Genomic DNA, 57671 nt, shown 5'->3' on the forward strand with positions numbered 1-57671 from the left:
GTTTCATTTGGCGAAGAAGTGAAATTTATTTTAAAGAGCATCTATCCAATTGTGTTACTGTTTGGATATATCATCGCCTTTGAAGAGTTAAAAAATAATGAACACGCGTTTCATAAAATCATTACATATTTCTTATATGCAACTTTAATTTTAAGTATCACACTGATTGTTGCAATGCAAACTGGTACAGATTTCCCAAGCTATCCTCACTCAAAGATCGGTTCAAGAGGATGGTTCTTTGCTGGAAATGATTTAAGTGCTATTTTTGCAATTATGTTCCCAATCGTTGTCTTATATTCGATTCACAAAACAACTTCTTTCTCGAAAGTCTATTACTGGATTCCAACAATACTTGCGATGTATGCAAGTATTATGGTCGGAACGAAAGTAGGATACGGTGCAATTGTTCTTACACTTGGTATTGCACTTTTATTCTCATTCATTGAATATATGATTCATCGCAAAAAAGAAGGAAAAGGATTCACATATCTTGTAAACACAGTTGTTGCTGCTATTGTACTAGGAGGCTTAATTGCACTTACACCGCATACTCCTATCGCAAAAAATATGGGCATCCATTTACAAATGTATGAATACAAAAAATCAGTTCAAGAAGAAAAAGAAGGAAAAGTAATTAAAGAAGATCCAGACGAAGCAAAAAAACATGCACAAGGTGAGCTAACAGACTCTGAAGTGAAAAGTTTAATTTACAGTGATCGCGATAAGTTTTTAGAAGTATACAAACAATACTATAAAGACGCACCACTATCACAAAAATTATTCGGAATGGGCTACGCTGGTAACTATACGGATAAAATTAAATTAATCGAAATGGACTTCCATGATCTATTCTTTGCATTCGGAATCATCGGTTCTCTTATTTACTTCCTACCATTCCTTTACTTCGGTATTAAATTGTTACTGCGCATCATCGCAAACTTTAAGAAAATATTGACTGTGAAATATATGCTATCAGCTAGCACCATTATACTATCACTTGGAATCGGCTTTATGTCCGGGCACGTATTAACCGCGCCATCCGTTAGTATTTTCTTCGTTGTTATACTCGCTTACGTAATCGTTGATTTAAAGGCGGAATAACTGAATAAAAAAACGCTTAGAGAAATAATTCTCTAAGCGTTTTTTTGTCCTACCATTCCCTTACCGCCTCTAGTATTCAAAGTACTAATTCTTTCTATTGAAAAGATGCATGAATCTGCTCTAACACCTCATCTATATTATCCTTCGTAATCACAATACCGAAGTCTTTCGGGGCATTGCTATCCTCTTCATTCACAACTTTATGCGCGATCATCTGCCCGACTTCCGGTCTGAAATGATGCCCATCCATATAATTGTCTAAATTCTTTGTAACGGAATTGAGATACATGAAATGATGAACTTCTCCAAATGCATCCACAGCGTCATGAAGCCATCTTTTATAATCTTCCCATCGCCCTGACTGAATCATCGTACGGAACAGAGGCTCTGAAACAGGCGTTGTAAAAATATAAAACTTCGTATTCGGATTATGAGCCTTTACTGTTCCTAATATTTCTTTCATATTTTGATACTCATAATTCCCGCCGTAAATCTCTCTACTAAACTTATCTACTTGCGCTGCTATTTGTGCATCGCGTTCTTCTTTCGTATAATCACGCATTGACTTTACATTCTCTCGATTGTACCAGTCAATAGCCGTATTATGATGGATAGAGTTTTCGATTGTATTCTTTGAATAGGTAATCCCGTCCATACTCACATACGATTTAATCGGGTACAATAAACTTTGCGCCTGATTAATATACACTTCTGGTTTATCAAAGCCGATTTCTCTATTTTTGTTCGTTCCAAGAAAATCTAAACCGAGTACAATTGACGATAATTCACTGCCTTTTTGTTTTTTCGCGTATTCAATATACGCATCATATTCACGCGGGTCTGTACTACTCACCGCATAATTAAATGCGTTTAACCCGGTGAAGTCATTCTCGTTAATAAAAGTCGTTCTACTACTTCCAAGTATAACTCCATCATATGTAAACGGACGGTATGTTATATAATTCGTTTTCTGCTGTCTCTCGTTAAACCCAAACTGAACATCATTCCACTTATTTTTATGCGGGAATAACCAAAGTGAATCTATATAGCTATTAAATATCCCAACACCTACAAGAGGAACAAAAACACATACAAAGACGAAAATAAGCCACTGTTTGTTTTTCATATTCTCCACCTAGAAATTAAAGTATAAAAACTCACTAATACTCGTTAAATGTAACACGCTATATACGAGCAATATTGCAGTAAATAAAGCGGTCCATACATTCGGACGGAATGAATCTTTTAACTGAATCGAATTTTTCAAGAAGAAACTAATACATAACGCCCCAAAAATGTACGCTACCATTTTCGGATCTAATAAAGATACATGGTACCCTTCTGTAAATGAAACACCGTACTCTTTTAAAAATTGCAACTTCTCTATTATAAATGCTGGGAATACGCTATTTGCTAATTCGAATCCATTTAATCCAAACATTCCTTTTAACACTTTCACCGCATCATGCATAGATGTTGCCCTAAAGAATACCCACGTTATATTAATAAAGAAAAACGTAACGAGCCAACCAGCAAAGGCTGGCATGCGCCCTCCCGCTTTACTCCATAAGCGATGAATAACAGAAGCCGCGCCGTGCAGGAAGCCCCAAAAAATAAATGTCCAACCAGCTCCATGCCAAAGTCCACTTATTAAAAATACAATCATAATATTCACGTATGTACGTGTAATCCCTTTTCGATTTCCTCCTAGAGAAATATATACATACTTCGTTAAAAACTGGCTAAGCGTCATATGCCAACGATGCCAAAAATCTTGTATATTCACTGCTTTATATGGTGAATTAAAGTTTTGAGGTAATTTAATATTGAACATTAAGGCGATTCCAATTGCCATATCACTATATCCACTAAAATCAAAATATAATTGGAACGTAAACGCTAACGACGAAAGCCACGCTTCGACGAATGTTAATGATTGCTGCACATCAAACCCTTCACGTACAAGGGGTGATAATACATCTGCAATACCTACTTTTTTGAAAATACCAATTGCAAATACGAAAATCCCAAGAACGATATACTTCGATTGCCAACGCTTTTTACTATCATCAGCAAACTGCGGCATAATTTGCGCATGATGTACAATCGGTCCTGCAATAAGCTGCGGGAAAAACGTTACAAACAATGCGTAATCAAGAAAATGACATGCCTTCGTTTCCCCGCGATACGTGTCTACTAAAAATGCTATCTTTTGAAACGTATAGAAACTAATCGCAAGCGGTAACGTTAATGATAATAATGTAAAATGAGTTCCAATTAATGCATTAACATTTTGTAAGAAGAAATCATAATACTTGAAATAACTAAGCATCCCAATATTAAATATTAACCCTACTATTAAAAGAAATTTACTCTTACGCTTCACGAGCCTCATTCCGATAAAGTAGTTCACAATGAGCGACACTAACATAAGCGGTAAATATTTCACATTCCAATAACTATAGAAAAATAAAGAGGCCGCAACGAGCCAAGCTTTCGCTAATGTAGCATGTCCAAATTTATTTAATAGAAAATATAAAAGAAATGCTATCGGTAAAAATAAAAAAATAAACTCAAACGAGTTAAATAACACACCATCTCTTCCCTTCTAAACAAATCACACCTTATTCATCTTATCTTATCCAAATAATGAGTGTCAAAAGGATTCCGTCCCTCTTTTCTTCTATTATATATAGTAATCATTTTAATCGAATTATTAATATGCCAAAATAATAAAGGCGCTTTTATATAAAAAAATATATAATAGGAATGTCGGTTTTTTGCACGAAATGTATTTTTGAAAAAAGTGAGGAGAGTCCTTTGGTATTTAGTAGTTCTATTTTCTTATTTATCTTTTTACCCCTCGTATTATTTTTCTATTTTATAGTGCGTGCCGAGCTACGTAATTTCGTATTACTTGCATTTAGTTTAATTTTCTATGCATGGGGAGAACCACGATTCGTCCTCTTAATGCTCTTTTCTATTTTATTAAACTACTGCTTCGGCCTACTCGTGCATCATTATGATAAACGAAAAAATATGAAAGTCACATTTTTAATTATGGCTGTGGTCGGAAATATTTTATTACTTTCTTATTTTAAATATATTTCCTTTTTCACAGACATTTTGAATCAAACTTTGCATTTATCTATTCATGTGGAACCTATTCCACTACCGATTGGAATTTCTTTCTATACGTTCCAAGCGATGTCCTATGTTATTGACATATACCGTAAAGATGGAGATGTTCAAAAAAATCCACTTAACTTAGCGTTATATATATCAATTTTCCCGCAGCTCATTGCCGGACCAATCGTTCGTTACAATATCGTTGCTGAACAAATTAAAACGCGCATCCATTCTTTTGAACGATTTACAGAAGGTATCCAAATTTTCGTTTTAGGATTAGCGAAAAAAATATTAATTGCCAACCAAGTTGGATTTGTCGCAGATAAAATCTTCGCCTTACCACCGTCTGAAATAAGCGTTGGAACGGCTTGGATTGGTATTATCACCTATACTCTTCAAATCTATTTCGATTTCTCAGGGTACTCTGATATGGCAATTGGACTTGGAAAAATGTTCGGATTTGATTTCCCGAAAAACTTCAATTATCCGTACATCTCGAAATCCATTTCAGAATTTTGGAGAAGATGGCACATTACACTAGGTTCTTGGTTCCGCGACTATATATACATTCCGCTCGGCGGAAACCGTGTTTCAAAACTAGCAAATTACCGTAACCTCTTCATCGTATGGGGATTAACCGGTTTATGGCACGGAGCAAGCTGGACATTTATCGCCTGGGGCTTATATTACGGCTTTATTATCTCGATTGAAAAAGCTGGATTTGAGAAAATATTAAATAAGCTATGGAAACCGCTGCAACACGCATATGTACTAATCATCGTTATGATTGGTTGGGTCTTCTTCCGAGCTGATAATTTCGCTTACTCGTTCCAATATTTAAAAGCGATGTTTGGCATGCAGCGACAATCTTTCATTGATGACAACACAATGCTATATATACATGAATACATTATCGTATTTATCATTGCCTTTATCGCAGCGACACCAATTTTGAAACGTGTTAAAAACATATTAGAACTTGCGCCCAAAACGTATATGTTCACGATGCAAGTTGTACGTCCTATATTATTACTCACATTATTTATGATTTCGATTATGTATTTAATTAATTCGACGTATAATCCATTTATTTACTTCAGGTTTTAACTTATGTAGGAAGGAAAAGTTATTATGAAAAAATTGGGGAACATCGTCCTATTTATCGGTTTTCTCACCATTATCTTTTCATTTGGCATATTATCGCTTCTCAAAACTGACCGAGCAATTTCGCCCGTTGAAAATCGTCCGCTCGCTCAAAAACCAACTCTTACAAAAGAAGCCCTCGCAAAAGGCAGCTTCTTTAAAGACTTTGAGACATATACAAACGATCAATTAATCGGAAGAGATGATTTCATTAAAAACTATACACTTACCCAAATTAAAATGGGCAAGTCTCTCATTAACGATATTATTCTAACTGATGATAAATGGCTTCTAAAAAACCCAGCTTGGACTACAAAATATAATGAGATTGACCAAGCTATGCCAGCTGTAAAAGACTTATCTCAGTTTTTAAAAGAACAAAATATTGAGTTTTACTTTGCTTTACCACCGTCCAAAACGAATGCATTATCATTTAAATTGCCTTCTTATATTCACACATATGCACAGGAAAATTTAAATTATTTTCTAAATAAACTTCCAGCGGACGTAAAGCCAATTAAACTTATGGATTATTTTAAGCACAACTATACAAATGAAGAAATACAAAGTATGTACTTCAAAACAGACCATCACTGGAATATGGATGGTGCCTTCTTAGGCTATCAATATATAATGAACACAATCGGGCAACAATCTTCTATATATAAAGGAAAAGAAATAAAAAAAGAAGATTACACTCGTACGTGCGCTCCAAATAAACATCTAGTCGGAAGCTTTAACAACCAGCTATACCAACTGATCGATGCGACTGGTGAAAAACTATGCTACTACACACCGAAAGGCGGTTTCAACTTCACAAGCGTAACCGCAAAAGATGTAAACGGCACTGTATATCACACATTGGATGAACTATATGGCGTAGAAAAACAAAATGATACAACATCATACGCAGGTTACTACACAAACGACTATCCAGAAATCGTCATCGAAAATAACAATGCGCCAAATGATGTACGAGCTTTAGTCCTAAAAGATTCATTCGCAAACGCAATCGTGCCTCACTTAGCACAAAGCTTTAAACACACATCCATCCTCGACCTCCGTCACTATCACGAAAAGGATGTATATCAATACATTAAAGACAACAATATTAATATGGTGTTGTTTGTGTATAGTGATTCGAATTTGAGTGGTGAAATGTTTAAGTTTAAGAACTAAAAGAAGCCTCTTGTAACCAATTTACAAGAGGCTTCTTCTTTATTTATTCCGCTATTTGTGGGAAATAATAAATTAAACTATTATGGGTTTCGACATTGTTATTATTTCACTTGTACCTTCAACTACAAAAAGGAGAAAGAGCTAGGAAATGTCCCTCTACCTCTCTAAAACTAAGATTACATCCCTCTTTTTATAGACTCTTTTGCATGTAAGTCATTAATAATATGTTTGGATGCTCTTGAAATTTGTTCTCTTAATTCCTCTACCCTTTGTCCTAAAGTTTCTTGTATATATTCTTTTTGTTCTATTTGGTTGATTGCCATGCTATATAGTGTCTCTGGCGTCCAGCCTCCATCTACACTCCCAATACTCGGTTGGTTTACTTGTTGTACAAATGAATCGATCTTTGGATCATATGAAATGCCAATCATCGGAGTATTAGCAACTGCCGCTAATATAAGAGCATGGAGTCTCATTCCGATTAGCAAGGAGCATTCTGATAAAATAGAGATTTTTTCATGAATATCCATTTTATAAGGGAGCATGTGTGCTTCTTCTCCCATCAAATTAATGATTTCCCTTGATGCATTTTGATCAAATGGACCATGCATCGGTACAAATAAAATATGATATCCCTCTTGCTTAAGTCTTTTTAGCGTGTCTGCTAACTTCTTCATATAATTTTCTTTTGCATCCCAGTACCGTACACTAACCGCAACAACTTTCCCTTGTAAAGAATGTTTTTGCAGCCAATTGGTCTTCTTTTTTTCTGGCATACAAGCTAATACTGGATCTGGAACAAGTTCGATGTCTTTCTTAATACCAATTTCTTTTAAGTACAAAAAAGAGTCTTCATCACGCACTGATATATATTCAGCCTTTGATATATGCCATTTCACCAATAAACGATTTCGCTTCTTCGTAATAGGCCCGATTCCTTGGGCATAAATATAATACGGCTTTTTCAACAAAAGAGCCAACCGCATAATACCTGTATAATATAGAATACTTCTTATACTCGTCTTATCTTGCAAGAGGCTACCGCCTCCACTAATTAAACCATTACTTTTCTTTATTTCTCGGTAAATCGCTCCTATATCCCAACGATTTACCGCCTCTACACCGTACATTTCCCTTGTATAGTCGGGGTCATTAGAAAGTACAACAAGCTCAAGAGTAGGATCCTCTTCATGCAGCGCTTTAATAATTGATTGTAAAATTGCTTCGTCCCCAACATTATAAAAACCATAATATCCTGATAAAACTAACCGCACTCTTAGCCTCCTCCAACGTTTCACAATCAGCTCTTTTGTAATTAAACAAATTGCTATTAATTCCTTACCGAGAAAGGTTTGATAACTTCAAATTGAATTCTTTTAAAAACATATAACAAACCATACTTATTTATAATGCTGTTCATTTTCTATAATAATCGAATTTATTTACGTAAAAACGGAATTTGTTCTTTCGATATCCAGTTTAATTTCAACGCACATACGCCATATAACAAGGAAGCTATTCCTAGCGCTACAGCACTATATATCATTGCAAAAAGTCTAGAATCTGTCACATTGATAAGTGTAGACACAAAGTATAATGCTACCCCTAAAATACTAGATACTACAATCACCGCTATAAATTTCCCTATATGTATTGGATAGGAAAGGTCTTTTCTAATATAAATGTAATTCGCGATACAAATCAGTATATATATGATTAGAGTACTATACGCTGCTCCATTTATACCAACTTGTTTTACTAGCGTTATATTTAAAATAATTTTTACGAAACTCGCACCAATGATAATCCATGCCGCTTGCATTGAACGCTTAATCCCTTGCAAAATTCCTATTGATAATACCGTAAGTGATGTGAAATACGAACTACCAATTAAAATGGCTAGCATGCCACTTCCTTTTGTGTCTGTAAATAATCCAACATTAAGCGGTACTGCGAGCGCCATAAGCCATATCGTTAGCGGCATTGTTAAAACATGCGCAAACTCATTTGTGCGCTTTACTGTCAGTTTAGCTAAAGCTATATCTTTTTTTGTTAAAGCAGCTGTTAATAATGGAATTAATGGAAATACCATTGCGCTTGCAAGTACAACAATTAATTGCGTAAATGCAAAACCACGGCTATATATACCGAATTGCTCTTGAATAGTTGCCGAAGATTCATGTAGTACATGTGGAATTGTTACGGAATCAACTAAATTTAAAACCGGCATAGATAACGCTCCAATGGCAATGGGAATTGAAACACGGAGTATTTTTTTCGCGTTTTTCTTAAAGTCTTGTAACGAATACGTTTTACTCTTATAACGATACGTGCTTCTCACATATTTTACTCGTAAATATATAAGTGACGTAATAACGCCAAAGCAAGAGCCAATCATTGCTCCACCTGTTATGATATCACTACTTTTATTCAAATATACAAATACATAAGCAATCGTTAGCATAAAGAACACGCGAATCAACTGCTCAATTACTTGTGATACGCCCGTAGGTATCATATCTCCAAATCCTTGGAAATATCCACGATACACTGCCATGTATGGTGCGATTAACAAGGCAAATGAAGTAACAATTAATGGTAGCCTCGTCTCTTGTCCACCAAGCATATTTGCAATACTACTCGATCCAATGATAATAATTAAAAATCCGAATATCCCACATATAACACCGATAATAGATGCGGACGTAAACAATTTAGCAATTCCGTCCCGATCATTTTTTTCATGAAGTTCAGCAATTAGCTGGGATATTGCTAGCGGAACCCCCGCTACTGATAAAGTTAAGGCTATCATATATACAGGAAAAACGAGGCGAAAAATCCCAAGTACTTCATCTCCCGCTATATTTTGCAATGGAATTTGAAAAAAACTCCCCACCACTTTCGATAGGAACGTTGTAATGGTTAAAATTGCAGCGCCTTTTACAAACTTTTTATTCATCTTCTATCTCTTTTCTTTCAAATATGATTTAAATAAATATCAAGTCAGTATTCTTGCTTAATCTAGAGAAACTTCACTCTATTTCATTTAGTTATCATACCAAATTTCTTATATATTGAATACTCTCGTTCCAAATATAATATGTACAAAACAAGATTATTTCCATCCTATTTTCCCTTAAATTTACTACTTTTACTTATTCAAGATAAACCTGTAATATACTGTAGCTCTTGTCAGTAAGAGGATTGTTTGCAACACGCTAAATTAAGTAAAATAATTCTTAAAATTCCCTTTTCAAGAGGAAGTTGAGAAATCTGAAAAAACAGACGCAATGTGACTTATTCAATCATCTTAAGTTTATAATTTCGTTAACCGTACACAATTAATTTGTGAAGGTAGCCATTTCTCAAATCCTAAATATAATTAGAAGTTAGATGATCTAATTGATGCTCAACAGATTTATAAAATCCAGACATAAGGATTCTCCACATAAGCAACACATATATAAATAATAAGAACCCCCACACTCTACAACGCAACTCGTGTGAAGGTTCTTATTATTATACTGCCTTAACTTCTAAAAACTGTAGTTTCTCTTTTTGCTCATCATTCGCCATCATAACTATCGTCTTTTCAACATGTGGATGCACATTTTCAAGCGTCACACTCGCTCCTACTTTATCTGACTGCTCAACAAAGTTTAATAACGCCATAGCTCCTGATACATCCATATAACGTACATCTTTCATACGTAAAACAACCGGTGACTTCACATCTTGTAAAGAAGTAAAAATACGATCTACTGATAGGAAAGAAAGTGATCCCTGAATCGTGTACGTCGCTTCTTTTTCTTTTATAATAGAAGCTTTCCGTTCTTTACATCTCACCATATATATAATGAAAGAAAGAATAATACCAAACGCAACAGCAACCATTAAATCAAATTTCACTGTCACAAACATCGTCACGAACATAACAATAACATCACCCTTTGGGGCTACGTGCACTTTCCTCATACTTTCCCAATCAAACATCCCTATACCAGTTAAAATTAAAATACCTGATAATACAGCAAGTGGGATATATTGTACCACCGAACCGAGTCCCATAATGAAAATAAATAATATGACACTATGCATACAAGCTGAAAGTGCCGTTTTCCCGCCACTTCTTATATTTACAATAGACCTAACAGTCGCCCCTGCTCCTGCTAATCCTCCGAACAAACCGCTCGCAATATTACCAATACCTTGTCCGATTAGCTCTTTATTACTTTTATGCCGTGTCCCTGTCACATTATCCATTACGACAGACGTTAATAATGAGTCAATGGATCCTAGTAAAGCAATACTTAGAGCTGGTAATACAAGTTCCAACATTCCCGATCCGCTTAAAGCCGGTACGTGAAGAGCTGGCATCGCCTCCGGAATTGTACCTATCTTTTCAATTACCTTATTTAAAGAAATAGTTCCTACAACCGGTAAGTGTACTGTAAGTCCTTGTAGCATAGATGAAAATAACGGCAACGCTACTGTAACACCTACTAATGCCACTAAACTTGATGGAATCGCCTTAATCCATTTTCCAGAAACAATCATTACAATAATCGTTAATAACACAAGTAGAAAACTATTTTGTACGTGCTTCATTTCACCTAAAATAATGATAAGTGCAATCCCATTCATAAACCCTGAAACTACAGAGTACGGAATATAGCGAACGTAAGAGCCAAGCTTACATACACCAAATAAAATTTGAAATACCCCTGCCATCATAAATGCAATAAAACTTGCTTCTAATCCGTAAGTTGCAATAACGCCTGTTGCAATAACTGTAATCGGCCCAGTTGGTCCAGTTACTTGCCCTGGTGTGCCGCCAAATAACGCCGCAAACAAACCTGCAAAAATCGCACCATACAATCCAACTAGTGCCCCTTCAGACGTTCCCGTCGCGGCAATACCAAATGCAATTGCTAGCGGCAAAGCAACAATCGCAACAGTAAACCCTGCTAAACATTCCTTTGCTATTTTTTGAATCATAAAAAAACCACCTTCATATAAAGTCCACGTTCCATTGTACACCCAAAAAGATTCATTCGTTAGCGTATTTATAAGAAACTCTTTACAGTCTCGTGAAGTAAACGTATTCAATGAAAAGTTTCTCCCTTACCTTTGGAAACAATTACAACTATGCTATAATGAACAAATTAAATCTTTTACTATACACTTGGAGGCACTATGCTAACTTTTGAAGAAAAATTATCGATTATTGAATCTTTCCCAGAATTAGAAAGAAAGAACGTATCATTAAAACGCGTAAACTTTCACTTTGAAGAAAGTCGTTTAGATAAAAAGAACGTTGTATATCATTTACATCCAAACGGAAACGGATTTGTATACGCAAGCGGTATTAAAGGCTACAAAACGGACGACAAAGGTATGATTAACATCCGTGAATTTTCAGCAGAGGAATTACGTTCAGTAATTGAGCAATCCATTGAACTACTATCACAAGAAGAAATAGTAGTTCCTGCAGAACCTGCGAAAGAAGAAGAATGGCATAACGAAGATGGTCATATTCTTACTCTTATATCTGAGGATGACATGTGGAACGTTTACGCTGGTGTAAACTTAGACGGTACATTCAACTCTTATCCAGAAGCTGCGGAATACCTTGACGAAGAAGGTTTTTCACGTAAATAATAAGCTCTCCACCATGTATGATACCCCCGTAAATTACGGGGTATCATACATCAAATTATGAAATCAAAACTTCTTATTCTCACTATCCCCTATAAAACTTTGAAGTTGACAACTATAAGACTCCGTATTAAAAACATCATTAACTAACTCCACTTCAATAAAACTTTCCACTTCTATATTGTTTTCTTTTACATATTTAATCATGGTATTTCTACGTTCCTCTTCATTCTCTTTACTATACGCTAATGTTAAATATTTCCCGCCCGGTAATATTTTTATATTTTGCTCCTCTTCCATATGTACATTATCTTGCACCTTATTAAAAACATACTTTGGTTCTACATCCCACTTTTCATTTACATTGTATAGAATCCCCATTTCCATTGACATTTTCCCTTCATAATTTTGAATGATTTTCTCTAAATCGGAATAATAAAGTAACTCTTGTAAACTCCCCACTTCTTTACAAGGGGCTACAATTACATAACGCTGTTCAAAGAACTGAATAGATATTTCATCATTCTTTAATATATCCTGTGAACTCCCTACTTTCGCATTTAAACAATCAATCGTTTCGATTACTTCTTTCATTTTCTTTATATTTTCTTCCGCTTCTTCTCTCTTTAATTGTAAAAATTGCAGCAATTTATCCGTATTACATTCCTTAAAAATCTCTTGAAGTTCTACTATACTGGTGTTTAACTCTCTACAGCTTTTTATAATATCAATGTGAATAAATTGATCTATAGAATAATATCTATATCCAGTTGATTCATCAATATGTTTTGGAATAAGAATCCCCATTTTATGATAGTACCTTAATGCTTTTATCGTTATATCCTTTATTTTTGCAACTTCTCCAATAGAAAAGAATTTTTTCACTTTAATCTCTTCCTTTATATTTTTTCCCTCACTACCATTGACTCTCCCCTTAGAGGAGACTTTACTATTTATATAATAAGTTATTTACATTGATAAAGGGAGTATACAATTATGAACACAGTAAAATATAGAAGTCTTGTTAAGGAAGACTATGAGCCTATAAAACATTTAATTGGCGAGGCATTTGGATTTAATCAATTCATTACAGATAAAAAATTTTTAAATTCATTACTAAACTTCTATCTACAAAGTTGTATTTTAGGAAGTTCCTTTAGCAAGGTAGCTGAAAAAGATAATAAAATTATTGGTGTCATTTTAGGCGATTCCGAAAAGGATAAAAACCGTTTAAAGAAATTTCATAATACTTTTAGCTTTGCCTATAACACGCTTAAACTATTCATGACTAATAAAGAGAATAGAGAATTTTTAAAAGCATTTATAAAAGTTCAAAAAACATATAAAGAACTAATTAAAGGAAAAGAAGATCATTTTCAAGGCTGTATACAATTATTCATCGTATCCGAAGAATCTAGAGGTCTTGGAGTTGGGAAAACTTTAATGAATGAATTGTTCCAATATATGACAAAAGAAGATGTGACATCCTTATATTTATATACAGATAATGCATGCAACTATGGATTTTATGACAAGCAAAACTTCAAACGTGTACAAGAAAAAGCCATTCATTTTGGACCAAAGGAAGATCAATTTAATATATTTTTATATCGCTATGATTTTCTCTAATAGCAACATTTACGATTCGATGCTCTTTACTAATTAGTAAAGAGCTATATTAAGTATGATCGATCCTATCGAGAAATATGAAGAGAATGTGGTTATCAAAAAACAATGCCAGCACAAGTTCTCCAGCCAAACTCTTTCACTGCTATCATACAAATTGCGGGTGAACCGATTGGTGTGGGTTAATAACCAGTAGGTGATGCTCTACTAATTAAAGTTTCAATTTACTACAGTGAAATTTAGAGTTTGAACTGTTCAACTTGGAAAGAGGAAGATATTTAACAACATCAGTGTAAATTGGGTATTGTACATGAGTAATACCGTAAAAAAGGGGAGCACAACATGGAATGGATTTATGAATTATTTCAGCAATATGGGTATTATGTAGTACTTATTGGGTTGCTGTTAGAATATATCGCTCTTCCGTTTCCAGGAGAGCCAACATTAGCCTATGCAGGATTTTTATCGCATCAAGGTGATTTGAGTTTACCAATTTTAATTATTTTATCCTTTATTGGGACAAGTGTAGGTATGACATTCCAATACTTTTTAGGAAATAAACTTGGCATGCCTTTCATTCAGAAATACGGGAAATATGTATTTTTAACACAACGAAAAATTGATTTAACGAAAATGTGGTTTGATAAATACGGATATTTTCTAATCTTTATCGCTTTTTTCATTCCAGGTGTCCGCCACTTTACAGGGTACTTTGCAGGAATTATCAACTTACCGTTTCGCCGTTTTGCAATTACAATTTATTCAGGCGCCCTATTTTGGGTATCTTTCTTCTTAATTTGTGGTTACTGGTTAGGCGAAAACTTACAAGATATATTCACAGTACTTGGACAGCACATTGGGAAAATTATTTTTGGTATGATTGCCATTATGCTAATCACCCGATTCCGCAAAAAATTAAAGCTTGTGTTTGTAAAAAACTAAAGCACGTATTTGTAAAAAAACATAGTAGAGTAGAAAACTGAAACAGATTAAATTTTCTTTAGAGATGGCTCTGCCATCTCTTTTCCGTTTCAGCTTCCCCTCATCAAACCGTACGTGAGGTTTTCCCTCATATGGCTTTCCGATGTTTTTCCTTCTTTTGTTTTCAGTTTGTTCTAGCTTCCGACCTTCACGAGTATGTATGTTGTTTTGTTTGACTGACATACGATGACAAAGTCATCGGCATATCGAATAAGTTCTGTAAAAAGACAATAAAGTTATTTAATTTTAAAACCTAAAACAAGCATAACCCCGTTCTAAATTTAGGATGGGGTTAAAATATAGTTGTTTAATTTTCGATATAAGATACTTCACTGTACTCAAAAATATAACAATAAAGTCGTTTGAAAATCTAGGGTTTATTGAACAATAGCGCCCTTTAATTGAATAAGGATTTTTTGTTTATTTGTATATTGCTAGGAAATTATCATTTCATTTGTGAATAAGACTACGTACTGATTTATGCTAAAAAACAGAATTCGATCCTATAACGACAGTGGCGTCTAGTTCCTCGTCTCTAGCCACTTTCGTGGTAAGCCCAGCACCAACAAAGATTTCAAAGGTCTGAGTTGCCTGCATTTCGCTCGTCTCTATTAAAAGATGTCCTCCCGGTGCTAGCCAGAGAATTGCTTCTTTTGCTACTCTTCGCTGAATGTCAAGTCCATCCTCTCCTCCGTCAAGCGCCCCCTTCGGTTCATGTAGGCGAGCCTCTTGTGGGAGCAGCTTTATTGCCTTGGTAGGAACATAAGGTACGTTCGCAACTAGGGTGTTCACATGGCCTTTAATTGAGTGAGGCAGAGCTATATACAAGTCACCTTCAAAAACATGGCCACCGAAATCTGTTACGTTGCGGCTTGCACATCGTACTGCGACAGGGTCAATGTCAGCAGAGTACAATTCAACTTGTCCTAAAGCTGCTGCCAGTGCTACACCCACAGCACCTGACCCGCAACATAGATCAACGACGATATCACCAAAACATGACAGAGCTTCTGCCTGGTGAACAAGAAACTCGGTACGTTGACGAGGCACGAAAACGCCTTGATCCACTTCTATCCGCAACCCACAGAATTCTGCGTATCCAACAACATATTCAAGTGGTAAACCATCGGCTCGCATTTCTACCATTTTCTTGAGGTCCTCTGGAGTTCGTGCCTCTGAAATAAGTAACCGGGTCTCATCTTCTGCGAAAACACAACCCGCGCTCTGAAGCCTGTTAATTATACATTTTTCCGTTTTATTGTCCAAAAAGAAATTAAATTTTTTTCCTATTTATCTCACCACTTTTGCTTATTTATAACCCTGTATTCGTTAAAAATTGGAGATATCCTTTTTCAACAAAATGGTCCAATTCAAAAAAATACGACTTTATTCAATTAAATGGCCTTGTAGGAAGGAATTATAAATAGAAGGTACATACTATTTTTTTGATCACTCTATTTATCATATCTAATAATTCCCAAAAAATAAGGCTACCTTTCCTTATTAAGAAAGGTAGCCTTATCTGTATAAACGACTGTTCTGCTCCCTATTTATTCGATCCTTGTAACGACTCTCTCAGCACAAACTTTTGCAGTTTTCCGCTCGCATTACGCGGAAGTTCATCTACAAATAAGTAATGACGTGGACGTTTATAATCTGCTAATTCATCACTTTCTTTACAATACGTTTCTAAATCAGCCTCTGTAATATTTTCATCTTTCTTTACAACGACCGCAACAACACGTTCTCCCCATAGTTCATCTGGCTCACCAAGTACTGCAACATCTAATACACCAGGGTGGCTATGAAGGAAATCTTCAATTTCACGAGGGTAAATATTTACACCACCGCTAATTACCATATCATCAACGCGGTCTGCAACGAATAAATAGCCGTCTTTATCGAAGTAGCCTAAATCACCAGAATGATACCATCCTTTATACATTGATTTTGCATTTGCTTCTTCTCGATTATGATAGCCAGCCATCATAGTTGGACCACGCAAAATAATTTCCCCTACTTCATAAGGAGGCAACATATCATCTGGCTCTGCCGGTGCATCTTCGTTCGGTTTGACAATTCGAATTTCATGGCTAAAGCATGGTGTTCCTGCTGAACCAGCTTTCGTAATCTGATCCTCTTCTACGAGAAACGCAACAACTGGTCCCATTTCTGTCATTCCGTAAATTTGAACAAGATCAATATAAAGACGTTCTTTACATTCCTTCACTAACGCTGGAGCCATTGCAGCCCCGCCATATACGCCAATCTTCATCGAAGTTAAATCATACTCGGCTAGATTTTTTTGCAGTAACATATTCCACATCGTCGGTGCTGCAAAAAACGTCGTAACCTTCTCTTCTTGAATCGTATGTAATACTGTTTTCGTATCAAAGTGATGCAAAATAACATTCTTGCCACCAACTTGAATGCGCGGTATTATTCCAGCGTTTAACTCGCCGCAATGATATAAAGGCGCTACTACAAGCCCAACACTATCCCTGTTATATTTTATGAAATACGTACAAATCATACTATGCTCAGCCATATCACGATGACGATGTAGTACGCCTTTCGGACGACCAGTCGTACCGCTCGTATAAAGCATAGAACAAAAATCCATTTCATCAACTACAATATCTACTTTTTCAGCTGATGCTTTATTTACTTTTTCATGGTAGGAACTAGCATAGGAAGGTGTATCGTCTTCTACATACCAAAAAGACGTATTTGGAAAATCTCGTTCAATCATAGCAACAGTTGATTCGACTTCTTTTTCAAAGACAACTACTTTCGAGGCTGCATCTTGGAGGATATACGATAATTCTTTTGCTTTTAGGCGGAAATTAATTGGGTTAAATATCGCGCCAATTTTCGCACAAGCTAAGTAAACGTTTACAAATTCACGACAGTTATATAAGTAAACAGATACACAATCTCCCTTTCTTACTCCTTCTTTCAATAGAGCTTGCGCTGTTTTATTTATTTGCTCATCCCACTGTTTATATGTCCAGCGAATATTTTTTTCTGGTTCTACTAACGCCTCTTTATTCGGATACTTGCCCACTGCTAAATCAAAAATTCTCCCTATCGTCATGTACATGCCAACAATTTCCCCCTTTTCTCTTTCATAAATCTATCATTTCGTCTATAAGTAGACATTGTCCTCTAATAATTTGACTAATTTTTCTGATTATTATCGACATAGTTTTACAAATGCAATTAGTTTTTAATCCACATCTCAGTAAATGCAATTATATCGGCGGTTTTTCAAATATATCGATTTATCGACAAAAGCTGATAACAACATCCCCCTATATTAAAAAGAAGCTATCCCAAAATTGGGACAGCCTTCTTCTCCTTACGCGAATAGCTCTTCTAAAATTTTCAGTTTATCTTCTGTATATTTCACAAAGCCATCGTTATATGATTTTGGATCTTTCGGATTCGCAAAGTGTGTAATTGCTCCTGTTTGTGGGTGAACAAATTTACTTGATGCCCCGCAACCAAGTCCGATAATAGATTGCACTTCTTCCATAATAACAATATTGTAGATACTTTCTTGCGATGGTATTGCATAACCAACGTTTTCTAAGTTACCTAAAATATTCTTTTGACGATATAAATAGTATGGCACGTAATTGTGGTTCTTCGTCCACTCTTCTGCCTCATGCATCATCGCAGTAATTTCTTCACGACCTGCTACTTTATATTTACGTTTGTTTTGTGTCATTTCAGAAGCACGTTTAAATGATAACGTATGAACTGTTAACGATTCTGGCATTAACTTTTCTGTTTCATCTAACGTGTGCTTAAAGATTTCTAATCCTTCACCAGGAAGACCAATAATTAAGTCCATATTAATATTGTTCATTCCCATTTCACGTGCTAAATGATATTTCTCAATTGTTTCTTCTACAGTATGATGACGTCCAATTGCTTTCAATGTTTCTTGATGGTATGACTGCGGATTAATACTAATACGGTCAATATTCCATTTATTTAACACTTCTAGCTTTTCTGGTGTAATCGTATCTGGGCGACCTGCCTCAACTGTTACTTCACGCACATCTTTCACATCTGGGAACGCTTCGTACATTTCTTCATACAGCATATCCATCTCTTCTGCTGTAATACTTGTCGGTGTACCACCGCCGTAATAAATCGTCGTAACTTTAACACCTTTTTCTTTTAAAAACTTACCAATTTCACGAACTTCATAGTGTAAGCCACCTAAGAATGAATCAACAGATCCTTGGCGTCCGTTAATTGCATAAGCCGGGAACGTACAGTACGCACATTTTGTAGGACAAAACGGAATACCAATGTAAATACTTACTTCTTCTTTCAAACGGTATAAATCCGGAACGACCGCTAATTGGCAATCTACGATACGTTGCAGAAGCTCAATTTTCTCTTCATGAATTAAATAACTTTCACGAAGTTCTTTATGCGCTTCTTCTTTTGACATACCATTTTGAAGCATTTTGTGAAGAAGTTTCGTTGGGCGTACCCCAGTTAAAATTCCCCAACTCTGTTCAAGTCCAGTTAGCTGTTGAAGCACAGAAAGATATACGTAAGAAACAACATGTTTCACTTGCTTCATACGTTCTTTTTCTTCTGTGAAAGCAGATAAATCTTTCGAGAATGTTTCTTCATACACATTTCCGGTTGCAACATCCGTTAAACGAGCCGATGCTGTCACATTACCTTCTATCTGTATATCAACGATCAGATTTGCTTCTTCTTGCTCAAACCCTATCGTGCTTTCTTCAAAAAATAAACCGCCAATATTTTGTAGCGGACGTAAAAAACGATCATCTTGTAACGTTTTAATTGAAATTAACAACATTATCACCTTTTCATTTGCAAACTCTCTTTAGTTTACTTGAAGGGCGTTTGCAGGTCAATACAGAAGCTTTTACCTTATTTTTTCTATATAAAAGCAAAAGGCATAAGAGAAAACATTTTCTCTTATGCCTTTTATAAATCCTATTAACTATTTTTAATCATAAATCTTAAACGTAGCCCTAATAGTACAAGAATTACCCCTATAAACGGAAGATAATTCGTATTATGCCCTGTAGCTGGAAGCTCTTGATCATTAGAGCCGCCTTGTTCTTTCTCTGGTAAGTTAGGCTTTCCTACTTCTTCACCTGGTTTTCCTGTTCCTTCACCTGGCTTTTCTGTTCCTTCACCTGGCTTTTCTGTTCCTTCACCTGGCTTTTCTGTTCCTTCACCTGGCTTTTCTGTTCCTTCACCTGGCTTTTCTGTTCCTTCACCTGTATCTTTTTCATTTATAATTTGAAGTTTTACAACTTCGATTTTTTGATTAGAAATCGTGAACTTGATTTCTTTATCGGATAAATTGTATCCTTCTGGTGCTTGAATTTCTTTTAAAATATAATCTCCTGGCTCCAGTTTTTTCGAAGTCGCTTTACCATTTTTATTTGTTGTTAATGTGTCTATTTTTGTTCCATCTTTCCAAATTTCAAACACTGCGCCCGCTAATGTTTTATCTGTATTATTAGCGTCTACCTTTGTAATTTCTAGTTGACCTGTTATTTTTTCTTTTACTTTTTCATTCATCACTTCTTGTTTTGCTACTTCATTCGCTACAACGTTTACTTCCACTGTTACTTCTACCGCTTTGTAGCCTTCTGGTGCTTTCGTTTCTTCTAGCGTGTATTTTCCTGGCACTACGTTTTCGAATGTTACTACACCATCTTTATTTGTTGTTTTTGCTTCTCCAACTACTTGACCGGCTTCGTTTTTCAGTATAAATTCTGCGCCTGCTAGAACTTTTCCACTCTCTGCATCCTTTTTAATTACTTGTAAGCTTCCTAGTTCTTTTGCATTTTCTACTTGTACTTGTACTACTTTATTTGCTTCCACAATGAATTCAATTTCTTCTTTTAATAATGTATATCCTTGTGGCGCTTTCGTTTCTTTTAATGTGTATTTTCCTGGTTCTAATTTTTTAGAGGTTACTTTACCTGTTTTATCTGTTCGTAACGTATCTATTTTCTTACCATCTTTATACACTTCAAACTCTGCGTCCGGTAGTACCTTCGTTTTATCGTTTGCATCTACTTTTACGATTTCAAATTGACCAAGGCTCTTACTATTCGTTACTTTTACATCAACAACTTTTTCACCATCAACTGTTACTTGAATTACTTGTTTTGTTAACTCATAACCTTCTGGCGCTTTTGTTTCTTCTAACGTATACTCACCCGGCACTAGTCCGTCTACTTTAACAGTTCCAGACTCATCTGTTGTAATTCCTTCTTTTACAACATTTCCTTTAGCATCTTTCAATGTAAATTCTGCACCTGCTAAACGTTTTTCTTGATCTTTATCATCCATTTTAATAATTTGTAGAGAACCTAAGATTTTTTCGTTTTCTGCCTCTACTTTTACTACTTCTTTCTCGTTTTGAATTGTTACTTTCCATTCTTTATTAGAAAGTTTATAACCCGCTGGTGCTTTCGTCTCTTTCACTGTGTATTCACCTAATGGTAATTTCGGTGACATCACTTTTCCACTCTCATCTGTTTTCAGTTCCGCTACCTTTTTACCATCTTTATATACTGTGAATTCTGCACCTGATAATACTTTCGTTTTATCATTCGCATCTACTTTTACAATTTCAAATTGACCTGTTACTTTTTCGTTCGTAACTTCTTGTTTTACTACTTCATTCGCTACAACGTTTACTTCTACTGTTACTTCTACTGCTTTATAACCTTCTGGTGCTTTCGTTTCTTCTAACGTGTACTTACCTGGCACTACGTTTTCGAATGTAACAACGCCATCTTTGTTTGTTGTTTTTGCTTCTCCAACTATTTGACCAGATTCGTTTTTCAGTCTAAATTCTGCGCCTGCTAGAACTTTTCCACTCTCCGCATCCTTTTTGATTACTTGTAAGCTTCCTAGTTCTTTGGCATTTTCAATCGGTACTTGTACTACTTTGTCTGCTTCCACAATGACTTCAATTTCTTCTTTTAATAATGTATATCCTTGTGGTGCTTTCGTTTCTTTTAATGTATATTTTCCTGGTTCTAATTTCTGAGAGATCACTTTACCTGTTTTATCTGTTCGTAATGTATCTATTTTTTTACCATCTTTATACACTTCGAATTCTGCGTCTGATAGTAGCTTCGTTTTATCATTTGCATCTACTTTTACAATTTCAAATTGACCTGTTATTTTTTCGTTCGTAACTTCTTGTTTTACTACTTCATTCGCTACAACGTTTACTTCCACTGTTACTTCTACTGCTTTATAACCTTCTGGTGCTCTCGTTTCTTCTAGCGTGTACTTACCTGGCACTACGTTTTCGAATGTAACAATGCCATCTTTATTAGTTGTTTTCGCTTCTCCAACTACTTGACCGCTTTCGTTTTTCAGTCTAAATTCCGCGCCTTCTAGAACTTTTCCGCTCTCTGCATCCTTTTTGATTACTTGTAAGCTTCCTAATTCTTTCGCATTTTCTACTTGTACTTCTACTACTTTGTCTGCTTCCACAACGACTTCAATTTCTTCTTTTAGCAACTTATATCCTTGTGGTGCTTTCGTTTCTTTTAATGTATATTTTCCTGGTTCTAATTTCTGAGAGATTACTTTACCTGTTTTATCTGTTCGTAACGTATCTATTTTTTTACCATCTTTATACACTTCGAATTCTGCGCCTGATAGTAGCTTCGTTTTATCGTTTGCATCTACTTTTACGATTTCAAATTGACCTGTTACTTTTTCATCGATTTTTTTATTTAATGCTTCTACCGTAACAACCTCATTAGATACTACATCAACACGAACTGAGCTAGATGATAGTTCATAACCTTTTGGCGCTTCAACTTCTTTTAATGTATATGTTCCAACTGGAAGTTGTTTTGATAAAGCTTCACCTTTATCGTCTGTAATAATTGTTTCCACAACATTCCCATCTTTATCTATAACATCAAATTTTGCACCTGGTAGCAGTTGACCAGATTCACTATCCTTCTTCAATAATTTAAATTGGCCATTTTCTACTTTTTTCGTATTCTTCATAACAAGTTCAATTACGTTTGTCTTATCAATTGTTACTTTTACCGGTTTATCAACTTTTATATATCCTTCTGGTGCACTTATTTCTTTTACAAAATAGTCACCAAGTGGTAAGTCTTTAACTTCCGCAATACCCTTATCGTTTGTTGTAACAGTAGCCACAACAGTATTATCTTTATCTATAACATCAAATTTCGCATCTTTTAAAACAATATTTTCATCGTTTTCATCAACTTTTTTAATTTGTAAATTTCCTTTTTCAACTGATGGCTTTTTCCATTTCGGCCAGTTAAATTTGAAATTATGGACCTCAAATCCATCTCTTTGGTGTAATCCACCAACATAGGCTTGTCCGTTAATAGAACCACCTTTTGTTTCCACAACTGCGTTAGGCGCAAACACGCTTCCTACTACACCATAACCTTTAGTGGATATTTTAGTAGCATTTGGAAACACCCAAATTACTTTATTAGCTAACTCAGTAAAAGATGAATTAGGATCATATGCTTGAGATGTATTAATTAAGTCTGTTGCCATCCCAGTATTTCTTGTATCATACAAAATTGCACCACTACCAAAATTCACTTCTTCCGCATCTGAATAAATAACAATAAAGTCTTTGTTATCTATGTTCGGAAGATAAACATCTCTTACATCAAATGTTTTCTTTCCTGTTAAGCCTGAAGAAACATAAATATTAGGATTCTTTACATCTTCTCCGATACCAAAGCTCATATTAGGTTTTGGTGTATCTGTATGTAGTTGGCTCGCATCCCCAATTACACCCTCAACGTCTTTTCTAAACTCTTTAAATTTGGCATCAATCTCTGCTTGCTCTCTATAAGAGATACGATCATACGATGATTTCATTGCACCTTCAGGGTCACCATCTTTTGTCATCGCCACTGTTCCATCTTGGATAATTACCTGTCCTGTTCCCGCTTTCGTAAATTGACCACCTAGTAATAATGATGGATTTCCTTCATCTACCCATGTTGCTCCAGCTAAGTTACTCGCTCCAGTTGCAGCCGCTACGACTGTATAACTTGATGCGTTCATATTCTTTTGAACAGCCATCGCACCCTCAATATCCGCACTTGTTGCACTATGATCTCCAAAAATGATTGCGTTGTAATAAGATACATCACCTAAACCTTTTAATTCTGTTGTAGCTGCCTCTGCTTTGTTTGGTAAATGGATTAAAAAATTCATACATACTAATAATACGACCATAAAACTACTACTTATTTTTTTTACCTTTTGACTAAATGATTTCTTCAAGAAATTCATTCCCCCTTTTCAAATTTCAAAAACTTATAAAAAGAAGTACATTTCATATGTACTTAAAACCTATTCATACTAATTTACAAATAATCCATTTAAATAAAACAAAGAAGCTCTACAACTAATTGGTGAAACTACTACAATTCATTTTTGAGATAATACGTGAACTAAACTAACATGCGAAAGTGCTTTTACTTATGGGAGCTCAATGAAATTAATCTGAAGAATATTTCATGTGGTGTAACTGTTTTGGCAACATCATCCACTCTACAACAGTTTCCTAAAGTATTCAAGTGAATTGTCTGGATTTCAGACACAATTCACCACCTAAAACGCTTTCATTTTTCATTTGAATATGAATTTAAATTTTTCAAATAAGGTCGACAAAAAAACGTAGCCAAAAAGCTACGTTTTTCTTTCATCGTTTCGGTGTATGTTTATGATTCTTTAAAAATGGAAGCGGGAATTGTTTACGGAAATGCTCTTTAATCATATACTCTACGCCGTTCTCAGTATTAGAGCGTGTAATCCAGTCCGCCGCTTGCTTTAATTCTACAGGAGCATTCCCCATCGCTACCCCGAGCCCAACATTTTCAATCACATCTAAATCTTCTAAACTATCCCCTATCGCAACCATTTCATTTAGCGGTATGTTTAAATGTTCACCAAGCAATTGTAACCCACGTAGCTTCGATACATTCTCTGGAAGAATTTCTATTCGTTTCGCATCACAATCGACATATGATATATCTTTAAACGCTTTTTTTAGCGTGTTAAGCCCTCTTTCTTGTTCACCCTTACTATGAAAGACAACGTCAATTTTCGGCGCAGCTACTGGATGATCACGCAGTGCATCTCCTAAAGAATCTACAAATTGAACCGGATAAAATAACGGGTCTGCACTTGATAATACAGTACGCGCAATTAAGTTTGGTGTATTTCTCTCACGATTCCCAATTGAAAATCGTTCATGCGAAATGCGAATATTACAATCAAAATGCTCTAATACTTGCACAATATTAAAGGTTTTCTCTTCAGATAACCTCCTTTGAGCGAACGGCTTATCTAACGATGCTGAAACGAAAGCACCACTATGTGTAACTAATATAGAATCTAATTTTAACGCCTTCGCTATTTTATGAGCGGATTGAAAATTACGACTCGTAAACAATGTAACGTATACATCTTTTCTTTTCACAAAGTCAATTGTTTCCCGTAACCCTTTTGCGATTTTTCCGTTGTTGTATAGTAGCGTCCCATCTATATTAAGAGCTAGTAAGCGATAAATCATGTCGCACTCCCCCTCTTCGCTGTTGTACTCTATCCATAATTTATGAAATAAATGTAGTAAATAGAACGAGTTAGAATTACTACTGAAAATTTGGTTTACTATATACATATACAACTGGCAAAGGAGATAGTACTATGCAAGCACCACCTTCTTTTTATGAAGGCGATACGTTAGAAGTCGCCCAAAAGTTACTCGGACATAAACTTGTGCATATTGTAGATGGCATAAAGCGGAGCGGAATTATTGTAGAAGTAGAAGCGTATAAAGGTCCAGATGATAAGGCCGCACATAGTTACGGAGGAAGACGGACAGATCGAACGGAAGTCATGTTCGGCGCACCAGGACATGCTTACGTATATCTTATTTACGGTATGTATCATTGTTTTAACGTTATTACAGCACCAGTCGGCACCCCGCAAGGAGTTCTCATTCGCGCTCTTGAGCCTGTAGACGGAATCGAAGAAATGAAACTAGTGCGCTACAACAAAACCGACATTACGAAAGCACAATACAAAAACTTAACAAATGGCCCCGGAAAACTATGCCGCGCACTCGGAATCACTTTAGAAGAACGCGGGGTATCACTCCAAAGTAATACGTTACATATTGAACTCGTTCCAGAGGAAGAACATTTATCATCCACATATAACATAATAGCCGGCCCTCGCATTAATATTGATTATGCAGAAGAAGCTGTTCATTATCCGTGGCGATTTTATTATGAGAAGCATCCATTTGTTTCAAAGTAAAAAGTATATACAAAGGGAGAGACTATGAGAGGCAAACCTGAACTAAAAATAGAATCAGAAAAAGTATATAAAACTAAGAAAAACCCTAATGGAATGTTTGTAGCGAAAATACTGCAAGTTCCGAAAACAGAGGATAAATTAGACTTTGTTCTTATTTTGCAAAACAGAAAAACGAAAAAAGCTATTTATAAAAAATTTTTAGTAACAACAAATAACGACTATTATTCTTTCCGACTCGCTCGCGGGAATATTGAATGGTTGTCCTTATACACTGTCGCAGTATGGGATTCGTCTGGACATCAATTGGTGGAAGTATCAGCCGTAACAGGTAAAGAAAATTATTTCATTTCTGATGAACATTGTTCAGCTTATCGGGAGTGATACAAAAAAATAAAAGAGAAGCCAAATTGGCTTCTCTTTTCACTCCGCACCTTCCGCAGTTGCAATATCATTCTCTAAATTCTCTCTTGATAATTCTGCCGTCATAAAATCGGCTGTTTCCGGAAGTGCTAAATGCATATGAGCTTTTTGACAAATTTGGATCGTACAGTTTTCTACAACATAGTCGAAAACATGTCCGCCCCCGCTTCTTTTATCATCAATATAATGCAAGTGGAACCCCGCTACACCGATGCCTTGCGCGTAATCTGGCGTCCAAAATCCAGCCATTGTTCCTTCTGTATTTTCAAACGAAAAGATTGGTTGTGATTTCGTCACCTCAACAAGCGGCGTATACGGTTTTTCTTGTCTTGGAACTGTTCTCGTTCTTACTTCACGGAAAGTCCCATCCATTCGAATCGCATAAAATAAATTTTTACTTGGCATTAATTCATGCAATAATGCTTCTACTTCTTCGCGATTCATCGGATGCTCTACCCGATAACTCATTTCTTTTTCAAAAAACGTTACAGTCGCAAACGGTGTTGTTTCTTCTGGTTCTACTTTTTCTGCCGAACCGTCTGAGCGTAAATGGTAAAAATCATTATCAAATGCAATCATTTCACCATCTAATTGATCAAATGTACCGATGCCGAAATCCCCGCGCTCTTTTAATTCTTCAAAGTTAATAACGCCATCGTATATACCATCTAATAACGCAAGCATTGTAGATGTTTGATATACTTCATTGTTCGTTTTCGTTCTTTTTGCATCAATGTCAATTACTTGTGCAACACTCATCTCACTCATGCCCCTCGTTAATTTAATTGGTTTGGTAATAATTTTTCGCTTAATTTAATGTTGTCACGGTAATCGATTGGAATATCAATAATGACAGGGCCCTCTGCTTCTAATGCCGTTTTTAATACATCTTCTAATTCGTCTGGTGTATTGACACGAAGACCCATTGCACCGAAACTTTCCGCATATTTCACAAGATCAACATCGCCAAACTCTGTAGCTGATGTTCTGCCGTATTTCATCATTTGTTGGAACGCCACCATATCATATGTACCGTCTCTCCAAACGAGATGTACAACCGGCGCATTTAAACGGACAGCTGTTTCTAACTCCATCGAAGAGAATAAGAAACCACCATCACCTGACACGGAAACTACTTTTTTACCTGGTTCTACTAACGTTGCAGCGATTGCCCAAGGTAGCGCAACACCTAACGTTTGCATACCGTTACTAAATAATAGTCTACGTGGTTCATAAGAACGGAAACATCTCGCCATCCAAATAGAATGTGAACCGATGTCACACGTAACAGTTGTATCGTCACTAATTAAAGAACGCAATGTACGAATGACTTGCAATGGATGAGTAATACCTTCTGAAGCACGATTTGGAACTTCCGCTTGTTCTGATAATTTCGCACGCAATCGTTCTAAAATTGCTTCTGATTCCGTCTTTAATACAAGCTTCGGTAATTTCTCTGCAATACTATTTACAGTTAAAGCGATATCACCAATTAATTCACGCTCTGGTTGATAATCATGGTCGATATCTGCTTGGTGATCGTCAAGATGAATAATTGTTCTGTCTCCAAGCTTATTCCAGAACTTTGGATCATACTCAATTGGATCATAACCGATAGATACAACAAGATCGGCTTCTTCTAGTAAAATATCACCTGGTTGATTGCGGAATAATCCAACGCGGCCGAAGAAATGATCTTCTAACTCACGTGAAATCGCACCCGCTGCTTGATACGTTTCTACAACAGGAAGTTCTGTACCAGCAATTAATTCACGAACCGCTTTCGTTACTTCATTTGTGCTCGCTCTCATACCAAGTAAAATAACTGGTAATTTCGCTGATTTTATTTTTTCTACTACATATGTAATATCTTGTGTGGGAGCGATTCCAAGCTGCGGCTTAGAAAGCGCACCGATAGACTCTACAGTCGTTTCCGCAGTCATAACATCTTGCGGAAGACTTACTAGAGTTGCTCCTGGATTTGTGGAAGTAGCACTTCGAAATGCATTGCTCAGAGCTTCTGGCACATTATCAGGATGCTCTACTTCTACGCTATATTTTGTGATTGGTTCGAATAGTGCAGCATTATCCATAGATTGGTGCGTACGTTTTAATCGATCAGTACGCGGAACTGCACCAGCTAAAGCAACAACGGGATCACTCTCCGCATTCGCAGTAACAAGACCTGTCGCTAAATTCGATGTTCCTGGTCCTGAAGTTACAAGACATACACCCGGTTTCCCTGTTAATCTACCAACAGCCGCTGCCATAAATGCTGCGTTTTGCTCGTGACGACAAACAATTAACTCTGGTCCTCTTTCTTGCAGTACATCAAATACAGAGTCAATCTTTGCTCCTGGAATACCGAAAACATGTGTAACACCTTGTTTAATTAAACAATCAACAACAAGATCTGCTCCTCTTGTTTTTGTTTTCACGTCGTTTGCTTTTACACCTGTACTCAAACTAATCATCCCTTTATTTCATAATGTGTGTAATAAAGATTTTAATTTCACCTAGTTAATTAATGTGGTGAAGTATTGTTTATCATTATATTACAAATACATTATTTTTCCAATGATATGAATTTGATAGTATTTTGACAACCATTAAGGAATGCGCTTACAATTATTTATTTATCTTAAAATACCATTCTGATATTGTCACTTTACCCATAAATTTGCCGGGAATTTTACAAAATAATAAATAAAAACGCTTATCAGTGTAGGATATTCGAAATGATTAGCTTATTCATTAGAATCTTTGTGATTTAAACCATAACTTTGCCACTTGAGCAATGTTATGGTTCCTTTTAAAATTGTCTTGCGGGATCTGAGTCAAAAATCAAATTTATTCTTCACTCACCAAGCTTTCCCACTCACTTAAATACATAACATCTTGTTTTACTTTTTTCTTTTCAGGAAGTAAACACAGAAATTCTAAAGAATTGCCGTCAGGATCATAAAAATAAAGATTTGCAGTAGGTGTCCAGGTATGAACCATAGGATCGGAAGGTTCAAGACCAAAAGCGGCCCTTGGGTTTATTCCTTTATTAAGAAGCCATTCTCTTGCATGGATGATTTCTTCATAGTTAACCTTGAATGCAAAGTGACTTGTATGGAATGCTTCTTCTGATACCTCCCAAACACCAAGCATTTGTTCCTTCTTATTTTCTTTATCAAACCAAAAGAATGCTACACGGCGTTCTTCAATAGTGCGAGCATGAAATAATCCAAGTTTAGTATAAAACTCTTTTGCTACTTCTAAATTTTTTGTTTTAACATGTGTTTCATATAAAGTACCTGGAAACAAAGCATATCCCTCCTTTATATTTTTAGAAATTCTTACTATAAAGCCTATTTTAATAAATTAGAAATAGAAGTGCCCTCGTATTTTATTTATATGTTTTGTTCAATTTTGTAGCCCTAATGCTGAACAAAAAAGTTCACTTCATCATCCGCGCTGAGTTCAATAAAAGTAGTTACACAAACGGACATTTATGGAGAATTTATAAGTCGATTAATTCCTTATTGGAAAAAACAATATTTCCAATTGTGGCGAACTTATGGGTTAATAAAAGATTCTCGGCCATATTATGCTTCTTGTTATAGATATCCCCCTCTAGGAATATATAACAATACTTTCATCTATTTATAGTATTAACAATATTACAGTACCTTGCAAAGAACACTAGTAAATGGTATATTTGTAAATAATTGAATAACCATTAATTGGAATTCTTATATCTCCATTTCAAAAGTTGTAGAAAGGTTGTGCTGTTTATAAAAAAATAGATAAGATTCTCAGATGTGATTAATCATTTTATAAAGGAAAGTGATTGTAATGAACAAAAGTGAATTTTTAAAACAACTTAATTCTTCTCTAAGGAATCTGCCTAATTCAGAAAGACAAGATATTATCTCGGAGTACGAAACTCATTTTATCAGTGGTAAACAGGATGGGAAGTCTGAAGAAGAAATTTCTAAAAAGCTAGGAAACCCTAAAACTATCGCTAAAGAACTTAATGTTACATATGCTATAAGCAACGCCGATCATAAACGCAGCCTCAAAAATATTATAACAGCAATATTTTCTGTTATGAGCTTAAGTTTTTTGAACTTTATATTTGTCATTATCGCCTTTTTCTTGTTACTCTTTCTATTACCGATTCTTCTAGCACTTATAATTGCCACTCCATTATTAATCATTTCACCTATCTTATTACTAGGATTAGGATTTTTTAAAGGGTTTCATCAAATCAGTTATTCAGATGTATATAGTGTGTTCATAGCTTTTTGCATCGGCTTACTAATCTCTGTAATATCTTACCAAATGATAAAACATGTATACTCACTTTTAGTAAAGTATTTAAAATGGAATTTAGCCGTTTTACAAAGATACTAATGAATGAAAAAGGAGATTAAAATGAAGAAATATACTTATCTACTCATGCTGCTTACTCTTTTATTTATATCAGCTTGTTCACACAATGCACAATCTAATGAAGCAAACGATGCACAAGATGATAAATTAGACGATGTACAATCTATTAAAGATGTTACTATTAAAATTCCAGAAAATATATTCAATTCCTCAAAAAAGAATGAAAATATTAATGAAGATGAAATGAAAAAAAGTATTAAAAATTATTTAGATTATAGTGGGGAGTTATTTGAAAACATCGTTCCACTTTCTTCAACAATTACTGATGAGAATGTCACTGAATCCGATCGAGAAAAATTACAAAAACTAATAGATTTAGCGAAGCAAAATGATGCGAATTTCCATGATTTTATTAGTAATAATACTATACCTGATGATTATAAACAGCCTTCGAAGAAAATCTATGAATTTATTTCATCGTCTACGGCACTTTCAGTAGAACTAGACCAGGAAATAGACAAACTCGCACAAGATGGTAACTTGTTCAAGACAGATTTTTCTTTCACAAAGCGCTTTGAGAAAGTTAATGGTAGAAAGCAAAAAGAGATTGAAAAGTTTTTGAAGGAAAAGAATATAGAAACTGAGTATTTCAACAAATGATGAAATATTCAAAAATTGTAGAATCTATCATAATCCCATTCAAAATGGTCACTAAAAAAGGCTGTTTTGGATGGGATTTTTTGTGGAAGGACTATCAAAATGCAATTCATCCATTTCCTAAACAAAAAAGACGCTCCCATATTAGGAGCGTCTTCTATCATTACGCTTGTTGCGCGCTATATAATTCTTCAAGTGGCTTCATGATGATTTTGTTAACGTCAGTGATAACGATGTTTAAACGTTGCTCAGTTTCCATTAACTTTGTGATTTTTGCATCTTGTTGAATGCGAGTTACAACTTCTTGTGCTTTTTGGTTATCTTCTTCAGTGATTTCTTGACCTTGCATCATTTTTTGTTGTAAACCAAGTTGCATTGTACGGAACTCTTCAAATAAGTTCTTTGAAGCTGCATCTCCTTGTACTGCTGCGTAGCTTGCTTTTAATGTTTGGAAATCTTCGTTTTCAGCGATTGCTTTTTGTAATTCATATGCAACATCATGAATGTTTTTTGTCATTTTATTTTTCCTCCTTTAGAAGGCTAGCGCTTTTCGTACGCACTGCCTTTTAAGTGCTTTTTATCCGCACCTCTTCTTACCATATCAAACTATGCAAGAGATGTGAAGAAATTTCACTTTTATTTCTATGTACCCACCTTTATTACTTAAGGAATAAGAGCAACAAGCCTTGAATAAATCCAATCGTTCCTCCTAATAACGCCCCTAAATATGTAATCATTTTTAACTCATTTTTTGTAATGGATAATACGAGATCTTCTAGTCTCTCTGTTGAAAATGTAGATACTTCTTGCTGGACGATTTCCGCAAGGTGTAGATTTTTCAATATATCTCCGACGTTTTCTGTCCCCCACTTCAAGCCTTTCTGCATCAGGCTAGGGACCACTTTTTCAACGATCGTTTCTCGAACCGGCTCACATACTTCCTGAACAGACTGATTTAAAAATCTACTCACTGTTTCCTCTACTTTAACTGCTGACAATATGGAGCTCACAATCATTTCTTTCTCTACAAATGTTTCTAATTCTTTTACGTCTCTTCCTTTTAACTTTTCCCACTCTTTTTGCAGTACATCAGTTAAAAGTTGTCCTGTTCCATCTTGTCCTAAAAACTTAATAACTTCCGGCTGCACACGATCCACTAAACTTACATTCCCTAAAAACATACCAACTAAGTTAAGCAACGTTCCTCGAGAAGCAAAAAAGTCATCAATCATTTTTGAAAGACGTGCCTTTCCTTCTTCACTTTCAAAAAAGCTAATCCCTCTATTCAAAATAAAAGACGCTACATTTGGAATCGCATTCTCTACTTTTTCATGAACAGACTGAGGTAATGCTTGTTCCCATGTATATGTATAGTACTCTGCTAAAAATGCATGAGTTTTTTCTGTAATAACATGTTCGATTTTTTGAGTCGCCTCTTCTTCTACATGTGCAACATTCCAATTTTCTAACATATCTCGTAACGACTGTTCACTCGTAATTACTTTATCCACTTCCACTTGTGCCCAGCGGATTAAACTTTTTTGAAACTCTTCATTTGTTAGTTTCTTTCCGATTCCTTCTGGTGTTAACAAGTGATCTACAACCATTTTCCCTAATTGAACAGCAAGCTCATCACGGCGCTTCGGAATTAACCCCGGCGTAAATGGAACTTGAAACTTCCCAATATAAATAGGACGATGAGGACGAAATAACATTTTTATCGCTAAATGATTCGTGTATCCTCCAATAATTGCCCCGAGCCCTGTCGTTGTTAACATATTCAACCATATATTCATTATAATCAACCTTTCACTTCTCTAAAACGATAGCATATCGTCATACGGACAAAAGTATAATGGTATAAAAACGTATTTGCAATATATAGCTTCGCCTATTATGCAAACATCTTGTTAATAAAGGAGTGATTTCGTTGGTTCTTGGTCTTTTAACTTCTCAATCTCATCATGAGCAAACGTATTACACCGAAATCGCTAAGCGAGCTCGACTTTATCATAACGTCGTTGCCCAATTCACACCGTTTAGCATTGATTCAAAGACAGATCTTGTTTCCGGTCTTATTTACGATACAGATACAGGAAATTGGATAGATCAAACCTTTCCCATTCCTTCATATATATATGATCGTTGTCATTTCAAAGAGGATGAGGAATTCCAACAAGCAAAACCGATTATTCATTCATTACACAAACGTTCTTCCACTACTTTTTTAAATAACACGCTTATTAATCCAAGCGATTTACACAATCTTTTTCTTGCTAATAAACGTCTTTCCCCTTACATACCAAAAATAAAAAAAGGAACAGTACAAGGAATTTTCAAATTACTACTAGAAACAAGAGATATTATTATAAGACCACTGAATATACATTCCAATGAAGATGTATATCGAGCCACTTACAAAAATAAAACATTTCATATCGATACAATAAATGAACAGCATCATACTTCTACTCAATTTAAACGGACCGATGAATTTATATCATGGTGCAAATTTAACATACAATTATCCCGTTATATGATTCACCCAATGCTACAACCTCCAAATCAACTATCATATCCAATCCATATTCGAACCATTATACAAAAAAATAAAGAGCAGAATTGGGAAGTGCTCGGTCAATTTATACAAAAAGGTTCATTCCCTGCACAATTTTTACTTTCAGCAACAGAACGTTCTATGTTACATCCATTTTCTAAAATTAAATATTTACTTTCTTCAACTGGCGTTCAATTATTGAAAGATGCTTTACATGACGTTGTAACTGAAGTTTTTCAAACACTTGATCAGTCATATTCTTCATTATTCGAACTAGAACTTTCTACCATTATGGATCAGAAAGGGGCCATTTGGCTTATGTACGTCAATACGATGCCGTCATACGAAATTTACACCAAATATAACGATCAGTTAGCTGAGCAAATTTTTCATGGTCCATTAAAGTTTAGCCGTTTCACACCATAATGAAAGGAGGAGAAACTCTGTTGAAAGAGCACGTATATACATTAAACATTTCAGATGAGTATCCAAATAGTATTACTTTACCTTACGTTTTTTCTATTACACCACCGATTACATCCCTTTCCTTTGGTATACGTTATATCGCATGTGAAGATATTAAAATTCATTATTCATTCACTCGCGAAATCACTATTGGAAAACACATTGCAGACAAACTTTTACTACCGGATTCAACGACAATCCATGCACTCACACAAAATCAAACAATCATTTTTGGTCCATTAATCGGGATTTTCACAACTGGTTTTAACGATGAATCCAATACTCCTTTAGGAAATCGTTCAACTTCTCTCGGTGAGTTACTAACACTACCATTCACATTGCGACCATTTGTATTTGTCTTTGGCGTTCAACATATAAATTGGGAAGAAGAAACAATTGAAGGGTACTTCTATCAAGAAGAAAGATGGGTAAAAAGCAAAGTCCCTTTACCGAATGTCATTTACGACCGATTACCAAATCGCCAATCAGAAACTTACAAACCAATCGTGAGAGCAAAGAAACGATTAGAAAGCGATTATGCAATCCCATGGTTTAATCCAGGGTTTTTCAACAAATGGGAAGTTCATCAACTCCTAATGAAAGAAAATTCGATTAAACCATTCTTGCCAAAAACAGAAGCTTTTCAACATTTTGAACAAGTAGAACGACTTCTTGGTACGTATAAGTATATTTATATGAAACCGATACATGGTAGCTTCGGGAGAAATATTCATCAAATACTCTATTCTCAAGCAGAGAATCGCTACTATTGTCGTTATCGTGAAAATGACCAAAACAAACTAAGAAAGTATCAATCATTAGAAGCACTTCTTAACCATGTGTTAAAAGGACATGATTTAAAAAATTTTATCGTACAGCAAGGCATCTCATTGCTCCGCTTCGAAGGGCAACCCGTCGATTTTCGCATCCATACAAATAAAAACCATTTTGGCAATTGGATAGTTAGTGCAATTGTCGCCAAAATCGCTGGCAAAGGTAGCTTAACAACTCATGTAAATAGCGGTGGTGATACAAAATTACTTCAGGAACTTTTTCCTGATTCAACAAAGCAAGTTCAAATTGAAAATACATTAAAACAAACAGCCTTACAAATAAGTTATGCACTCGATAAACAAGTAACCGGGAACATTGGCGAAATCGGTTTTGATATCGGTTTAGACACGATGGAAAAACCATGGCTATTTGAAGCAAATTCTAAACCTGGGCGAACTGTATTCCAAGATGAAAAGTTAAAAGAACAAAGTGAACTTACACGCCAATTATTTTATGAATATGCCATCTATTTAACTGAACATTCTTTGCGCGACACGAAAGAAAAAATGTCTCAAATAAAATCAGAGCCCTCGTCAAACACCGAAAATATCCCTTCCCCTATGATTAACTCACAAATACAAAAACTTCCACCTCACTCATAAGGTGGAAGTTTTCTATTTATCCCGCTATTTGCGGGCAGTAAGACTCCCACCTCAAAATTCGGAGAATGCGAGGAAGTTAGGTGGGAGTCGGGCTGCCCGTAAACGCCCGATTGGTGAGGGCTGATAATCAGTGGGGGATGAACAAAACCCCACTGATTAAAGTTTCACTTTATATGAGCTTCACTACAACTTCCGTTTCCACATTACATACTCCGCAATAAAACACATGATTGCAATACTCTTGTGAATTATTATTTGTTAAACCGTCTACCGCACTTAATAATTCCTGATCCATATATGCACTGTAATTATCTAAGTAATCTACAGTTTTCCCATAATCTTGGAGTACACCTTGGCAATTTTGACAAGAATATGTTTGTGATTCTAGTGCGTTGCAAAGCGGGCAAATTCCCATCGCTATTCCTCCATACGTTATCGTTTAAAAACCTGTAAAAAGCCTCTTTTTTTAGATTGAAGAGAGCATCTAGCCATGCATAGGATCGGTCAGTTCCTTTTTCTGCCCCCTCCTGGGTTAAAACAGAAATACGAAGTTGATACCTTTTTAGTTTTTATATTACTAAGCTGTAATTTATCTCACTTTAACAAATCATAAGTTAAGTAAGCCAAGCTGGTTATACAAAGAAAAAACACTCATATGATATTGCTCTTAGTTTAGCCTTCTTTCTTAAAAATACAACGATTACTCTTATTTCATAATTTACAAAATAGCGAAGATTTTTTACAAAATTTACAAATTATTATTTTGTATATCTTTCTAGGTAACATCCATACTATGAGTACAAACTTAATTACCGATGGATTAGCGCCAAACGGGGCGGCAATCTGGTTCAACTCCAGCTAGTCCAACCAAAAAAACTTTTACACTCTAAGGAGGATATATTCCTATGGCAAACCAAAGTTCTTACAATCAATTAGTAGTACCAGGAGCAACAGCTGCAATCGATCAAATGAAGTACGAAATCGCTCAAGAATTTGGTGTACAATTAGGAGCAGATTCTACGGCTCGCGCTAACGGTTCTGTTGGTGGAGAAATTACAAAACGTTTAGTTGCAATGGCTGAACAAAGCCTTGGCGGATTCCAAAAATAAATATATATGGCAAAAAGGTCTCAGGGCATATGCCCTGAGACCTTTCTTATTTACTGCAACATTTGTAAAAACTTCTTCGTTCGTTCTTCTTTTGGATTTGTAAATACATCTTCTGGTGTACCTTGTTCGACAACGACACCGCCATCCATGAAAATAACACGGTTCGCAATTTGATGAGCAAAGCGCATTTCATGCGTTACAATGACCATCGTCATTCCTTCTTTAGCAAGTTCTTTCATTACCTTTAAAACTTCTTGAACTAGTTCCGGATCAAGCGCTGACGTTGGCTCATCAAATAGTAAAACTTCCGGCTCCATCGCAAGTGCACGAGCGATTCCGACGCGCTGTTGTTGTCCGCCTGATAATTGGAACGGATATAAATCTACTTTATCCGCAAGACCAACTTTTTCGAGGAAGTAGTTTGCTTTTTTCTTCGCTTCTTCTTTCCCCATCTTTTTCACTGTAACGAGCCCTTCCATTACATTTTGAAGTGCTGTTAAATGCGGGAATAGATTATGGTGCTGGAATACCATACCTGTTTGCGTACGAAGATTTACAATATCTTTCTTCGATACTTTTTTAGAGAAATCGAGCTCTTTATTACCGATGCGAATGCTACCAGCGTTCGGTGTTTCTAACACATTGAGGCAACGTAGAAATGTCGTTTTACCAGATCCAGATGGCCCGATAATAACAACAACTTCGCCCTTCTCAACTGATAAATCTATATGTTTTAGTACGGTATTATCTCCGAAACTTTTTTGTAAACGTTGAATTGAAATCATAAAAACAAAAACTCCTTTTATGAAAGGATTATTTTAGAGTGTAACGTTCAGAACGTTTTTCTAATATTTGTTGCACAATAGATAATAGGAAGCAAATTACCCAATAAATAAGACCTGCTTCGAAATAAACGATTAAAAACTCATAGTTCATTGCCGCAATTTCCTGCGCTTTTCGGAACATTTCTGTTACTAAAATTAACGATGCTAATGAAGTATCCTTCACTAAACTAATAAATGTATTCGAAAGCGGCGGAATGGATACACGCGTTGCTTGTGGTAAAATAACACGTTTTAATGCTTGCGGGTATGTCATCCCAATTGTGTAAGCTGCTTCCCACTGCCCTTTCGGGATTGAAAGGATAGAAGCACGAATAATTTCAGATGCATATGCACCGACATTTAATGAAAATCCAACAACTGCTGCTGTATATGGCTCAACCTCAATATTAAGAGTTGGAAGACCATAGAAAATAATAAATAACTGTACAAGAAGTGGCGTTCCGCGAATGATAGATACATAGATACGAGCAATCCATTGTAAAATACGACTACCTGAAATACGCGCGAGCGCTGTTAACGTCGCAAGTATAATACCGATAATAAACGTAACAAGCGTTAATGGAATTGTCGTAAACACAGCTTCCTTCAGCATAGGCATGAAGGAAGACTGCATAATATCTACCCATGTAGACAATCGATCTGAGACCAATGCACTACTTAGATACATTTTCACCGAACCATTTTTTCGCTATTTTGTCGTACGTACCATCTTTTTTCATATCTTCTAACGCTTTATTTACTTCTTGTACAAGCTTGTCGCTACCTTTGCGGAATAGGAAACCACTTTGTGATGCTTCTTTTTCTGTATCTACAATTTTAATTTTTGCATCTTTCTTCGTTTCTAAGTAGTTTAATACTGATAACTTATCATTAATTGTGAAATCAACACGGCCAGTGTTTAATAATTCTGCCGCTTGGCTAAAGCCTTCTACATTAGTGATTTCCGCACCATTTTTCTTAGCAATATCTGCATAGTTACTTGTTAAAGATTGTGCTGCTTTTAATCCTTTTACATCAGTAAATGTAGCAGGTTTATCTTTATCCTTCGCAATAACTAATACCGCTGAAGATGAAACGTATGGTTCAGAGAAGTCATATTTCTTTTGACGATCTTCACGAATACCAACTTCGTTAGCAACCATGTCGAAACGTTTTGCGTCTAAACCAGCAAGTAAGCTATCCCATTGTGTTTCTTTAAATACAGGCTTTACACCTAAACGTTTTGCAACTTCTTCTGATAGCTCAACGTCAAATCCAGTTAATTTATTGCTTGAATCGTGGAATGTGAACGGTGGGTATGTACCTTCTGTTCCAATTACAAGTTCACCGCTTTGTTTTATCCTTTGTAACGCATCTTGACTAGCTGTATCTTTTTTCTCTTCTTTGCCGCAGCCCGCTACAATCCCAATTGCTAATGTAGTTACTGCAAGCACTGAAAATAATTTTTTCATAACCGTGATCCTCCAAGTATTCTGATAGGAATTTAAAAACTATATTGATTGTATGCAATCTTGAACAATTTTTCAATGAAAATGTTCTTATTTAGTTTAACCTTTTTCTTCATAATCAAACAAAATGGAAAAATAACGCTACATACAAAAAATAAGTAACATTTTTTAATATAGCATTTATTATAGGAAAGGTAAAATAATATCGCGCCCGTCATGATTTGTCGAAGAGTCGATATATTTTAAAAATCGCCGATATATTTTGAGTTGCGGTCGATATATTCGAAAAATCGCTGATATATTTTGAGTTGCGGTCGATATATTCGAAAAATCACCGATATAATTTCATTCACCTTGCCAATCAAAAAAGAACTTGCGAAAATCGCAAGTTCTTCTAAATATTAAGCGCTCTGGTTTCCTTCCATTTGCGTTTTATACATATCGTAATAACGCCCGCGTTTTTTCATTAATTCATCATGAGATCCTTTTTCTAAAATCGTTCCTCTATCAAGCACAATAATTTGATCTGCACTTTTAATTGTTGAAAGGCGATGAGCGATAATAAACGTCGTTCTTCCTTTTTTCACAACTTCTAACGCTTGTTGAATCATCGCTTCTGTCTCTGTATCAATACTAGAAGTCGCTTCATCTAAAATTAAAATAGCTGGATCAAAAGCAAGCGCCCTAGCAAACGATATAAGCTGACGTTCTCCGGTTGAAAGTGTACTTCCCTTCTCCGTAATTTCTTCATCTAAATTGTTCGCAAATCTTTCGGCACCAACATCACGTAACGCCTTTACGATACGCTCTTTTGAAATTTTTTCATTTTCTAAGCTTACATTTGATGCGACTGTTCCGCTAAATAAAAACGGATCTTGCAATACAATTCCCATATGTTCACGAGTTGCCTGTTTCGGCATTTCTGTTACATCGTGACCATCAATCGTAAGCTTTCCTTTTTGAAATTCATAAAATTGGAAGAGTACATTCATAATGGAACTTTTTCCTGATCCAGTATGACCAACAAGTGCCACTGTCTCCCCTTGTTTCGCTTCAAAAGAAATATTTTTCAATACTTCATCTTTCCCATTATAAGAAAATGACACATTATCGAATTTCACATTTCCGTTTAAACGAGGCATACGTTCTTCTTCTACTGCCTCTCCTTTTTCCTCTAACAATTCAAAAACACGCTCTGATGCAACACGTGATTGCTCTAAGTTAGCAAGCTGATTCACCATATTTGTAATCGGCGAGAATAATCTCGTTAAGTAATCAACGAAAGCATACAGTACCCCGAGTGAAACAATACCCGTAGCACTTAATGAAGCACCACCAAAATACCAAATCACTCCTGTAAAAGCGATGTTTCTTAATACAGACACTAAGTTATGCGATGTTGCTGCATTTAAATTTAAAATTTTATTTTGATATTTAAAATAATCGCCATTTAACTCTTCAAATTCCTTCTTCGTTTCACGCTCTTGACGGAATGCTTGAATGATCGGCATCCCTTGAATCGATTCATTCACTGTTCCGTTAATATCCGATAAACGCGAACGCATTTTATGATTGTATACAGACGCATACTTTCTATACAGTATCGCCCAAACAATTAAAATCGGGATAATTAATAAACAGAACATCGCAAGTTTTACATCGAGTAAAAATAGCGCGGCAAAAATCCCGATAATATAAATGATACTAGAGACGAATGTCGCAAGTACCGTTACATATAAATCACGAATTGCCTCTGTATCATTCGTTACACGCGAAACAATTTTCCCTGCCGGTAAATGGTCAAAATACCGAATTGGCAACGTTTGAATATGAGAAAAAACGTCTTCTCTCATAATTTGAATAATTTTGTTTGCTGCTTTCTGTAAGAAGAACTGCTTTCCGTACGCAAATAATGATACGACTACTAATAAAGCGAAATATCCACCGCCAAGTAGTAATAGTCGGTTTATTTCTGGTTTATAAAACGCAAATACTTCTTCTTTCGTTAATGCTTTCGCTTTATACACCTGCACGGCCTTACCACTCTGAACGGTAATCACATCACCCTTAACGGACCGAGAACCTTCAAGCGTTATTTTATTCGGCACAAAATAGTACTGAAAACCAACTTGAATAACTCGAACTTCCTTCCCTTTTTTCTCGCCTTCCTCAAAGCGATCGCCTCGCTTATAAAAGGCGCCATTATACGAAACAGCATCCTCACTTTTTTCTGTTTCATACCAAGGCCTCTCTATTCCAACAATATGCTCATCAATCATCGTTTTTGCGACGAACGGACCTGCAAGCTCTGCAATGACGAAAACAAATAGCATCGCCATAGCTGCAAAAATTGGCCCTTTCACTTTCATCGCATATTGAAACAATCGTTTTGAAACGCTCATATTTTCACCCCACTATCCGCACCTTCACCTTGCTGCCGTTCGAACTGCTCAGCATACCAGCCCCCATTTCGAACGAGCGCCTCGTGCGAACCTTCTTCAATAACTTCACCATTATCCATAACGAGAATCCAATCTGCGTGCTGTACCGCTGATAAACGATGCGTCGTGATAATCGTCGTCTTCCCGCTTCTTTCTGTTCGTATATTTTCAATAATTGCCGCTTCAGTACGAGCATCAACAGCTGATAAAGAATCATCTAAAATTAAGATTTCCGGATTTTGAATAACAGCTCTCGCAATCGAAATCCTTTGCTTTTGCCCACCTGATAAAGAAACACCTTTCTCTCCAACAAGCGTTTCTAAACCTTCCGGTAAAAACTCTAAATCCTTTTTAAACGCAGCTATTTCAATCGCTTTTTCAAGTTCTTCTTCAGTCGCTTCTCTGTTTCCGAATAAAATATTTTCCTTCGCTGTTTTTGAGAATAAAATGTGTTCCTGAGGTACATATCCAATCCAGCCAAGTACGTTATCATTCGTAATTTTATCTAGCGTCACATCAGAAACTGCAATATCTCCTTCTCCAAGTGGATATTGACGAAGAAGCTGACGAACGAGCGTCGTTTTCCCGCTTCCTGTTTTCCCAACAACTCCAAGTGTCTCTCCTTGTTTTAATGAGAACGAAACATTTTTTAAATTTGTTTCATTTGATGAAGGATATGAAAAAGAAACATTATCAAACTGAATGTAATCCGGCTCTTGTACAACCTTTGGATTTTTTGGATTCTTTACATCCGGTTCATAAGCTAACGTTTCATTCACACGATCTAACGAAGCATTTCCTCTTTGCATAACATTAATCAATTCACCAATTGCAAACATCGGCCAAATCATCATACCTAAATAGACGTTAAAAGAAACGAGTTCCCCAAGTGTTACTTTTGATTGGAACACGAGATATGCACCGTACACTAGACCAATTAAATAACTAAGACCAACGAGCATTTTCACAGTTGGCTGGAATAGCGCATCGATTCTTGCTACTTTCATATTTTTCTCGTATACGTCATCTCCTAAATGATGAAACCTTTCTTGATCAGCATTTTCTTGTACGTACGCACGAATAACGCGTACACCAGCAATAGATTCAAGCACTTTATCATTCATATCTCCGAACGCATCTTGTGCAACTGTAAATCGTTCATGCAATTTCTTTCCGTATATATTCATCGCATACGCCATAATCGGAAGCGGTATAAGCGCAGCAAATGTTAGCTGCCAACTAATTGAAAAGCCCATCATACAAACGATTGTAAGCATATATAGACTAGAATCAACGAGCGTTAATATACCAAAACCTGCTGTCATCGCAATTGCTTTTAAATCATTCGTCGCTCTCGCCATTAAATCGCCAGTACGATTTTTTTGATAAAACGTCGGCGTCATCTTGAGTAAATGCCCCATAAATTTTGAACGCATCGTTTTCTCAAGTACGAACGCCCCACCAAATAGTTGATGCTGCCAAATAAAAGTGAGCACATACCCGCCTATCGTTACCCCAAGTAAAATAAAAATATATTGCATAATCGCCTCGTTCGTTAAGGCTCCTGTTTTAATATTATCAATTGTAATTCCTAACACCTTCGGAGGAATTACCTCTATTACGTTTACAATTAAAAGTACCCCAATTGCGATACTATACCTTTTCCAATGCTCTTTAAAAAACCATCCTAATTTTTGCAGTACTGAAAACAATATAACCTCTCCCTTCTCGTTCTCGTTTGACTCACATTTCTTTATCCGCTATCCAAACCCATCACATTTACATTTCGTTTGCCATACAATTTCATCACATTTTTCCACCTTCCAAACGTTTATTTTATCCCGAATTAACGGGCGGTGAAGACTAATCATCAACAAGGAATACAATCTCCCCACCGATGGAAGTTTCACTTTATCGTAACCATACAAAGCATGGGTACAAGGAAAATAAACAAAAAAAAGCATACCGCCGCTTGACGATATGCAAAGGAATGCATAAAAGCGTACGTTACGATATACGCAACGTACGCTTCTCATAAGACAAAAATGTCCTATATATCCGCACGGGTTGCGTAATGATATGAATGTTTTCCGCCATTTAACAGAGCTAAGCCCATTACATTTACGATTACAATCATTACGCACACCCCTTTCATTTATTTTCCATTTATAATCTTACAACTTTATTGAGTATTCTGTCAATTGTTTTTTTTAGCTATAGAATAAAATAATCTTTTATCACAAAAATGAAAGTGATGCATTCTACTTATAATCCAGTTTGAAATAAGAGAATCTTCTGTAAGAAAGGGCATACAAAATAAAAAAAGAATAAGAAATCGTTTTCACAAACATTTCATTTGAAAAATATTATCAAACCCCCTACAATCACCTTATACTCACTCTTACAAGTTGCTATTTTAGGAGGACTAATCATGACAACTAGCAATACGTACAAATTTTATTTAAACGGAGAATGGAGAGAAAGCTCTTCAGGAGAAACAATCGACATTCCATCTCCATACTTACACGAAGTAATTGGTCAAGTACAAGCAATTACTCGCGGAGAAGTAGACGAAGCAATTGCATCTGCAAAAGAAGCTCAAAAATCATGGGCAGAAGCTTCTCTACAAGATCGCGCAAAATATTTATATAAATGGGCTGATGAGCTCGTAAATATGCAAGATGAAATTGCCGATATTATTATGAAAGAAGTCGGTAAAGGATATAAAGATGCGAAAAAAGAAGTTGTTCGTACAGCTGACTTCATTCGTTACACTATTGAAGAAGCTCTTCATATGCACGGAGAAAGCATGATGGGCGATAGCTTCCCTGGCGGAACAAAATCTAAACTTGCGATTATCCAACGCGCACCACTTGGTGTTGTATTAGCAATCGCACCATTTAACTACCCAGTAAACTTATCTGCTGCAAAACTTGCACCAGCATTAATTATGGGTAATGCTGTTATTTTCAAACCAGCAACTCAAGGTGCAATTAGTGGTATTAAAATGGTTGAAGCACTTCATAAAGCTGGCCTTCCAAAAGGTCTTGTAAACGTAGCTACAGGACGCGGTTCTGTAATTGGCGACTACTTAGTAGAGCACGAAGGCATCAATATGGTATCGTTCACAGGTGGTACAAACACAGGTAAACATTTAGCGAAAAAAGCTGCAATGATTCCACTTGTATTAGAACTTGGTGGTAAAGACCCTGGTATCGTTCGTGAAGATGCTGACTTACAAGATGCTGCAAATCATATCGTAAGCGGTGCATTCTCTTACTCTGGTCAACGTTGCACAGCTATTAAACGTGTACTTGTACACGAAAACGTAGCGGACGAGCTTGTTGGCTTATTAAAAGAGCAAGTAGCTAAATTATCAGTTGGATCTCCAGAACAAGACAGCACAATCGTTCCATTAATCGACGATAAATCTGCTGACTTCGTTCAAGGTTTAGTTGACGATGCTGCTGAAAAAGGTGCAACAATCGTTATCGGTAACAAACGTGAGCGTAACTTAATTTACCCAACATTAATCGACCACGTAACAGAAGAAATGAAAGTTGCTTGGGAAGAGCCATTCGGCCCAATCCTTCCAATCATCCGTGTTTCTTCAGATGAACAAGCAATTGAAATTGCTAACAAATCAGAGTTCGGTCTGCAAGCAAGTGTCTTCACAAAAGACATTAACAAAGCATTTGCAATTGCTAACAAAATCGAAACTGGTTCTGTTCAAATTAACGGACGCACAGAGCGCGGCCCTGACCACTTCCCATTCATCGGTGTAAAAGGTTCAGGTATGGGCGCACAAGGTATTCGTAAGAGCCTTGAGTCTATGACACGTGAAAAAGTAACTGTATTAAACTTAGTTTAATCTTATATGTAGAAGCTGATCTAATTTTAGATCAGCTTCTTTTTATATAATTTAGTTCACGGTTTGATTTTGCATAGGCAAATTTACACATTCTACAGAAATTTGATACCCTAGCCAGCGCTCAGCAATATGTTCAAATGATGAAACAGAGCCTGTTGTAAAAAATCGATGCTTCGGATTCAGATTCTCAGACAAAATCCCTTGGTGTTGTAAAATCGTGCTTAACTCTATCGCTGTTTCTTCTGCAGAACTAATAATCGTCACATCTTCTCCTAATTCTTTTTCTATATATGATTCTAAAAGTGGATAATGCGTACAACCAAGAATTAACGTATCTATATCTTCTTTCGTTAATGGCAATAAAGCTTGTTTTACTTGTTTCGTTACATACGCTGTATCTTCTAATTGATTTTCTACAACTGTAGCTAAAGCTGGGCAACCATAGCTATGCACTTCTACATATGTATGTAGCTCGTGTAACGCTTTTTCATACATATTGGACTTTATCGTACCTACTGTTCCAATTACTCCAATCTTCCCATTCTTCGTCACTTTAATGGCCGCTCTTGCTCCTGGATGTATAACACCAATAACTGGAATAGCTAGTGCTTCTTGCAGTGCAGTCAATGCAGCAGCTGCACCCGTATTACAAGCTACTACTAGCGCTTTTAATGGAAATTGTTTGAGGAACTCAACCATTTCAAATATAAAAGATTCCACTTCTGCTACATCTCTTGGGCCGTACGGACAACGCTTATTATCACCAATATAGTAAATGCTTTCTTTAGGCAATTGACGCATAATCTCACTCGCAACTGTTAATCCCCCAACCCCTGAATCTAGTACACCTATTACAGAATTCTTATTAGATGCATACATACACTTCATCCCCTTCTCTATCTTCTAGCATCAATAACATTTATCCCGCTATTTATGGGCAGCAAGACTCACGTCTCGAAATTCGGCGAGTGCGAGGAAGTTAGGTGGGAGATCAGCTGCCCGTAAAAGCCCGATTGGTTCAACTAATAATCAGTGGGGGATGGACAAAACCCCCACTGATTAAAGTTTCATTTTATTATATTATGAAAATTCAAAGATTGTATATTATTGCCCTCACCTTTAATAACAAACTCTTCTCTATAATCTGATTATTACTATATCCATTGACGTATAAAAATTCATTTGTTACTCTTAAATACGTTAATTTAATATTTAAATCCTCATTCGTATCTCGGTGAGGTAGAGGTTGCAATCATTAAGAGTATCATTTCAGGAGATGTAGTGGCATTGATGAATGAATGAGAAAGGAATGGTTGCCGAAGTAAGCCGTTGTCCACCATGCACGCTTGCTGGGTCTGCATTTAATAAGTGCAGAACTGTCACAAACGTTTCGTTTGTGGAGAGCTATCGAGAGGTATGTCGTGGGTTTCTTATAAGATAGAAAGCATGTAGCGGCAAATTTACGTGCTTTTTTTGTTTTGTTTGGAACTTCTCTTCCTTACCAGGAAGACATACATATCTCCTCGCTTGACTTGGTTATACTAACTTTGGAGGTATTTTCTATGCAACAAAAAAAATGGGGCTTTTGGGTACTAACAGCTTTCGTTGTCGGTAACATGGTTGGCGCTGGTATTTTCATGGTGCCAAGTACGTTAGCACAAACAGCAAGCCCTCTCGGTGTCACTTTAGCTTGGTTAACAACAGGGTTTGGTGTTTTAATGCTAGCTCTTGTTTTCGGTAATTTAGCAATTCGTCGTCCTGATTTAACAACAGGACCACAAAGTCATGCATATGCTTTATTCTCATCACCAAAAAAGAAAAAAATGGCTGGTTTCAGCATGGTGTGGGGATATTGGGTTGCAAACTGGGCAAGTAACGTTGCCATCATTACGTCTTTTGCGGGATATTTATCACTCTTCTTCCCGATTATGAAAGATACACGACTATTGTTTTCAATTGGCTCTTTCAATATAGAAGTTGGAAAACTAATTACATTTACTATTTGTTCCGTCTTACTTTGGGGAACTCATTTAATTTTAACAAACGGTGTAAGCGGAGCTGGGAAACTAAACTTCTTAGCAACAACAACGAAAGTAACTGGATTCCTTCTATTCATCGTCGTTACTTTATTTGCATTCGAAGCTTCAAAGTTTGGACAATGGTATACACCGATGATCGATAAAGAAGGCGTATCACACGGCCTTCTATCGCAAGTGAATTTAGCGGCTCTTACAACGCTTTGGGCATTTATTGGGATTGAATCAGCAGTTCTTTTATCAAACCGAGCTACCTCTCCCAAAACAGTAAAACGTGCAACAGTTGCTGGTTTACTAATAACAGTTGGAATTTATTTAGGAATTACAATTTTAACAATGGGTGTACTTCACGTTGATAAATTACAAGCTTCTGAACGTCCATTAGCAGATGCATTAAACGCTGCAATGGGTCATGGCGGCGGGAAACTGATGGCATTACTTGCTCTTACTTCCCTATTCGGTTCAATATTAGGCTGGATTTTATTAAGCTCAGAAGTACCTTATCAAGCAGCAAAAGAAGGTTTCTTCCCTTCCTTCTTTACAAAAACAAATAAAAAAGGAAGCCCGATCTATTCACTACGATTAACAAACATTATGTCGCAGGTGTTCTTATTCTCAACATTATCAGGAACAATCGCGGAAGCTTATACATTCGTTATTACAGTATCAACTTTAGCCTATCTCATTCCATATCTCGTTTCACCAATCTTCCAGTTAAAACTAGTCGCAACTGGTGAAACATATAAAAATGAAATGCGGGCAAGAATTATGGATGGCATAGTCGCAGTTATCGCACTTTGCTATGCACTATGGGTTATTAAAACCGGCGCATCCGATATAAAAACATTCCTTCTCGGAATTGGTTTATTCGTAATCGGCTTTGCCTTCTATCCATTAATGAATCGTGATCAGAAAAAAAATAACGAAAAGAAAAACGAGCAAGTTGCGTAACGCAATTTGCTCGTTTTTTCTTTTGTAAAACATATATAATAGAACAAAGAGGTGAAAAACATGTCAATCGAATCGCTATGGAGCAGTCGCTTCCAACAACATACTCAAAATATCATCACATACTTTGCACGTATGATTAACGGTTTACTATATAGCTTTATCTTTATTACATGCGTTGGTGCATATTATTACGCTCAGTTTCTGAAAGCATCTCCGTCTAAAGGAATATCTTTATTACTCATCACAGCCGTACTTACACTCATTATAACAAGATGCCCAATTCGCACCTTTATGCAAAAACCTGACGCTGTCTATTTGCTAGCACTAGAAGAGAAATTAACATCTTATTTTAAAAAATCTCTTCTATATAATTACATCATTCAGCTTTTCCCACTCGTATTTACGTTCCTTATCATGGTACCGCTTGCCATGCAATCATTACAATTAACCGTACCTTTTTTATGTACAATCTTTATCGTTTTGATGATTTTAAAAGGCTGGAACATATACATACATTGGATATGGCGTGATAGTCATGAAAAAAATATATGGCTTATCATTCGTATTGCTTGTAACACACTTATCATTTACACGCTGTTTTATATTGCAAATATCATTGTGCTAGGTGGCTTACTATTACTTCTTGCTTTCCTACTTCTTTATACGAAAAAACAGCCCACAAAACGAATACCGTGGGAATACATAATCGAGCAAGAAGAAAAAATGAACATACGCTTTTATCAATTCGCTAGCATCTTCACTGATGTTCCGCAAATGAATAAACAAGTAAACAAAAGAAAATGGCTTACAAATTGGATTGAACCTATATTACATAAAAAACAAGCAACATTCTTCTATTTACATACACTAGCGTTTTTACGTGGTAATGATTATTTCGGTATATATATTCGCTTAAGTATTCTCGGTGCCTTCACCCTATATTTTGTACCGAATATTTACGTGAAAGGCGCTATCGCTTACGGCGTCCTATATATGATCTCTATGCAGCTTCGTTCCCTGTGGAAGTATTTTTCGGGAAATATTATCGTAGCATTATATCCAATTAGCACCGATGAAAGAATGAATCAATTTCTCAGCTTAATTTTTATGTTAATAAGCATTCAATTAGTTGTATTTTCAGGCGTTGTACTTATTGCTACAAGACAATTATTAATTGGCTTTATCATTGTAGTAATAGGAATGCTATGGATCAAATTTATTATCATACCGAAAACAAAGAAGAGGATTTCTTCGTTTTAGTTCAAAAAGAGGCTGCACATAGCAGCCTCTTTTCTCGTCCCAAAATTTCTAATCACTTTTTGTAGGCATTTCTCATATAGTGAAAATGACTATACAATTTCTATCCACAAGTTACATAATGATTTCGCACATACAAATAAAAAAGATGGGAGCTCTACTATGAACAACAATCCACCTTCTCCCCCCAAGACAACTCTGAAGAAAATAGCCGTGACATTACACTACAAACATTACGGGTCATTGGACTCATCGTCCTCATTAGTGGTTATATCCTTGTCGCTCTCTCTGAAGTAGGTGAACTGAAGAATTTGTTAACTAATCCTGACTTAGCTGAAGTTGATCCGTTTTAGGGGCTATATAAAAAGCGAGTCCCAGTATAGCTGGTTCGCTTTTCATATAGTTTTATCCAATCTGCGAAACTTCTCTCTCATCCTCATACTTCTCTTTCCCAATTGCCTTCATAAATAATAAAATACTGCTCATACCAATGATAAAATACAGCGCACTCATTCCCCAAGATGCAATAAATGAGCCTAGCATAACTCCTAATGCACCGTTCATTTTCGCTACTTGAAAGACCATTCCGTTAATCGCCATATATGAGCCTCTCGCCTCATTTGGCACCATATCCGCCATAATAGATTGACGAACCGGAACATACATCATCTCTCCTACTGTTTGGAATAGCCCTGCGATTAATAAAATCCATAAGCTATTGCTCGTTCCGAGTATTGTAAATCCAATTGTGTAAATGAATAAACCTACATACAAGATTTTCAAATCGTTGAAACGCTTTAACATCTTAATAATAAGCGCTGAACATAGCACAACTAAAATTGTATTCTCTGCAGATATCCAGCTCAGCATTCGAATACCTGTTAAATCAAAAGTAAAACCATTTCCAAATAAAAAGTGAACCGTTTCAAATTCCTTCTGCAAACGCACCCCTAAATAATTATTAATTTGAAACTCTAACGATAGTGTGCATATACTCGCTGCACAAAAAATTAAAAACGCTCGGTCTTTCATAACAACTTTATAACTATCTGCCATATCTCTTAATACATTTTTCTTCTCTACTGTTTTGCGAGCTACATACACTTCTTCCATATATACAGCCATAACCATAACATATAAAGTAATAACCGCAACCGCCGTTAATACGATAAACAATTGTAAGCGATAGTTTTCAAATAGTAATCCACCAAATATCGCTCCAATTGCAATGGATAAGTTAATAGCCCAGTAGTTAATGCTGTACATAACCTTTCGATTTTCAGGTGTACTCACATCTATTAACATCGCCTCGGTCGCTGGATTCATAAGTCCAGATCCTAAGCTATTTACTAACATAAATAAAAACGTTAACCACGGTGAGTCTACGTAATCTGAATTCGCAACTCCCATACAAGCAATGGAAACGGCCTGTATACTTTGACCTATAATCATTACTTTTTTACGCCCAAGCCGATCTCCAATATACCCGCCATATAAACCAATTATTAATGAAGCTAACACATTGATTAGTAGTAAAGCGCCAGCAATCGCACTGCCTAATTTTATTGAAAAATAAATCGCCATAAATGGAAAAATCATCGTTGATACAGTTCGTGTTAAAAATGATGTTATAATTCTAATTTTTATATTTCGATGCATACTCCAAAACCCCATCGTTTCTCCCTCCTTATGCTTATTCATTTTACTTTGAAAAAGAGGAAGAAAAAGGTTAGAATATTCTAAAGAGTTTCCCCTTTTATACAGAAGGACGTGTATACATATGAAAATTATGGACTATTATATTAGACTAAGGCTGCATGTACAAGATCAACAGCATATGCGAAATAGCTTACAAGAATTAGCGGATATTTTATATTGCAGTACGAAAAACGTGAAGATTTTATTAAAGAAAATGAGCGAAGAACAATTAATTTGCTGGACTCCAGGGCGAGGCCGCGGGAATAAGACGGAAATTATATTTTCACATACTTTAATAGAAGCAATTGAATTATATACAGATGAACTTTTAGAGCAAGAAAAGTTAAAAGATATCTTTCTTCTTTTAAAAGAACCCCTTCCTCTTGCACTTCAGAAAAAAATAGAAAGTAAACTACATCATCATTTTGGCTATGAACCTTCAAATGATATGTACGACATATTAAAGATCCCTATATCAAGAAAGATATTACCGTTAGATCCGGCTTTTACGGCTGTAACTACGGAGAGCCATCTTACTAGTCAAATTTTTGATACATTAGTCGTTTATAACGATGTTACAGAAAAAATGGAACCACATCTTGCTCATACGTGGGAATTAAGTCAGGATCAACTTACGTGGACGTTTCATTTACGAAAAGATATACATTTTCATAACGAAACTCTTTTAACTTCTAAAGATGTTCAATTTTCATTTGAAAGATTAAAGCAAGTCCAATCTCCTTTCGAATGGTTAACAGAAGAAATTGTTCAAATTGAAACACCATCACCACTGCAAATACGATTCCATTTAGCAAAACCGAACTTATTTTTCTTACATTATGTGAGTTCAATGCAGCTCGCAATCTTGCCACATAATGCAGTCATTCAAAATCATCACTACATAGGCACGGGACCTTTTAAACTTAATCATTATTCTGAAGATAATATCGTACTCGAAGCTTTCACCCATTACTTTAAAGAGCGTGCGTTACTAGACCGTATTGAGTTTTGGCGTATTCCAAATCATGTGAAAATACATTCTGATTATGAACTGCCAAATGAAAATGAAAACGAAAGACACGATATCCAAATAGAAGAAATAGGTTGCATTTATGCTAGCTTCAATTTTAAAAAAACTGGTCCCCATCACGATATTTACTTTCGTAAAGCTTGGAGAGAAATATATGATGTTGAAACGATACTTTGTAACATAGAAGGAAGACGAACAATTGCTGCATCAAGCTTCTTTCCTGAAAGAAGCCGTCATCAAACCCCGAGAAGATCCTACTCTTTAGAAAAAGCGAAAGAGTATTTGAAAAAGAGCACATATAATGGAGAAATAATACATATTTACTTCTTCGCATTTAAAGATAGTGCAAACGACGCAGACTTCCTAAAAGAACGTTGCGAACAATTAGGAGTGCAAGTAGAACTTCACCCATTTCTCGTTTCAGATTATATGGATCGTTCTATTGATAAACATGCCGATATCATTTTAATGGGAGAAGTATTTGCCACTGAGCATGAAATGGCATTTTTAAACGTATTTAAAAATAAAAATTGCTTTATAAATCGATTCATGGACCCGCACTATGAGAAACAAATTAATTGTTTACTAGATACATTTTTATTAGAAGAAAATAAAGAAAAGCGCTATGAGCTCATATATGAAATTGAAGAGTTTTTGCAAGCTGAATACATTATTTTATTTAACTATCACGTTTTAAAAAGAAAAACATATCCCTCTTCTTTAAAAAACGTAACAATTGATTCATTCGGTTGGGCGAATTTTGCGAAGTTATGGATACAGCCATCCCCGCACTAAAATGTGAGGGTTTCGCATATATATTCTTTATAAAAGGAGAGAAACCATGAAAGGCAATCTAGAAAAAAGGCTTTCCTATCTATACACAGGTGAGTTATTTTCAGTCATTACTTTTATTTTTACAAGTTACTTAATTAATTATGCTTATCCTACATTACATTTATATTCCCTATATTCTTTTTGGGTCTCATTTCTTCTTTTAGAGTTTCTCTTACTACAAGGAACTGTTTACTGGTACGTAAAGTGGAAAAGACTAAAAAAAGAAAAAACATCTGTTACACCTATTGGGGTTATTCAATATTTAAAAATGCTAAAAAAAATAAATATAGGATTGATTATCACAGGACTTATTATGTTTATTATCGATTTTTTAATTTGGTATCCCCACTTACCTTTAAGCGGGCTATCATTCGCCCTATTTGTTTATGTTTTTGCATTATTTGAGTATATTAACTATTATCATGTTCAGCTTTCATATGATAACACCTCTGATATTAAATATTTAATAAAATCAAAAAAACTAAAACAGTCCTGTATGAGTAAAGATTTTCAACGTATTTCTTAAATTGAAGGGACATTACGCTTTAGTGATTTACAAAAATCAATGGATGGCATTAGTCCGAAAACATTGTCACTTCGACTAACAGAGTTAGAAACGCAAGGGATTATAACGAGAAAAGTGTATCCAGAAGTTCCGCCTCGTGTAGAGTACACATTAACGGATAAAGGAAAGCAATTAGAAAGTATCTTTATAGAATTAAAACGGTTTGGATTAAATTTATAAAATAAAAACCCCTTACAACGGTAAGGGGTTTTTCGTTACTTATTAAATTACCTCGCCAAACTTTCAGCTAACTGCTTCTCTCTCCACATAAATGTAATGCCGAGACCAACTATTAAAACAACTCCTGAGAAAGCATATGGATAATGAATATTTACATCAAATAATATTCCACCCATCGCTGGTCCAACAATATTTCCTAAGCTCGTATAAGTTGAGTTCATTCCAGCAACAAACCCTTGCTCTTTTCCAGCTGCTTTTGATAAAAACGTCGTTAACGCTGGACGCAGTAAATCGAAAGCTAAGAAAATAAAACAAGTAACAAGGAGCACAATCCAATAATTAAAGACTATTGTTGAAACAAACGCTAACACTGCTCCTACAATTAAACATAATTGAATTAGCACTTTTTCACCGAATATGTCCACTAATTTCCCAAACATAAATACTTGTACAACTACCCCAAAAATTGAACTAATTGTAATAATTGCAGCAATATCCTTCGGTGTGAAACCAAATTTATGATCAGAAAACAGACTAAAAACAGTTTCATATGCGGATAAACCGAATGCGAGTACAAATACAATAATAAATGCTATAGCATACATTGGATTTAAAGATTTCTTTAAATCTCCGATAAAACTTGATTCCTTCGTATTAGTAGAAATCTCTGCAAGCTCCTCTTTCGTTAACGGCTCTTTCAAAATAAATATAGAAATAATGCATGCCATAAAGGCAATAACTGCTGCCACAAAGAACGGTACACGTATACCATATTCTGCAATAAATCCGCCGATTCCAGGTCCTATTATAAAGCCAGTACTAATAGCCGCAGACAGATATCCCATCGCTTTTGGACGTTCCTGAATAGATGTAATATCAGCAACATATGCTGTAACGCCAGGCATAATAAACGCAGCACTAATCCCGCCCAGCATCCTTGCTACATAAAGCATCCATACGTCTTTTCCTAATCCAAAAAGAAGCTCTGAAACACCAAAAATAAATAATCCAATGATAATCATTTTCTTCCTACCGTAAAGGTCGACCCATCGACCAGTAATTGGTGAAGTAAGAAGTTGGGCCATTGCAAATACTGCAACGAGATATCCCATCGTTTTCCCTGTTAAATTCATATCATTCATAAAGGACGGCATAACTGGAATGATTAATCCAATGCCTAAAAAAGCAATAAATATATTACTTAAAAGAATGATTAATACCATCTTTTGTTCTTTAATTGGTTTCTTCAATGATTAACACCTCTTCCCATAAAACTCATTTCTGTACAGTTTCTCTCAAAAATAATGCCCAAGAAGTTTTTTCTTTATCCCGATTAGTGGGACTAATAATCAGTGGGGTGGAAAAAACTCCACTGATTAAAACTTCGCTTTACCCTTCAGCATATGCATAAAAACAAACTGAATGATTATCATTCAGTTTGTACTTGAAATGAATCCACCCTTGTATTTCTGATGAATTCACCCAGCTATTTATTCTTTTCCCCCGCTATTTGCGGGCAGTAAGACTCCCACCTCAAAATTCGGCGAATACGAGGAAGTTAGTTGGGAGATAACTGCCCTTAAATGCCCGATTGGTGTGGGCTAATAATCAGTGGGAAATGCCCCCCCCACTGATTAAAGTTTCACTTTATATGTAGTGCATGTGTTAAAAAATCTAACACCTCTGCTTTTTGGAGTTCAACTTGCTCATCATCTTTATGATCATATAAATGAACTTGTTCAGCTGCTGATTCAACAAGAGCGATAAATAGCTTTGCTGTTCTTTCTGCATGAATTGAATCACGAATTTCACCTAATTCTTTTGCCTCGCTTAAAAATTCACTTAGCCATTTATAAAGAGGCTCATATACAGCTTCCCATTCTTTTATATGTTCAGTAGATGCAAGACCCGCATACATTAAAGCTTGTATCTCACGATATTCCGCTATAAAGTCAAAAACAGCATCTATTACTTGCGTAACTTTCTTTGAAAAAGGTTCATCGTTCTGTACCTTTTCTTTTACTGCAAGTATCATCTTTTCAACCATCACTTCTGCTATTGCAGGCATAACAGATAACTTAGAAGGAAAATATAAATAGAAAGTTCCTTGCGCAATACCAGCCAATTTCACGATATCAGAAATCTTTGTTTTTTCAACACCCTTTTCCTGAAACACTTCAATAGCTGCAAAGATAATTTTCTCTTTTTTATTCATCATCTAAACCCTTTCACACGCGTATTGAATGACTGTCACTCATTTTATAAGAAAGTGTATTATACTGTCAATCATAGTGTATTATATAGAAAAAATCTCCTGATAGACGATTCATTGTTCTATTAGGAGACAAAAATATAATATATAATTTGTGCTATAGTATACTTCTTAAGAAAGAGCCTTTAATCCCGTCACTCCGCATACAATAAGAGCCACACTAATAATACGCGCTTTACTTTTCGATTCTCCAAACAGGAACATGTTTAATAAAACTGCGCCTGCTGTTCCAATGCCAATCCAAACCGCATAGGCCACACTTACTTGTAAGAACAAGAAAGATGTGTATAAGAATGCGAAGGAAGTTGCAAATCCACCTATATAAATCGCTCCATTTGCTAACGTCTTATCTTTACTATACATTTTAAGGCCTATCACACCGACTATTTCACTAATTGCAGCACAAAATACGAAAATCCAACCCATTTTTAAGCAGCTCCTTCCATAGTTTCTTCCACAGTCTCTGCTTTATTATCAGCCAATTTTAAACCGATCACGCCAGCTACAACCATCACAATGAAGAATAATTTTCCTAAACTAAAACTTCCACCGAAAAGAAAAACATCCATTAAGAAAGTTCCTACAGTACCAGCACCAGCAAACACCGCATATACTGTCCCTGTCGCCAGATGTTCACACGCTTTAGAAAGAAAATGAAAATCAACAGCGATAACTCCTACAATGATGACCCAATGCCACCAAGTATGGGCTGTATTAAAACCAAACACCCAGAAGACTTCAAAAATACATGTTAATATGACATATAACCAAGCTTTATTTTTCATACCTCTCACCTTTTATAACTGACTGACCGTCAGTCAGTTTATTTGTTTGTTTTTTTAAATATAATCTCACACTAACTAATATATAAACCGATATCATCCTCTTTTATCTTATATTTGTTCCGTCACCAAGCTGACTAAGATTATAAAGTTCTTTCAAATTCTTACGCCCCAAAAGAGATTCAATGTAATTTTAACATCCCCCTATTAATGAGCTCTCGTGTTCCCTTATCTACAT

The 57671-nt window shown here is 35.7% G+C and carries 46 protein-coding genes, 2 pseudogenes and 1 riboswitch (1 of these 49 running past the window's edge); of the genes and pseudogenes, 20 read left to right on the plus strand and 28 right to left on the minus strand.

The window, feature by feature from the left end:
- Nucleotides 1–1101 carry the 3' portion of an O-antigen ligase family protein gene (locus tag ACTFQM_RS10720; RefSeq protein ID WP_440034281.1) on the plus strand. It extends 285 nt beyond the left edge of the window, so 1101 of the gene's 1386 nt are visible here — the last part of the coding sequence; its start codon lies off the left edge, out of view; its stop codon occupies nucleotides 1099–1101.
- 94 nt (nucleotides 1102–1195) lie between these two features.
- On the opposite strand, the gene ACTFQM_RS10725 is transcribed toward ACTFQM_RS10720, so the two are convergent.
- Both ACTFQM_RS10725 and ACTFQM_RS10730 read right to left on the minus strand, forming a co-directional pair.
- Nucleotides 1196–2227, minus strand: a complete 1032-nt coding sequence (locus ACTFQM_RS10725) for a hypothetical protein (RefSeq protein WP_440034282.1) — start codon at nucleotides 2225–2227, stop codon at nucleotides 1196–1198.
- Between the two features lie 9 nt (nucleotides 2228–2236).
- Nucleotides 2237–3694: an MBOAT family O-acyltransferase gene (locus ACTFQM_RS10730; RefSeq protein ID WP_327919472.1), complete on the minus strand. Its 1458-nt coding sequence runs from the start codon at nucleotides 3692–3694 to the stop codon at nucleotides 2237–2239.
- 227 nt (nucleotides 3695–3921) lie between these two features.
- On the opposite strand from ACTFQM_RS10730, the gene ACTFQM_RS10735 reads away from it, so the two are divergent.
- Both ACTFQM_RS10735 and patB1 read left to right on the plus strand, forming a co-directional pair.
- A complete protein-coding gene (locus ACTFQM_RS10735) occupies nucleotides 3922–5337 on the plus strand; it encodes an MBOAT family O-acyltransferase (protein WP_440034283.1) in 1416 nt (471 codons plus the stop codon).
- Between the two features lie 24 nt (nucleotides 5338–5361).
- Nucleotides 5362–6552 (plus strand): secondary cell wall polysaccharide O-acetyltransferase PatB1, encoded by a 1191-nt coding sequence (patB1, locus tag ACTFQM_RS10740; protein WP_440034284.1) that lies wholly within the window; start codon nucleotides 5362–5364, stop codon nucleotides 6550–6552.
- A gap of 176 nt (nucleotides 6553–6728) precedes the next feature.
- Here the strand turns inward: patB1 and csaB are convergent, their stop codons facing one another.
- From csaB to ACTFQM_RS10755, 3 genes are all read right to left on the minus strand, one after another.
- Nucleotides 6729–7826, minus strand: coding sequence for a polysaccharide pyruvyl transferase CsaB (gene csaB / locus ACTFQM_RS10745; protein WP_440034285.1), 1098 nt, complete (start codon nucleotides 7824–7826; stop codon nucleotides 6729–6731).
- Nucleotides 7827–7990: 164 nt separating this feature from the next.
- Nucleotides 7991–9511: a putative polysaccharide biosynthesis protein gene (locus ACTFQM_RS10750; protein ID WP_440034286.1), complete on the minus strand. Its 1521-nt coding sequence runs from the start codon at nucleotides 9509–9511 to the stop codon at nucleotides 7991–7993.
- A gap of 560 nt (nucleotides 9512–10071) precedes the next feature.
- Entirely contained in the window at nucleotides 10072–11550 is a 1479-nt protein-coding gene (locus ACTFQM_RS10755) for a SulP family inorganic anion transporter (RefSeq protein ID WP_328065064.1), read from the minus strand.
- A gap of 198 nt (nucleotides 11551–11748) precedes the next feature.
- Between ACTFQM_RS10755 and ACTFQM_RS10760 the strand changes: the two genes are divergently transcribed.
- Nucleotides 11749–12213, plus strand: a complete 465-nt coding sequence (locus tag ACTFQM_RS10760) for a hypothetical protein (RefSeq protein WP_002170575.1) — start codon at nucleotides 11749–11751, stop codon at nucleotides 12211–12213.
- Nucleotides 12214–12276: 63 nt separating this feature from the next.
- On the opposite strand, the gene ACTFQM_RS10765 is transcribed toward ACTFQM_RS10760, so the two are convergent.
- Nucleotides 12277–13095 carry a MerR family transcriptional regulator gene (locus ACTFQM_RS10765; protein ID WP_440034287.1) on the minus strand — a complete coding sequence of 273 codons (819 nt, stop codon included), beginning with the start codon at nucleotides 13093–13095 and terminating at the stop codon, nucleotides 12277–12279.
- A 111-nt stretch (nucleotides 13096–13206) separates the two neighbouring features.
- Here ACTFQM_RS10765 and ACTFQM_RS10770 point away from each other — a divergent pair, with 111 nt between their 5' ends.
- Nucleotides 13207–13839 carry a GNAT family N-acetyltransferase gene (locus ACTFQM_RS10770; protein WP_440034288.1) on the plus strand — a complete coding sequence of 211 codons (633 nt, stop codon included), beginning with the start codon at nucleotides 13207–13209 and terminating at the stop codon, nucleotides 13837–13839.
- A gap of 339 nt (nucleotides 13840–14178) precedes the next feature.
- Entirely contained in the window at nucleotides 14179–14778 is a 600-nt protein-coding gene (locus tag ACTFQM_RS10775; protein WP_427294215.1) for a DedA family protein, read from the plus strand.
- Nucleotides 14779–15300: 522 nt separating this feature from the next.
- Here the strand turns inward: ACTFQM_RS10775 and ACTFQM_RS10780 are convergent.
- From ACTFQM_RS10780 to ACTFQM_RS10800, 5 genes are all read right to left on the minus strand, one after another.
- A complete protein-coding gene (locus ACTFQM_RS10780; protein WP_440034289.1) occupies nucleotides 15301–16083 on the minus strand; it encodes a putative protein N(5)-glutamine methyltransferase in 783 nt (260 codons plus the stop codon).
- 280 nt (nucleotides 16084–16363) lie between these two features.
- Nucleotides 16364–17920 carry a fatty acid--CoA ligase gene (locus ACTFQM_RS10785; protein ID WP_440034290.1) on the minus strand — a complete coding sequence of 519 codons (1557 nt, stop codon included), beginning with the start codon at nucleotides 17918–17920 and terminating at the stop codon, nucleotides 16364–16366.
- 258 nt (nucleotides 17921–18178) lie between these two features.
- Nucleotides 18179–19669, minus strand: a complete 1491-nt coding sequence (locus tag ACTFQM_RS10790) for a coproporphyrinogen III oxidase (protein ID WP_002170566.1) — start codon at nucleotides 19667–19669, stop codon at nucleotides 18179–18181.
- A gap of 143 nt (nucleotides 19670–19812) precedes the next feature.
- Complete coding sequence (locus tag ACTFQM_RS10795; protein WP_440034291.1) at nucleotides 19813–24162, minus strand: SpaA isopeptide-forming pilin-related protein; 4350 nt, start codon at nucleotides 24160–24162, stop codon at nucleotides 19813–19815.
- Between the two features lie 412 nt (nucleotides 24163–24574).
- Nucleotides 24575–25447: a Cof-type HAD-IIB family hydrolase gene (locus ACTFQM_RS10800; protein WP_002170562.1), complete on the minus strand. Its 873-nt coding sequence runs from the start codon at nucleotides 25445–25447 to the stop codon at nucleotides 24575–24577.
- A 134-nt stretch (nucleotides 25448–25581) separates the two neighbouring features.
- Between ACTFQM_RS10800 and ACTFQM_RS10805 the strand changes: the two genes are divergently transcribed.
- Nucleotides 25582–26196: a DNA-3-methyladenine glycosylase gene (locus ACTFQM_RS10805; RefSeq protein ID WP_098304384.1), complete on the plus strand. Its 615-nt coding sequence runs from the start codon at nucleotides 25582–25584 to the stop codon at nucleotides 26194–26196.
- 24 nt (nucleotides 26197–26220) lie between these two features.
- Nucleotides 26221–26577: a hypothetical protein gene (locus ACTFQM_RS10810; RefSeq protein ID WP_440034292.1), complete on the plus strand. Its 357-nt coding sequence runs from the start codon at nucleotides 26221–26223 to the stop codon at nucleotides 26575–26577.
- A 39-nt stretch (nucleotides 26578–26616) separates the two neighbouring features.
- Here ACTFQM_RS10810 and alsD read toward each other — a convergent pair whose 3' ends face one another.
- The 3 genes from alsD to ACTFQM_RS10825 form a co-directional block, all read right to left on the minus strand.
- Nucleotides 26617–27375, minus strand: a complete 759-nt coding sequence (gene alsD / locus ACTFQM_RS10815; protein WP_440034293.1) for an alpha-acetolactate decarboxylase — start codon at nucleotides 27373–27375, stop codon at nucleotides 26617–26619.
- A 17-nt stretch (nucleotides 27376–27392) separates the two neighbouring features.
- Entirely contained in the window at nucleotides 27393–29081 is a 1689-nt protein-coding gene (gene alsS / locus ACTFQM_RS10820) for an acetolactate synthase AlsS (RefSeq protein WP_440034294.1), read from the minus strand.
- 385 nt (nucleotides 29082–29466) lie between these two features.
- Nucleotides 29467–29928 (minus strand): VOC family protein, encoded by a 462-nt coding sequence (locus tag ACTFQM_RS10825; RefSeq protein ID WP_440034295.1) that lies wholly within the window; start codon nucleotides 29926–29928, stop codon nucleotides 29467–29469.
- Between the two features lie 531 nt (nucleotides 29929–30459).
- Here ACTFQM_RS10825 and ACTFQM_RS10830 point away from each other — a divergent pair.
- Together ACTFQM_RS10830 and ACTFQM_RS10835 are read left to right on the plus strand one after the other, a co-directional pair.
- A complete protein-coding gene (locus ACTFQM_RS10830) occupies nucleotides 30460–31020 on the plus strand; it encodes an HAAS signaling domain-containing protein (RefSeq protein WP_440034296.1) in 561 nt (186 codons plus the stop codon).
- A gap of 21 nt (nucleotides 31021–31041) precedes the next feature.
- Nucleotides 31042–31659, plus strand: coding sequence for an NDxxF motif lipoprotein (locus ACTFQM_RS10835; RefSeq protein ID WP_440034297.1), 618 nt, complete (start codon nucleotides 31042–31044; stop codon nucleotides 31657–31659).
- A 160-nt stretch (nucleotides 31660–31819) separates the two neighbouring features.
- Here the strand turns inward: ACTFQM_RS10835 and ACTFQM_RS10840 are convergent, their stop codons facing one another.
- Nucleotides 31820–32173, minus strand: a complete 354-nt coding sequence (locus ACTFQM_RS10840) for a YlbF/YmcA family competence regulator (protein ID WP_002170555.1) — start codon at nucleotides 32171–32173, stop codon at nucleotides 31820–31822.
- A 142-nt stretch (nucleotides 32174–32315) separates the two neighbouring features.
- On the minus strand, nucleotides 32316–33461 hold the full coding sequence (locus tag ACTFQM_RS10845; protein ID WP_440034298.1) for a DUF445 domain-containing protein: 1146 nt from the start codon (nucleotides 33459–33461) through the stop codon (nucleotides 32316–32318).
- Between the two features lie 125 nt (nucleotides 33462–33586).
- Between ACTFQM_RS10845 and ACTFQM_RS10850 the strand changes: the two genes are divergently transcribed.
- Nucleotides 33587–34639, plus strand: a complete 1053-nt coding sequence (locus ACTFQM_RS10850) for a YheC/YheD family protein (protein WP_440034299.1) — start codon at nucleotides 33587–33589, stop codon at nucleotides 34637–34639.
- A gap of 20 nt (nucleotides 34640–34659) precedes the next feature.
- Complete coding sequence (locus ACTFQM_RS10855; protein ID WP_440034300.1) at nucleotides 34660–36114, plus strand: YheC/YheD family endospore coat-associated protein; 1455 nt, start codon at nucleotides 34660–34662, stop codon at nucleotides 36112–36114.
- 169 nt (nucleotides 36115–36283) lie between these two features.
- On the opposite strand, the gene ACTFQM_RS10860 is transcribed toward ACTFQM_RS10855, so the two are convergent.
- A complete protein-coding gene (locus tag ACTFQM_RS10860) occupies nucleotides 36284–36529 on the minus strand; it encodes a hypothetical protein (RefSeq protein WP_440034301.1) in 246 nt (81 codons plus the stop codon).
- 490 nt (nucleotides 36530–37019) lie between these two features.
- Here ACTFQM_RS10860 and sasP point away from each other — a divergent pair, with 490 nt between their 5' ends.
- The gene (sasP, locus tag ACTFQM_RS10865) at nucleotides 37020–37223 is read left to right on the plus strand and encodes a small acid-soluble spore protein, SasP family (RefSeq protein WP_000013349.1); all 204 of its coding nucleotides are present in this window, start codon (nucleotides 37020–37022) and stop codon (nucleotides 37221–37223) included.
- A gap of 50 nt (nucleotides 37224–37273) precedes the next feature.
- Here sasP and ACTFQM_RS10870 read toward each other — a convergent pair whose 3' ends face one another.
- The 5 genes from ACTFQM_RS10870 to ACTFQM_RS10890 form a co-directional block, all read right to left on the minus strand.
- Entirely contained in the window at nucleotides 37274–38008 is a 735-nt protein-coding gene (locus ACTFQM_RS10870; protein ID WP_002170550.1) for an amino acid ABC transporter ATP-binding protein, read from the minus strand.
- A gap of 28 nt (nucleotides 38009–38036) precedes the next feature.
- Nucleotides 38037–38735 carry an amino acid ABC transporter permease gene (locus ACTFQM_RS10875; protein WP_025150287.1) on the minus strand — a complete coding sequence of 233 codons (699 nt, stop codon included), beginning with the start codon at nucleotides 38733–38735 and terminating at the stop codon, nucleotides 38037–38039.
- Nucleotides 38722–39519 carry an amino acid ABC transporter substrate-binding protein gene (locus ACTFQM_RS10880; protein ID WP_440034302.1) on the minus strand — a complete coding sequence of 266 codons (798 nt, stop codon included), beginning with the start codon at nucleotides 39517–39519 and terminating at the stop codon, nucleotides 38722–38724. The genes ACTFQM_RS10875 and ACTFQM_RS10880 overlap by 14 nt, the downstream gene beginning before the upstream one ends.
- A gap of 398 nt (nucleotides 39520–39917) precedes the next feature.
- Nucleotides 39918–41918, minus strand: coding sequence for an ABC transporter ATP-binding protein (locus ACTFQM_RS10885; protein ID WP_098475416.1), 2001 nt, complete (start codon nucleotides 41916–41918; stop codon nucleotides 39918–39920).
- The gene (locus ACTFQM_RS10890) at nucleotides 41915–43669 is read right to left on the minus strand and encodes an ABC transporter ATP-binding protein (protein ID WP_178940770.1); all 1755 of its coding nucleotides are present in this window, start codon (nucleotides 43667–43669) and stop codon (nucleotides 41915–41917) included. Before ACTFQM_RS10890 ends, ACTFQM_RS10885 begins: the two co-directional genes overlap by 4 nt.
- 719 nt (nucleotides 43670–44388) lie before the next feature.
- On the opposite strand from ACTFQM_RS10890, the gene gapN reads away from it, so the two are divergent.
- Complete coding sequence (gapN, locus tag ACTFQM_RS10895; RefSeq protein WP_002170545.1) at nucleotides 44389–45828, plus strand: NADP-dependent glyceraldehyde-3-phosphate dehydrogenase; 1440 nt, start codon at nucleotides 44389–44391, stop codon at nucleotides 45826–45828.
- Nucleotides 45829–45879: 51 nt separating this feature from the next.
- Here gapN and racE read toward each other — a convergent pair whose 3' ends face one another.
- Complete coding sequence (gene racE / locus ACTFQM_RS10900) at nucleotides 45880–46707, minus strand: glutamate racemase (RefSeq protein WP_440034303.1); 828 nt, start codon at nucleotides 46705–46707, stop codon at nucleotides 45880–45882.
- A gap of 353 nt (nucleotides 46708–47060) precedes the next feature.
- Nucleotides 47061–47243, plus strand: a riboswitch (Lysine riboswitch).
- Nucleotides 47244–47390: 147 nt separating this feature from the next.
- Between racE and ACTFQM_RS10905 the strand changes: the two genes are divergently transcribed.
- The 3 genes and pseudogenes from ACTFQM_RS10905 to ACTFQM_RS10915 all read left to right on the plus strand — a co-directional run bounded on the left by ACTFQM_RS10905 (nucleotide 47391) and on the right by ACTFQM_RS10915 (nucleotide 50425).
- The gene (locus tag ACTFQM_RS10905) at nucleotides 47391–48815 is read left to right on the plus strand and encodes an amino acid permease (protein WP_440034304.1); all 1425 of its coding nucleotides are present in this window, start codon (nucleotides 47391–47393) and stop codon (nucleotides 48813–48815) included.
- A gap of 60 nt (nucleotides 48816–48875) precedes the next feature.
- Nucleotides 48876–50075: an ABC transporter permease gene (locus ACTFQM_RS10910; protein WP_440034305.1), complete on the plus strand. Its 1200-nt coding sequence runs from the start codon at nucleotides 48876–48878 to the stop codon at nucleotides 50073–50075.
- A 159-nt stretch (nucleotides 50076–50234) separates the two neighbouring features.
- Nucleotides 50235–50425: pseudogene (locus ACTFQM_RS10915) on the plus strand (hypothetical protein).
- A 52-nt stretch (nucleotides 50426–50477) separates the two neighbouring features.
- Here the strand turns inward: ACTFQM_RS10915 and ACTFQM_RS10920 are convergent.
- Nucleotides 50478–51746, minus strand: a complete 1269-nt coding sequence (locus ACTFQM_RS10920; RefSeq protein WP_440034306.1) for an MDR family MFS transporter — start codon at nucleotides 51744–51746, stop codon at nucleotides 50478–50480.
- Nucleotides 51747–51852: 106 nt separating this feature from the next.
- Between ACTFQM_RS10920 and ACTFQM_RS10925 the strand changes: the two genes are divergently transcribed.
- The 3 genes and pseudogenes from ACTFQM_RS10925 to ACTFQM_RS10935 all read left to right on the plus strand — a co-directional run.
- Complete coding sequence (locus ACTFQM_RS10925; protein WP_440034307.1) at nucleotides 51853–53595, plus strand: ABC transporter substrate-binding protein; 1743 nt, start codon at nucleotides 51853–51855, stop codon at nucleotides 53593–53595.
- A gap of 46 nt (nucleotides 53596–53641) precedes the next feature.
- Nucleotides 53642–54160, plus strand: coding sequence for a general stress protein (locus ACTFQM_RS10930; protein ID WP_440034308.1), 519 nt, complete (start codon nucleotides 53642–53644; stop codon nucleotides 54158–54160).
- Nucleotides 54161–54379: pseudogene (locus tag ACTFQM_RS10935) on the plus strand (winged helix-turn-helix transcriptional regulator); the annotation flags it as partial.
- Nucleotides 54380–54426: 47 nt separating this feature from the next.
- On the opposite strand, the gene ACTFQM_RS10940 reads toward ACTFQM_RS10935, so the two are convergent.
- From ACTFQM_RS10940 to ACTFQM_RS10955, 4 genes are all read right to left on the minus strand, one after another.
- On the minus strand, nucleotides 54427–55629 hold the full coding sequence (locus ACTFQM_RS10940) for an MFS transporter (protein WP_025150273.1): 1203 nt from the start codon (nucleotides 55627–55629) through the stop codon (nucleotides 54427–54429).
- A 392-nt stretch (nucleotides 55630–56021) separates the two neighbouring features.
- The gene (locus tag ACTFQM_RS10945) at nucleotides 56022–56597 is read right to left on the minus strand and encodes a TetR family transcriptional regulator (RefSeq protein ID WP_440034309.1); all 576 of its coding nucleotides are present in this window, start codon (nucleotides 56595–56597) and stop codon (nucleotides 56022–56024) included.
- Nucleotides 56598–56762: 165 nt separating this feature from the next.
- Nucleotides 56763–57077 (minus strand): DMT family transporter, encoded by a 315-nt coding sequence (locus tag ACTFQM_RS10950; RefSeq protein ID WP_048373562.1) that lies wholly within the window; start codon nucleotides 57075–57077, stop codon nucleotides 56763–56765.
- Between the two features lie 2 nt (nucleotides 57078–57079).
- Entirely contained in the window at nucleotides 57080–57436 is a 357-nt protein-coding gene (locus tag ACTFQM_RS10955) for a DMT family transporter (protein WP_002170531.1), read from the minus strand.
- Between the last annotated feature and the right edge of the window lie 235 nt (nucleotides 57437–57671).

It is taken from the genome of Bacillus cereus group sp. MYBK30-2, from assembly GCF_051915945.1.
Lineage (GTDB): Bacteria > Bacillota > Bacilli > Bacillales > Bacillaceae_G > Bacillus_A > Bacillus_A paramycoides.

Coding starts and splice junctions, on each gene's coding strand:
- ACTFQM_RS10805 (WP_098304384.1), top strand. CDS start 25,582: ATGCAAGCACCACCTTCTTTTTATGAAGGCGATACGTTAGAAGTCGCC.
- ACTFQM_RS10930 (WP_440034308.1), top strand. CDS start 53,642: ATGAAAGGCAATCTAGAAAAAAGGCTTTCCTATCTATACACAGGTGAG.
- ACTFQM_RS10860 (WP_440034301.1), bottom strand. CDS start 36,529: ATGGGAATTTGCCCGCTTTGCAACGCACTAGAATCACAAACATATTCT.
- ACTFQM_RS10810 (WP_440034292.1), top strand. CDS start 26,221: ATGAGAGGCAAACCTGAACTAAAAATAGAATCAGAAAAAGTATATAAA.
- ACTFQM_RS10775 (WP_427294215.1), top strand. CDS start 14,179: ATGGAATGGATTTATGAATTATTTCAGCAATATGGGTATTATGTAGTA.
- ACTFQM_RS10885 (WP_098475416.1), bottom strand. CDS start 41,918: ATGAGCGTTTCAAAACGATTGTTTCAATATGCGATGAAAGTGAAAGGG.
- ACTFQM_RS10925 (WP_440034307.1), top strand. CDS start 51,853: ATGAAAATTATGGACTATTATATTAGACTAAGGCTGCATGTACAAGAT.
- ACTFQM_RS10950 (WP_048373562.1), bottom strand. CDS start 57,077: ATGGGTTGGATTTTCGTATTTTGTGCTGCAATTAGTGAAATAGTCGGT.
- ACTFQM_RS10760 (WP_002170575.1), top strand. CDS start 11,749: ATGCTAACTTTTGAAGAAAAATTATCGATTATTGAATCTTTCCCAGAA.
- ACTFQM_RS10800 (WP_002170562.1), bottom strand. CDS start 25,447: ATGATTTATCGCTTACTAGCTCTTAATATAGATGGGACGCTACTATAC.
- ACTFQM_RS10880 (WP_440034302.1), bottom strand. CDS start 39,519: ATGAAAAAATTATTTTCAGTGCTTGCAGTAACTACATTAGCAATTGGG.
- patB1 (WP_440034284.1), top strand. CDS start 5,362: ATGAAAAAATTGGGGAACATCGTCCTATTTATCGGTTTTCTCACCATT.
- ACTFQM_RS10920 (WP_440034306.1), bottom strand. CDS start 51,746: ATGGGGTTTTGGAGTATGCATCGAAATATAAAAATTAGAATTATAACA.
- ACTFQM_RS10750 (WP_440034286.1), bottom strand. CDS start 9,511: ATGAATAAAAAGTTTGTAAAAGGCGCTGCAATTTTAACCATTACAACG.
- sasP (WP_000013349.1), top strand. CDS start 37,020: ATGGCAAACCAAAGTTCTTACAATCAATTAGTAGTACCAGGAGCAACA.
- racE (WP_440034303.1), bottom strand. CDS start 46,707: ATGTATGCATCTAATAAGAATTCTGTAATAGGTGTACTAGATTCAGGG.
- ACTFQM_RS10785 (WP_440034290.1), bottom strand. CDS start 17,920: ATGTACATGACGATAGGGAGAATTTTTGATTTAGCAGTGGGCAAGTAT.
- ACTFQM_RS10725 (WP_440034282.1), bottom strand. CDS start 2,227: ATGAAAAACAAACAGTGGCTTATTTTCGTCTTTGTATGTGTTTTTGTT.
- ACTFQM_RS10790 (WP_002170566.1), bottom strand. CDS start 19,669: ATGTTGTTAATTTCAATTAAAACGTTACAAGATGATCGTTTTTTACGT.
- ACTFQM_RS10770 (WP_440034288.1), top strand. CDS start 13,207: ATGAACACAGTAAAATATAGAAGTCTTGTTAAGGAAGACTATGAGCCT.
- ACTFQM_RS10875 (WP_025150287.1), bottom strand. CDS start 38,735: ATGTATCTAAGTAGTGCATTGGTCTCAGATCGATTGTCTACATGGGTA.
- ACTFQM_RS10870 (WP_002170550.1), bottom strand. CDS start 38,008: ATGATTTCAATTCAACGTTTACAAAAAAGTTTCGGAGATAATACCGTA.
- gapN (WP_002170545.1), top strand. CDS start 44,389: ATGACAACTAGCAATACGTACAAATTTTATTTAAACGGAGAATGGAGA.
- ACTFQM_RS10910 (WP_440034305.1), top strand. CDS start 48,876: ATGTCAATCGAATCGCTATGGAGCAGTCGCTTCCAACAACATACTCAA.
- ACTFQM_RS10835 (WP_440034297.1), top strand. CDS start 31,042: ATGAAGAAATATACTTATCTACTCATGCTGCTTACTCTTTTATTTATA.
- ACTFQM_RS10905 (WP_440034304.1), top strand. CDS start 47,391: ATGCAACAAAAAAAATGGGGCTTTTGGGTACTAACAGCTTTCGTTGTC.
- ACTFQM_RS10830 (WP_440034296.1), top strand. CDS start 30,460: ATGAACAAAAGTGAATTTTTAAAACAACTTAATTCTTCTCTAAGGAAT.
- ACTFQM_RS10955 (WP_002170531.1), bottom strand. CDS start 57,436: ATGAAAAATAAAGCTTGGTTATATGTCATATTAACATGTATTTTTGAA.
- alsD (WP_440034293.1), bottom strand. CDS start 27,375: ATGAGTGTTGCACAAGTAATTGACATTGATGCAAAAAGAACGAAAACG.
- ACTFQM_RS10755 (WP_328065064.1), bottom strand. CDS start 11,550: ATGATTCAAAAAATAGCAAAGGAATGTTTAGCAGGGTTTACTGTTGCG.
- ACTFQM_RS10840 (WP_002170555.1), bottom strand. CDS start 32,173: ATGACAAAAAACATTCATGATGTTGCATATGAATTACAAAAAGCAATC.
- ACTFQM_RS10945 (WP_440034309.1), bottom strand. CDS start 56,597: ATGATGAATAAAAAAGAGAAAATTATCTTTGCAGCTATTGAAGTGTTT.
- ACTFQM_RS10795 (WP_440034291.1), bottom strand. CDS start 24,162: ATGAATTTCTTGAAGAAATCATTTAGTCAAAAGGTAAAAAAAATAAGT.